Raw genomic sequence first — 51,761 nt, 5'->3', positions numbered from 1 at the left:
GGGCCAGGAATTGCGCGCCCTCGATCTTGCCGGCCTCCCGGTCGAACACCTCGATGAAGACCCGGCCGATGGTCTTGCGCTTGGTCTCGGGGTCGGAAACCCCGGCCAGCTGGCCCAGGAATTCCTCTGACGCATCAACATGGATCAGCGGAATGTTGTAGTGCTCCCGGAACAGGGTCGTGACCTGGGTCGCCTCGTCCTTGCGCAGCAGGCCGGTGTCCACGAACACGCAGGTCAGCTGGTCGCCGATGGCCTCGTGGATCAGCACCGCCGCCACCGACGAATCCACCCCGCCCGACAGGCCGCAGATGACCTTGGCGTCGCCCACCTGCGCCCTAATCTTGTCGATCTGCTCGTCGCGATAGGCGGCCATGGTCCAGTCGCCGGTCAGACCCGCCACCCCGTGGGTGAAGTTCTTCAGCAGGGCCGCCCCGCGCGGGGTGTGCATCACCTCCGGGTGGAACTGCACGCCATAGATTTTCCGCGTCTCGTCGGCGATGGCGGCGAAGGGCGCGCCCTCGGACGTGGCGATGACCTCGAAGCCCGGCGGGATGGCGGTGACCCGGTCCCCGTGGCTCATCCACACCGGCTCGCGGTGGTCCACCGCGCCGATCCCGGCGAACAGGGGGCTGTCCTTCTGGATGACGATCTCGGCCCGTCCGAACTCGCGATGGTGGCCGCTCTCCACCTTGCCGCCCAGCTCATGACAGATCAGCTGCTCGCCGTAGCAGATGCCCAGGATCGGCGCGCCATAGTCGAACACCGCCTTGTCCACCCGCGGGCTGTCCGCCTCGGTGGTGGAGGCCGGGCCGCCGGACAGGATGATCGCCTGGGGCTGCATGGCGGCCAGCGCCTCGCCCGCCTTCTGGAACGGATGGATCTCGCAATAAACCCCCGCTTCGCGCAGCCGCCGCGCGATCAGCTGCGTCACCTGGCTGCCGAAATCGACGATGAGGACTTTCTGGTGTTGGGTGGTCATGCGGTCGAATCCGGGGCGAGGGAATGGGCGGGGTCTAGGCTGGAGCCAGCCGAAATTTCAAGGGCGGCGAGACCGTCGGCCTCCAGCCGCGCGATCAGCGCGTCCAGCGCGGCGGCCAGATTTTCATCCACGTGATGCAGGGTCGAGGTCCAGTCCTCCAGCGCCTTCAACTCGGCCCGCCCGTCGGACACGCCGCGAAGGGCGACCAGGGGCACGCCGAAGGTCTGCGCCGCACGCAACAGGGCCCATGTCTCCATGTCCACCATGTCCGCCTCGATGGCGTCATAGGCCGCGCCGGAAATCACGTCGCCGCCGGTGGAGAGCTCGGCGCACGGCGCCCCGGGGATCGGGCACGGCAGGGGCAGGACGGCGGGCAGGTTCGACAGCGGCGTCACGCCCTTCGCAAACCCCAGCGGGCTGGCGTCCATGTCGCGATAACTGACCGACGACGCCTGATAGACCGCCGCATGCTCCAGCGTCCGCGAGCCGCACGAGCCCAGCGAAACGATCAGGTCCGGCAAGGCCCCGTCCGCCGCCATCCGCCCCAGCGCGGCGGTCAGGGCCACCGCCGCCTCCACCGGGCCGACGCCGGTCATCAACGGCTGGATACGCGCCTGCAGGTGCACGCCGTACTCCGCCGGCGCCGCCATCACCGGCAGCACCGCCAGCCCGCCCCAGCGCGCGACCCGCCCGCTCATCCGGCGCGCTCGTAAAGCGCGGCGAAGAAGCCGTCGGTGCCGCTGGTGGCCGGGCTGAGCCGCAGCCGATGGCCTCTGGCCAACCCGGCAAGACGCTCGCGCGCCGCATCCGTGAACGCCGGGTTCGACAGCGCCTCGGCCACAGCCACGGGTCGGAACTCCCCGTGCGCCGCCTCGAAGGCGTCCGCCGTCTTTTCGTTCTCACCGGTCAGCATCGAACAGGTCACATAGACCAGCCGCCCGCCCGGCTTCACCAGCGCCGCAGCCCGTCCGAGGATCGCCAGCTGCAACTTGTGCAGCCGCTCGACCTCGTCCGCCTTCAGACGCCACGCATCCTCGGGCCGCCGCCGCCAGGTGCCCGAGCCCGAGCACGGCGCGTCCACCAGCACCAGATCGGCGGCCCCGACCAGATCCTCGACCCCCTCGCCGTCGCCGCCCAGCAGCCGCAGGTCAGCGCTGACCCCAGCCCGCTCCAGCCGCGGCCGGATGGCGTCCAGACGCTTCATGCTGATGTCGGCGGCGATCAGCGTGCCGACCCCCTGCTGCGCCAGCCCCAGGGTCTTGCCGCCCCCGCCGGCGCAATAGTCCACGACCGTCATGCCCGACAGGTCCAGCCCGCCGCCAGACAGCCAGCAGACCAGCTGGCTGCCCTCGTCCTGAATCTCGAATCGCCCGGCCTTGAAGCCATCCAGCGCCTGCACGTTCGGCGGCGGCTCGGCCGCCAGCCGCAGGCCCCACCCCGACCACGGCGTGCGCTCCGGCGACAGCCCCGCCTCGCGCAGCTCGGCCTCCGCCGCCTCCACGCTCGTCTTCCCCCCGTTCACCCGCAGGTCGATGGGCGCGCGCGGGCTCATCAGCGCCTCGGCTTCCTCCGCCCAGCGGTCGCCGAAAGTGGCCTTGAAATCGTACACCACGAATTCCGGCAGGCCCGAGGCGATCCAGCCCGGCGGCTGGCCCTCCGGCGCCGTGATCCGCGCCCGCTCCTGCTTCGACAGGGGCTTGGGCCCGTAGCCCTCGCCCGAGTGCAGGGCCTCGATCTGGTCCAGCGGCATGCCGTCGATCAGGGCCAGCGACCCGATCACCAGCGCCCGCCCGTCCTCGCGTCCACCCATGGCCCAGACCAGCCGCGCCCGCGCGCGGATCACCCGGTACACCCGGTCGGCGATGGCGCGCCGATCCCCGGACCCCGCATAGCGGTTCGCGCGGCCCCATTCCTTCAGCACGACCTCGGCCGGCTGACGGCCCTGGGCGAGGGAGTCGAGGATCGAGGCGGCGGCGGACAGGCGGGCGGCTGGGGTCACTCAGGTCTTTCAGATGAACAGGGCGGCGAGGATCATGATCAGACCGGCCAGCGAGACCAGCCAGACCAGCGACCGCACGAAGGGCACGCCGAAGGCGTACAGCGGGATGTAGATCAGCCGCGCCCAGAAATAGAGCGCCGCGCCCCAGGCCGTTATCGCCCCGGTGCGCCCGGCCAGATAGGCGATCAGCACCGCTCCGATGAAAAGCGGCAGGGTCTCGTAGAGGTTCGCCTGCGCCCGCTCGAGCCGTCCGGTCACCCGGCCCGGCGGCGGCACGTCGGCGTCGCGCGGCCCGGCGTTCCACTTCAGCCCGTACTTCGCCGTCCGCCCCGCCGCCGGAAGCATGATCTGCACCAGCGCCAGGATCAGGGTCGCCGCCAGATAGGTCAGTTCAATGGTCATTCCACATCCCCCGTCATCCTCGGGCTTGTCCCGAGGACCCATTCATCCGCCGCCGCCGCCCGCGCCGCAAGTATCATGGCCCGCGCGGCTGAACCTTGGGCCCTCGGGACAAGCCCGAGGGTGACGGATGAGAGAGGGTCCAACCGCATCATCCCTGCCGATAGTTCGGCGCCTCACGCGTAATCATCACGTCGTGCACATGGCTTTCACGCAGCCCGGCATTGGTGATCCGCACAAACTTCGCCCGGGACTGGAACTCGGGGATCGAGGCCCCGCCCACATAGCCCATGGCCGCGCGCAGCCCACCCACCATCTGGTGCAGCACCGGCGAGATCGGCCCCTTGTAAGGGGTCTGGCCCTCGATGCCCTCGGGCACCAGCTTCTCGGACGACACTTCCTTCTGGAAATACCGATCGGCCGAGCCCCGCGCCATGGCGCCCACCGAGCCCATGCCGCGATAGGATTTGTAGGACCGGCCCTGATACAGGAACACCTCGCCGGGGCTCTCGTCTGTGCCGGCGAACATGGAGCCCATCATAGCCACGCTGGCGCCCGCTGCGATGGCCTTGGCCAGATCGCCCGAGTATTTGATGCCGCCGTCGGCGATGACCGGCGCGCCGGACTCCCGCGCCGCCCGGGCGGACTCCATCACGGCGGTCAGCTGGGGCACGCCCACCCCCGCCACGATGCGGGTGGTGCAGATGCTGCCCGGCCCGATGCCCACCTTCACCGCGTCGGCGCCCGCGTCGATCAGGGCCCGCGTGGCGTCATAGGTGGCCACATTGCCCGCGATGATCTGGATGCGGTTGGACTCGCGCTTGATGCGCTCCACCACCGCCGCCACCGAGGCCGAGTGCCCGTGGGCGGTGTCGATCACTACCACGTCGGCGCCCGCTTCCGCCAGCGCCATGGCCCGCTCATAGCCCGCGTCGCCCACCGTCGAGGCCGCGCCCACCAGCAGGCGGCCCTGATCGTCCTTGGCCGCGTGGGGGAAGGCCTGGGCCTTCTCGATGTCCTTCATGGTGATCAGGCCGACGGCCCGGTAATCCTCGTCCACCACGATGACCCGCTCGATCTTGCGGGTGCGCAGCAGGTCCTGCGCTTCCTGACGCCCGGCGCCTTCACGCACGGTGACCAGCTCGCCGGTGGTCATCAGGCTCGCTGCCTTGACGTTTGGATCGTTCTCGAACCGCATGTCGCGGTTGGTCAGCATGCCCACCAGCTTGCCGGTCTTCGGATCGACCACGGGGAAGCCGCTGATCTTCTTGCGGGCCACGATCTCGCGCACCTCGCCCAGCGTGGTGTCGGGCGTCACCGTCACCGGGTTCACCACCATGCCGCTTTCATAGCGCTTCACGGCGCGGACCTGATCGGCCTGCTCCTCGATGGTCATGTTCCGGTGCAGCACCCCCAGACCGCCGGCCTGGGCCATGGCGATGGCCAGCCGCATCTCGGTCACCGTGTCCATGGCGGACGACAGCAGGGGTATGTTCAGCTTGATGTCTCGGGTCAGCCGGGTCGACACATCGACCTCGGCCGGCATGAACTCGGACGGGCCGGGTTCGAGCAAAACATCATCGAAGGTAAGCCCTTCGCGTATCTCCATGGGGAGTCTCCGTTTTGCGGGGCGCGTATAGCTTGCTGCGGCGCGAAACGGAAGCCCGGCGCGGCCTGTGACGGCGATAAAAGGAATTGTCGTTGCAACTCCGTCGCCTCGGGGCCATTTGTTGAAAATGGTCCGCGCCATCGTCCGATCCGTGAAAGCGCTTGCGCTCAAGGTCGCCACCTACGGCGTCATGCACCTGATCGTGGCCATCATCGTGGCCTACGCCATCACCCGCGACTGGCGCATCGCCCTGGCCGTGGGCCTGATCGAGCCCTTCTTCCAGACCATCGCCTATTCAGTCCATGACCGCGTCTGGCACCGTATCGAGCGGCGCAAGATGCGCTCGGGTGTGGAAGAGACCGCCGAGGCCGTCACCGCCCGTCTGGACCTCATGAACGCGCGCGAACAAAGCCGCGCTCACGGTCACGGCGGCGACCATCAGGGCCACAGCCACGCTCTGCCGACCTCGTTGCGGCAGATCGCCATGAAGACCTTCACCTACAGCCTCATGCACTTCGCCGTAGCTGTGGCGGTGGCCTATGTGCTGACCGGTTTCAATTGGCGGCTGGCCCTGGCCATCGGCTTCATCGAACCGATCGTGCAGACGGTCTTCTTCACCGTTCACGACCGCATCTGGGCCCGTATCGAGGCCAAGCGCGCCAAGCAGCGGGAACTGGCCGCCGCCTGATCGGCGCCGCGACGCCCTGTCGCTGGGCTTCGCCATACGGCTGCGCTATCCCGCTCCCATGACGACTCGCGCGGACACCTGGACGCTGTGGCGATCGCTGGCCTTCCTGGCCGCGGTCTTCGCTGTGGTGCTCGGGGCCCTGCTGCCGTCGGCCGCCCTGGCGGGCTCCCGCGACGGACGTCCTATCGTCATGTGCTCGGCCGAGGGCCCGCGCACCATCCGCGTCGGCGGCGACGGGGACCAGACCAGCGGCCTGGCCGACGCCGCCTGCGCCTTCTGCATCGCGGCCCAAACGCCCGCCCTGCCCCCGCCGTCTCCGCCCCAGCCGCTTCCGGTCATCCGCCCCGCGACCACCGTCGCCTGGACCGCCGCCGCCCAGGCCGCGCCGCCCCCGGCCCGCGCGTCCCCACGACCGCACTCCACCGCTCCACCTCTGGCCTGAAGAACGCCTCACCGCCGGCGCGCACCTGATCGCATCAGCGCGCGCCCTGACGCCTTCCGTTCAGGATTCCAGACTTCATGACCTTCACGACCTTCGCGGCGCCCCGCGCGCTGCTCATGGCCCTGCCACTGGCGGGCGCTCTCGCCTGCCCCGCCCTCGCCTCCGACGACCAGCCCACCACCGTGGACTCCGTCATCGTCACGGCCCAGCGCAATCCCGACGATCCGCCTGTGGTGGCCGAGGCCCGGGCCCGTCTGTCCCGCACCCCCGGCGCTGTGTCCGTGGTCGCGGCCGAGACCTATGAGGACCGCTTCGCGCAAGGCTTTTACGACACCCTGAGAAACGTCCCCGGCGTGCTGGCGCAAAAGCGCTACGGCGAGGAAGCCCGCCTCTCCATTCGCGGCTCCGGCATCGCCCAGGGATTTCACCAGCGCGGCGTGCTGTTCGCACAGGACGGCGTGCCGTTCGCCGACGCCGACGGCTTCTCGGACTTTCAGGCCATCGACGCCATGAGCGCCCGCTACATCGAGGTTTACAAGGGCGCCAACACCCTGCGCTTCGGCGGCGCCCAGCTGGGCGGGGCGGTCAATCTGGTCACCCCCACCGGGATCACCGCCGATTTCGACAACCAGATTCGGATTGAGGGCGGCTCCTACGACAGCGTCCGCGCTTACGGCGCCGTTGCCCGTGAATGGGGCGACTTGGACCTGTTCGTCGCCGTCTCCGGCATGCAGTCGGACGGCTATCGCGACCACAGCGAACAGCAGCAGGCCCGCGTCACCCTGAACGCCGGCCGCTCCTTCGGCGAGGATCGCGAGGTGCGCCTGATCTATCAGGCCGCCGACATCCGTCAGGACATCCCCGGCGCCCTGACGCTGGATCAGGCGCTCAACACGCCCGAAATGGCCAACCCCGGCGCCGTCGCCCTGGATCAGGCCCGCGATCTGGACGTGAAGCGCCTGACGCTCCAGACCCGTTGGCGACTGAACGACTCCACCGTCTTCGAGGGCGCGGTCTGGGGCTGGCAAAAGGACTTGTGGCACCCGATCTTTCAGGTGCTCCAGTCCGACAGCCACACCACCGGCCTGTTCGGCCGCTTCGACTGGACCGGCCAGCTGGGCGGCATGCGCACCGACCTGTTCTACGGCCTCAGCTACCGCGACGGTCAGGTGGATGTGCAGCGCTACATCAACACCGCCGGCCAGCCCGGCGCCATCGCGGCGGACGGCGTGCAGGATGCCTCGGGCCTCGACGTCTTCGCTGAGGGCCGCCTGTTCGTCACCGGCAACCTGGCCGTGGTGGGCGGCGGCTCCTTCGGCCGCGCCACCCGCGACTACCGCGACCAGTTGAACCCCGCCAATGACGACGCCGTCACCTATGAATGGTTCTCGCCCCGGCTCGGCCTGCTCTGGGAAAGCGACGACGGCGCCCAAGTCTACGCCAACATCACCCGCTCGGTGGAACCGCCGACCTACGGCGCGCTCGTTCAGGCGCCCCTGACCGGCTTCACCCCGGTGGACATCCAAGACGCCTGGACCGCCGAACTGGGCACGCGCGGTCGTCGCGGCGCCCTAAGCTGGGACGTCACCGTCTATCGCAGCCAGATCGACGGCGAGATTCTGAACTACACTGTGGGTCCCGGCATCCCGGCCGCCACCTTCAACGCCGACCGCACCATCCATCAGGGCCTTGAGGCGGGTCTGGAATGGACCCTGCCCGTGGACCTGGCGGGCGGCGTCCCGGTCCTGCGCCAGACGTACAATTACAATGACTTCTACTTCGACCGCGACCTGCTGTGGGAGGGTAATCGCCTGCCCGTCGCGCCCGAGCACCAGTACCGGGCCGAGCTGGCGTGGCGGCATCCGTCGGGCCTGTTCCTGACCCCCACGGTGGAGTGGCGCATCGACGACGTCTGGGTCGACTACGCCAATACCCTCAAGGCGCCGTCCTTCGCCGTCTGGGGCCTGAACGCGGGCTTCGATTTCGCGAACGGCGTCACCGTCTTCCTTGACGCGCGCAACCTCACCGATGAACGCTACATCAGCGAGATCAGCGCCGTCACCGACGCCCGCACGGCCTCCACCGCCGTGTTCATGCCGGGCGAGGGCCGCTCGGCCTTCGTCGGCGTCAGCGCGAGGTTCTAGGGCTCATGGGCGATCCGAAACCCCACATCCTTTCTGGCGCCTACCGGGCGGTCTGGCGCTGGCATTTCTACGCCGGTCTGCTGGTCCTGCCGGTGCTGTGCCTGATGGCCCTGACCGGCGGGCTTTATCTGTTCAAGGACGAGATCGACGCCGCCGTCTATCGCCCGTACGAGCGGATCGAGGCCGGACAGCAATGGGCCTCGCCCGACCGCTGGACCGCCGCCGCATCCGTCGGCGCCGGCGGCCGGGTGGTCAATGTGCGGGTTCCGGATCGCCCCGACCGCGCCGTGCGCCTCACCGTCCGCCGCCCGGACGGCGAACAGCGCACCGCCTTCGTGAACCCCTACGACTCCCAGTATCTGGGCGCGGTCCGCTACGGCGGCGTGACCGAGATCGTCAAACAGACCCACAGCCTGTCCATCATCGGCCCCTGGGCCAATCTGCTGGTGGAGATCGTCGCCGGCTGGGCCCTCATCCTCGTGGCCACCGGCGTGTTCCTGTGGTGGCCGCGCAAGCGCGACGCGGGCGTCCTGACCGTAAGGGCCACGCCCCCGTCCGCCCGCCCGTTCTGGCGCGACGTCCATGCTGTGACCGGTCTGTATGCGGGCGCCGTCATCGCCTTTCTGGTGGTCACCGGCATGCCTTGGTCCGCAGTCTGGGGCGACCGCTTCCTGGGCCTGATCCGCGAGACCGGCGCCGGGCGCCCGCCCGCTCCCGCCGCCGCCAGCCCCTGGCTGCACGCCGAGCACGACGACCACCCCGCCGGCGTCGGCTGGACGATGGAAGGCGCGGCCCTGCACGGCGGTCATCATGCCGGCCCCGGCGCCCTGACCCGCGTGCTGGAAACCGCCGAGGCCGAAGCCATGGCCCGTCCCTACACCGTGACCATCCCGACCGACCCGACACTCGCGTACACCGTCGCCCGAGAGAACAAACAGGTTCAGGACGCCCGCTCGCTCTACATTGACAGCGACGGCGCGGTGCGCGCCGACATTCGCTACGACCAGTTCGGCGTCGGCGCCAAGGCGTTCGAGTGGGGCGTCGCGGTCCATCAGGGCACGCAGTACGGCTGGATCAACCGCTACCTCATGCTGGGCGGCTGCATCGCCGTCTGGCTGCTCGCCATCAGCGGCGTCACCATGTGGTGGAAACGCAGACCCAATGGGCGTCTCTGGGGCCGCCTCGGCGCCCCGACCGCCCCGCCCGGTCCCCGCGTCCGCGCCGCCGTCCTGGGCGTCGTTTTGCCTCTCGCCATATTTTATCCCATGACGGGGGCCAGTCTCATCGTCGCCCTGGCGCTCGACCGTCTGGGCCGTCTGATCCGCCGTCGTCTCGCTCCGGCCTGACGCGGCGATCCGCGAACAAGAAGACACGAAGGAAGCCATCGAGATGAAACGCCTAGCGGTCCTGCCGCTGATCACCCTCGCCCTCGCCGCCTGCGGCCAGCCCCAGCCCGAAGGTCCCGCCGTGGTCCAGGCCGAGGACGCCTGGTGCCGCCCCACCCCCAACGGCGTGCTGGTGGGCGGCTGCTACGTGACCTTTGTCTCCAGCCGCGACGATCGCCTCGTCTCCGTCGCCTCGCCCCTGTCCCAGGTGGTCGAGATCCACGAGATGCGCATGGAGGACGACATGATGCGCATGGGCCAGCTGGAGGACGGCCTGCCCCTGCCCGCTGGCGAAACGGTCCAGATGCGCCCCGGCGCCGAGCATCTGATGCTGATGACCCTGTCCGCCCCCTTGGCCGAGGGCGAAACCGTGCCCCTGACCCTCACCTTCGAGGACGCCGCCGAGGTCACCGTCGAAGCCCAGGTCCGCCAGCCCGACGGCGCCGAAGCCGATCACGGCGAGCATCAATAACCCTGCGGCGGACGACGCCCCTGACAAACGCGCCGGAACCGGCTAAAGCCTCGCGCCTCACGAGGTAAAGCATGTCCCTGAAAGTCGCGATCGTCGGCCTGCCCAACGTCGGCAAGTCCACCCTGTTCAACGCCCTGACCCAGACGGCGGCGGCCCAGGCGGCCAACTATCCGTTCTGCACCATCGAGCCGAACACCGGCGACGTGGCGGTGCCCGAGCCGCGTCTGGACGTGCTGGCGGCCATCGCGGGGTCCAAGGAGATCATCCCCTCGCGCATCACCTTCGTGGACATCGCCGGCCTGGTGCGCGGCGCGTCCAAGGGCGAGGGTCTGGGCAACCAGTTCCTGGCCAACATCCGCGATTGTGACGCCGTGGCCTTCGTCGCCCGCTGCTTCGAGGACGACGACATCACCCACGTGGAGGGCCGCATTGATCCCCTCAGCGATCTGGAGATCATCGAGACCGAGCTTATGCTGGCCGATCTGGAAAGCCTCGAGCGCCGCGTGATCCAGGTGGAGAAGCGCGCCAAGGGCGGCGACAAGGAGTCCCAGGCCACCCTCAAGCTGATGAACCTGGCGCTGGACAAGCTGCGCGACGGCAAGCCCGCCCGCACCGCCGAGATTTCAAAGGAAGACGAGAAGGCCTGGCACATGCTCCAGCTTCTCACCGCCCTGCCCGCCCTCTACGTCTGCAACGTTGAGGAAGACTCCGCCGACAAGGGCAACGCCCTGTCCGACGCCGTGGCCGCGCGCGCCAAGGCCGACAACGCCAACTCGGTGGTCATCTCGGCCCGCATCGAGTCCGAGATCGCCATGCTGGAGCCCGAGGAGCGCAAGGAGTTCCTCGAAACCCTCGGTCTGGAAGAGCCCGGCCTCAATCGCCTGATCCGCGAGGCCTACAGCCTCTTGGGCCTGCAGACCTACTTCACCGTCGGCCCCAAGGAAGCCCGCGCCTGGACCATCCCCGTCGGCGCCACCGCCCCCCAGGCGGCGGGCGAGATCCACACCGATTTCGAAAAGGGCTTCATCCGCGCCGAAACCATCGCCTACGACGACTATGTGGCGCTGAAGGGCGAGGCGAAGGCCCGCGAGGCCGGCAAGCTCCGCGCAGAAGGCAAGACATACGTGGTCAAGGACGGCGACGTCCTGCACTTCCTGTTCAACACCTAGAGCGCCGTCCGACCGGACAAGCCTGCCCTACATCCTGAACACGCCGAACGCCGTCTCCGGTATCGGCGCATTCAGTGACGCGCTGATGGCCAGGCCCAGGACGTCGCGGGTCTGGGCCGGGTCGATGACGCCGTCGTCCCACAGGCGCGCGGTGGCGTAATAGGGATTGCCCTCGTCTTCGTATTTCTGGCGGATCGGAGCCTTGAAGGCTTCGGCCTCGTCCTCTGACCAGGTGTCGGCGTCGCGGTGGACCGTGGCCAGAACGCTGGCGGCCTGCTCGCCGCCCATCACGGAAATCCGGCTGTTGGGCCAGGTGAACAGAAAGCGGGGGGAATAGGCCCGGCCGCACATGCCGTAGTTTCCCGCCCCGAAGCTACCGCCGATCAAGACGGTGAACTTGGGAACCTCGGCTGAGGCCACCGCCGTCACCAGCTTGGCGCCGTGCTTGGCGATGCCCTCGGCCTCGTACTTTCCGCCCACCATGAAGCCCGAGATGTTCTGCAGGAACACCAGCGGGATCTTCCGCTTGCAGGCCAGTTCGATGAAGTGGGCGCCCTTCTGCGCGCTTTCGCTGAACAGCACCCCGTTGTTGGCCAGAATGGCCACCGGCTGGCCCCAGATGCGGGCGAAACCGCAGACCAGCGACGTGCCGTACAGCGCCTTGAACTCGTCGAACTGCGAACCGTCCACGACGCGGGCGATGACCTCGCGCACGTCATAGGGGGCGCGCACGTCGTCGGGGATGATGCCGTACAGCTCTTCCGGGTCGAAGGCGGGCTCCACCGGCTCGGCCATGTCCAGATCGACCCGCTTCACGGTGTTCAGATTGGCGACGATGTCGCGCACGATCTGCAGGGCGTGTTCGTCGTTCTCGGCCACATGATCCACCACGCCCGACAGGCGGCCGTGGGTCTCGGCGCCGCCCAGCTCCTCGGCCGAGATGACCTCGCCGGTGGCGGCCTTCACCAGCGGCGGGCCGGCAAGGAAGATGGTGCCCTGATTACGCACAATGATGGTCTCGTCCGACATGGCGGGCACATAGGCGCCGCCGGCGGTGCAGGAGCCCATGACGCAGGCGATCTGGGGGATGGCCCGGGCGGACATGCGCGCCTGGTTGAAGAAGATGCGGCCGAAGTGGTCGCGGTCGGGGAACACCTCGGCCTGGTGCGGCAGGTTCGCGCCGCCGGAATCCACCAGATAGACGCACGGCAGATTGTTCTGTTCGGCGATCTCCTGGGCGCGCAGGTGCTTCTTCACCGTCATGGGAAAGTAGGCCCCGCCCTTCACGGTGGGGTCGTTGGCCACGATCATGACCTCGCGGCCCGAAACCCGGCCGACGCCGCAGATCATGCCCGCGCCGGGCGCCTCGTCGCCGTACATGCCGTTGGCCGCCAGCTGGCCCACCTCCAGAAACGGTGAGCCGGGGTCCAGCAGGCGCTCCACCCGATCCCGCGGCAACAACTTGCCGCGCGAGACGTGGCGCTCGCGGGACTTCTCGGACCCGCCCAGGGCGGCCCTGGCCACCTTGTCGCGAAGCTCGTCGCGCAGGCGCCGATTATGGGCGTCAAGACTCTTGAAGGCGGGGGAATTGGCGTCGATGGCCGAGGTCAGCTTGGGCATGAGGCAGGCATAAACGGCGGCGCCCTCCGGGGAAAGGGGCCCCGTAAACCTTGACCTGTGCCAAGGCGGAACAGGGCCTGATGCAGACCCGCCACAGTCCCGCCTCAATTCGCTCAAGCCACGTTCATCCGCCTGCGGCCATGCTTCGTTTGCTGGCGATTCTAGGCCAGCATCGTCGCAAAGGAGCGATCATCATGGCCGGCAAAGGCAAGAGCGAACCGACCCTGCGCGTGGTGAGCACGGAGTCGGAAATCTACGACCTGATGCGCAAGCCGGAGACCACGGGCGAGCGGGTCCGGCGCCTGCAGATGGAGGCGCGCGCCCTGGCCGTCGAACAGGTCGAGACGCTGGAAAAACTGCTGCTGGAGGCCTCCGCCCTCTCAAAGGAAATCGCCGAGGGCGGCGACGCCTATCCGGTGGGCGCCCGCGAAATCGCGACCCGCCTGGCCGCCGACCTCCCGACGAAGGTCGAGACCATGAAGCAGATCATCAGACGCATGCCGGTCAAGTGAACGCCTCGCCCTCTCCCATGGATGGGATGAAAGGCTATTCCTTCTCGTCGCCCTCCACGAAGTCCTGAACGAACTCGGGCGTATCGCCGTCCTCGATCGGGTCTTCCTCCTCGCCCTCCCCGCGCGAGGGGTCGGGCACCTCGAATCCGGCGGGCAGGGACAGGTCCAGCAGGCCCGCTGCCTTCATCTCCTGCACGCCCGGCAGGTCGTACAGGCTGGCCAGGCCGAAATGCTCCATGAAGCGGTCCGCCGTGGCGTAGGTGACCGGCCGCCCCGGCGTGCGCCGCCGCCCCTTCAGCCGCACGAAGCCCATCTCCAGCAACAGATCCAGGGTGCCCTTGGAAATGCTGACGCCGCGCACGCTCTCGATCTCGGCGCGGGTGACGGGCTGGTGGTAGGCGATGATGGCCAGGGTCTCCAGCGCGGCCTTGGACAGGCGGCGCGGCTCCTCCCGCTCCTCGGTCATCAGGAACGAGAGGTCCGGCGCCGTGCGGAAGCGCCAGCGGCCGGCCACGCATTCGAGCTCCACCCCCCTGCCCTTGTAGCGTTCGATCAGGGCGGTGAGCGTTCCGCCCACGTCGGCGCCTTCGGGCAGACGGCGCGCGATCTCCTCGACCGACAGAGGCGCGGCGGCGGCGAACAGCAACGCCTCGATGCGGCGCTCCAGGTCATCGGGCTCAACGATCACGGCATCAGCTCCAGCGGCTGGCCGATGTCGCGGCGGCGCAGATAGAGATCATCGAACGCCTTGGTCTGTTTCACGTCCATGGCCCCTTCCTTGACCAGCTCCAGACTGGCGGACAGGGTCGAGGCCACATAGGAGGCCTGGGTCGGGCCGGCGCGCCGGTAGTCAGCCGACGGCGCCACCTTGTCCAGCGGGGTCCAGTCGGCCAGCTTCGGCATCACCTCGCGCAGCCAGTCGCGGGCCTCCTCCAGCGCGAAGGCCTCCACCCGCTGTGTCGGCGTATAGCGGCGGTGCTCCTCGCGACGACGCTGGACCACATAGGCCACCATCAGATCATACAGGCTGACGTCCACCCGGTCCGACGGGATGATGACCGTGGCCTCGGGGTCACCGCGCGTGAACACGTCGCGCTTCAGCTGCGGCCGGGCCGTGATCGCCTCCACCGCCGTGCGCATCGCCTCCAGCTTCTTGAGGCGGAAGGCCAGGGCGGCGGCCATCAGTTCGGCGGGCGGCTCATCCTTCGCCTTCTGCTCATTGCGAGGCAGCAGAAGGCGCGATTTCAGATACGCCAGCCACGACGCCATCACCAGGTAGTCCGCCGCCAGCGAGAAATTGCGGCTGCGCGCCTCATGCACGAAGGCCAGGTACTGTTCCGCCAGCTTCGTGATGGACAGCTTCAGCAAATCGACCTTCTGGGTTCGGGCCAGGGCCAGCAGCACGTGCAGCGGCCCCTCATAGCCGTCGATGTCCACCACGAAGGTCTGGTCGTCGGGCGCCGCGTCCACGGCCTCGAAGCCCAGATCGGTCTGGAATTCCTCGCTCATGCCTCACCCGCCGCCGGTCCGGCCGCCGCCGTCATGCGCCCGGCAAGCCGCGCCTCGAACCGGGCGCGGGCGTGGGCCTCGTCCAGCGGCTCGGGCACGGCCGGGACGCGGGCCAGCGCCGCCTCGGCGCGCTTCGTCGCCATGCCCTTCAGCCGCCCGACGCCCTCGGCCACGGCGCGCATCTCGTTCAGATTGCCGTTGCAGTGAAGGACCACGTCGCACCCGGCCGTGAGCGAGGCCTCGGCCCGCTCCCGCAGCGAGCCACTGAGCGCGTTCATGGAGAGGTCATCGGTGATGATGAGGCCCCCGAAGCCCAGACCGCCCTTTACCACGTTCTCGCGCATCAGCCGGATCGCCTTGCGCGAGGTGGTGGCCGGGCGCTTCCTGTCGATGGCCTCGAACACCACGTGGGCGGTCATGGCCAGGGGCATGTCCGACAGGGCCCGGAACGGCGCGAAGTCCCAGGCGTCCAGGGTCTTCAGGGGATCGGACACCACCGGCAGGGCGTGATGGCTGTCCGCCGTGGCGCGGCCGTGGCCGGGCATGTGCTTGATGACCGGCAGGACGCCCCCGGCCAGCAGGCCCTCGGCCGCCGCGCGGCCCAGCTGGGCCACCGTGGCGGGATCGTGGGCGTAGGCCCGGTCCCCGATGATGTCGTGGGCGCCCGGCGTGGGCGTGTCCAGCACCGGCAGGCAGTCAGCCGTGATGCCCAAGGCCAGCAGATCATGGGCGATCAGCCGCGCGCCCAGACGCGCCAGCTCTCGGGCCTCCAGCGGATCGTTGGTCGCTTTCAGATAGGCCGCGCCCGGCGGATAGGCGGGCCAGTGGGGCGGACGCAGGCGCTGAACCCGGCCGCCCTCCTGATCGATCAGGATGGGCGCGTCGGCCCGCCCCACGCTTTCGCGCAGGGCGGCCGTCAGGGCCCGGACCTGATCGGGCGTCTCCACATTGCGGCGGAACAGGATGAAGCCCCAGGGCCGGACGTCGCGGAAGAAGCGCCGCTCCTCCTCGCCCAGCACCGGGCCTTCACATCCGTAGATCGCCGCCGAGATCACTAGCGGACCAGACAGTCGCGCCCGGCGTTCCTCAGCGCGCCGCAGAACGCCGTCGCCTGCTCACGCGAGAAGCCGTTGAAGGTGGTGCGGTACAGTGTCGAGCCGGACGAGCTGGTCACCTGCTCCACGCCCTTGGTGCGGCCCCGGGCGTATTCGGGGAAGGCGGCGGCGACGGCGGCGTATTCACGGTCGGCGACTTCGCGGGACGAGAAGGCGCCGATCTGCACCGAAGCGTTTCCGCCCGCAGCCGGAGGCGAGGGTTCCGGGCGCGGCGCGGGCGTCGCTTTCTCGGCGGGCGCGGGGTTCGGTGCTTCAGCCACACGGGCGGGCGGCAGAGGCTCGGCCTCGGCCTGTTCGCGCGGCTCGGGGCGCGGCTGAACCTCTTCCGGCGGCGGCGCGAACTCTGGCGTCACGTCTTCGGGCGCCGCGTCATAGGCCGTGATGTCGCCTTCCGGATCCACGGGCTGGGCGTCCACGGGCGCGGGACCGGTCAGGTCGCCGACGGAGTCGCCCACCACCGGCGGCGCATCATTCGGACCGCGCACCCCGCCCAGGCCGTAGATCAGCCCGATGGCCGCCAGCAGCCCCAGCAGCACCACCACGCTGATGATCAGCATCATGGGAATGGGTTTCTTTGGCGCGCCGCCCCGGGCGTCGAAACCGCCCCGGCGGAACGGCAGGTCGTCGTCGTCCGGGGGCGTATAGGCGCCGCGGTCGGGGTCGTTGCGATTGTTGTCGTCGTAGGACATGGCGCGCTTCCAGGTCAGGCCGCCCGCGAATCGCGGGGTCGAACCGCTATCTTACGCCCCGCCCGGCCTCCGGTTTAAGTCGAATCACAGATCGAGCTGCAGGTCGAGGCTGAACAGCTTCCTGTGTTCCTCTATGGCGTAGCGATCGGTCATGCCCGCGATGTAGTCACAGACCGCCCGCGCGCGCCGGTCCACGTCGTCGGAGGCCGCCTTGCCGCTCCATTCCGGGGGCAGGACGTCGGGCTCGCGCATGAACAGGGCGAACATCTCCGACAGGATGCGCTTCGCCTGGCTGCGTGTGCGGTTGACCCGATAGTGGCGGTACATGCGCTCGTACAGGAACGCCCGCAGCCGCCCAAGGTCCTCCATCATGGGCCCGGAGAACTGAACCAGCGTGCGGCCGGCCGTGCGCACATCCTCGGGCGTGGCGATCCCGTCCTCGGCGATGCGGCGCTCGGTTTCAGCGAGAACATCGTCGATCATCGCCCCGATCATGCGCCGCACGGCCTCCAGCCGGATCATGCGGTTGTCCAGATCGGGCCAGTCCTTGCGCGTGCCGTGCAGGATTGGGCCGATCAGGGGCACGTCGTTCAGATCGTCGAGGCGGAACAGCCCCGCCTGCACCCCGTCGTCCACGTCGTGGTTGTTGTAGGCGATGTCGTCGGCGATGGCGGCGGCCTGGGCCTCCAGCGAGGCGAAGCTGTCCAGCCGCAGGTCCCATTCGGCCCCGTAGTCGGCGATGGCGCGCCAGGACGGCTTGTGCAGCTGGTCCGTCACCGGCCCGTTGTGCTTGACCACCCCCTCGATGGTCTCCCAGCTCAGGTTGAGGCCGTCGAAGGCGGGATAGCGCTCCTCCAGCTTGGTCACCACGCGGAAGGTCTGGACGTTGTGGTCGAAGCCGCCGTGCGCGGTCATGCACAGTTCCAGCTCGTCCTCGCCCGCGTGGCCGAAGGGCGGATGGCCCAGGTCGTGGGCAAGAGCCACCGTCTCGGCTAGATCCTGATCCAGCCTCAGCGCATGGGCGATGGACCGCGCGATCTGGGCCACCTCCAGGCTGTGGGTCAGGCGGGTGCGGTAGTGGTCGCCCTCGTGCGCCACAAACACCTGGGTCTTTTCCTTGAGGCGGCGGAAGGCGGTGCAGTGGATGATGCGGTCCCGATCCCGCGCAAAAGCGTTGCGGGTGCGGCTGACGGTCTCGGGAAACAGGCGGCCCCGCGAGCGGTCGGGAGTCTCGGCATAGGGGGCGCGTTGGGCGGACAAGGTCACTTATGGCGTCTTTGTCTGATCGCGGGCCTTTGCGAACGCCCGCACGCGCCTCATATAGAGGGACGTGAGCACCGTCCAACCCATGATCCCAGCCGGCCTGACCCTCAGCATCGCCCCGCGCGCGCCCGAGGGCATCACGCTGGCCGAAAGCGGCGCCCGCCGTCTGGCCGAGCTGTCGGCCGACGAAGGCCGCGCCGTCATGCTGCGCGTGGCGGTGGACGGGGGCGGCTGTTCCGGCTTCCAGTACCGCTTCGAACTGGTCGAGTCCGCCGAGGACGACGACCTGCGGGTTGAGCGGGACGGCCAGGCCGTGGTCATCGATCCGGTTTCCATCCCCTTCCTGAAGGGCTCGGAGATCGCCTTCGTGGACGAACTGGCCGGCGCCCAGTTCGTGGTCCGCAACCCCAATGCGGCGTCAAGCTGCGGTTGCGGCGTCAGCTTCTCCATTTAAGCTCCCGCTCATCCCGGCGAAGGCCGGGATCCAGATGGCGGGCGTTCTGTTTCCACACTGACGTCGGTCCAGCTTTCCAGCCATCGAGCCTTATGATCTGGGCCCCGGCCTTCGCCGGAGTGAGCGGAGGAGGGAAAATCATCACGGCTTGAATTTAGGGTTTTTCCTAATTAGCCTCCCTCCTATGAACAGCGTGTTCAAGGCTCTGTCCCACCCGGCGCGGCGACGGATCATCGCCATGCTGAGGACCGGGCCCATGGCGTCCGGCGACATCGCGGCGGCCTTCGACATGGCCTGGCCCACGGTGACCGGACACCTGACCGCGCTGAAGGACGCCGGACTGGTCAGCGCCGAGCGGGATGGGTCGTCCATCCGCTACCGGCTGGACATCTCGGCGGTGGAAGAAGCGCTGGCGTTCCTGATGGACCTGACCGGCGCTCGTGACGACAAGGGGGAGGACGCGTGATGAGGCGACTGAATCTGCTGGATCTGGCCACCATCGTCGCCGTGCTGGCGCTGGGCGCCGCCGCCGTCTGGGTTCTGTTCTACGGCCCGACCGACCCCATCCCCATGCATTTCAACTGGCGCGGAGAGCCGGATCGCTGGGGCGATCGCACCGAGGCGGGCCTTTTGATCGGCTTCATGGCCGTGACCCTGGCCGTCGTCGGGGGCGGCTGTGCGATATACGCCCGTCGCAGCGAGGATGCGGCTCGGCGCCGGGGCCTGATCGCCGGCCAGTTGGTCAGCCTGATCACCGTGGTGGGCAGCACGGCCCTGATCATTGGTCTGACTCTGGGCGGAGACCTGCCCTCTCCAGCGGCCCAGATGGGCGGACTGTCACTGCTCTTTCTGGCCATCGGCGCCTTTCTCGGGCGTGTGGGGCCGAACGTGGCGGTCGGGGTGCGCACGCCGTGGAGCTTCAAGAGCAAGCTGGCCTGGGAGCGGTCCAACCGGCTGGCGGGTCGATTGTTCTTCCTGCTGGGGCTGGCCGGACTGATCGCCACGCCTTTCGCGCCCCAGCCCATCGGGACGAGCGTCCTGATCGCCGGGGTGATCATCGCGGCCCTGTGGTCCGTGTTTGAAAGCTGGCGCGTCTGGCGCGCCGACCCTGACCGCCAACCCTTCTGAACCGGAGACCCCCATGCTCAGCGCCATCGCCCTCGCCGCCATGATCCAGTCCGCGCCGGTTTCGCAGGACATCTTCATCCGGTCGGAGCCCGCGCCCCTGCACGGCACGGTGCTGACGCCCACTGACACGCGCGCGGCGGCGGTTCTGATCCCCGGTTCAGGGCCGACGGACCGCAACGGCAATCAGCTGCCCGCCGTTCAGGCCGCCACCTTGCGACTGCTGGCCGAGGCTCTGGCCGAAGACGGCATCGCCACCGTGCGCATCGACAAGCGCGGCGTGGGAGCCAGCGCGGCGGCGGCGTTCTCCGAAGACAGGCTGCGGTTCGACCACATGGCGGAGGACGCCCGCGACTGGGCCGCCGATCTGGCGGAGCGCACCGGCCAGGGTTGCGTCTGGCTCATGGGCCATAGCGAAGGCGGATTGGTGGCCCAGGTCGCGGCGGCGGACAATCCGCAGGTCTGCGGCGTCGTTCTGCTGGCGTCAGCGGGGCGCCCGGCGGCGGATGTGGTGCGCGAGCAACTGGCCGCCCTGCCCCAGCCCACGCACGATCAGGCCATGCACGCCTTGTCGGAACTGGAGGCGGGGCGGACGGTGGAGCCTGTGCCCGGGCTGGAGGCGCTGTTCCGCCCCTCGGTGCAACCCTATCTGATCTCGTGGTTCCGGCACGATCCGGGCGCGCTGGCGGCGGCCTATGAGCGGCCCATGATGATCGTGCATGCGACGCATGACATTCAGGTGGGGGCGGCGGACGCAGATGCGCTGTCCACGGCTCAGCCGAATGCACGGCGGCTTGATCTCGAGGGCGTCAATCACGTGCTGAAGGCCGCGCCAGCGGACCGGGCGGGCAACATCGCCGTCTATGCCGATCCCGACGCGCCGCTGGCCGAAGGGCTGGCGGATGCGGTGGCGGCGTTCGTTCTGGAGAACTGACGCGCCTTACGCGTCGAGCGCGGCGTCCAGGGCGGTGGCGACCTCGTCGATGCCGCCCATGCCGTCGATCTCCACCAGCTTGCCCTGACCTTCGTAGTAGGGGAGCAGCGGCGCGGTCTGGCGGTTATAGACGGCCAGCCGGTCCTTGAAGGTGTCGGGATTGTCGTCGGCCCGGCCTTGCTCGGCGAAACGCTTTGCGATGCGGTCGGTCAGGGCGGCGTCGTCCACCTTGAGGCGGATCACCTTGTCGATGCCGCTGCCCCGCTCGGCGAGCATGGCGTCCAGCGCCTCGGCCTGGGCCACGGTGCGGGGGAAGCCGTCGAAGATGGCGCCGCCGGCGGCCTCGGCCTCGGGCAGGCGCTCCTTGATCAGGGCGATGACGATCTCGTCGGTGACCAGATCGCCGCGCGCCAGCACGTCCTTGACGGTCTGGCCCAGCTCGGAGCCCGAGGCGATGGCCGCGCGCAGCATGTCGCCGGTGGACAGCTGGACCATCCCCCGTTGCTCGACCAGGCGCTTGGCCTGTGTGCCCTTGCCCGCCGCCGGCGGTCCAAACAGGATGATGTTCAAGTCGCAGCCCTCCCCGGCCGGTTTATTTGCGGCCGGGCGCCAAGGCCCCACGTCCGCGCAGCTTGGCCTTCTTGATCAGGCCTTCGTACTGGTGCGCCAGCAGGTGCGACTGGATCTGCGCCACGGTGTCCATGGTCACGGACACCACGATCAGCAGCGAGGTGCCGCCGAAATAGCCCAGGCTGGCGAACCGGGTGATCATGAACTCGGGCAGCAGACAGACCAGGGTGATGTAGGCCGCGCCGATGGTGGTCAGGCGAGTCAGCACATAGTCCAGATACTCGGCCGTGCGTTTGCCCGGACGAATGCCCGGCAGGAAGCCGCCGTACTTGCGCAGGTTCTCGGCCGTGTCCTCGGGATTGAAGGTGATCGAGGTGTAGAAGAAGCAGAAGAAGATGATCAGCGCGCCATAGAACACCATGAACACGGGCTGGCCGTGCTGCATCTGCCCCACCAGCCACTGCAGCCACGGGGCCATGTTGGCGCTGGGCGCCATGGCCGCCACGGTGGTCGGCAGCATCAGCAGCGACGAGGCGAAGATCGCCGGGATGACGCCGGCGGTGTTGACCTTCAGGGGCAGGAACGAGTTCTCGCCGCCCACCATGCGGTTGCCCTGCTGGCGCTTGGGATACTGGATCAGCAGACGCCGCTGGGCGCGCTCCATGAAGACGATGAACACGATCACCGCGATGGCCAGCACGGTGATGAACAGCAGGGCGAAGGCCGAGATCTGGCCCTCGCGCGCCAGGCCCAGCAGGCGACCGATGGTGCCCGGCAGGACCGCCACGATGCCCGCGAAGATGATCAGGGAAATACCGTTGCCGACGCCGCGCGCCGTGACCTGCTCACCCAGCCACATCAGGAACATGGTGCCCCCGGTCAGGGTGACGACCGTGGTCAGGACGAAGAACATGCCCGGCTGGTCCACCATGCCCTGCGAGTTCTGCAGGCCCACGGCGATGCCGAACGACTGGGCGATGGCCAGCACGACGGTCAGATAGCGAGTGTACTGGTTCAGCTGCTTGCGGCCCGCCTCCCCGCCTTCCTTCTTCAGCTTCTCCCAGGGGCCGTAAACGGCGCCCATGAGCTGAACGATGATGGACGCCGAGATGTAGGGCATCACATTCAGGGCGAAGACAGCCATCCGCTCGACCGCGCCGCCCGAGAACATGTTGAACATGTCCAGGATGCCGCGCTGCTGATCCGGGTTTCCGAAGAAATCCAGGAACGCCTGCGAGTTGATGCCCGGGATCGGGATGTAGGTGCCGATGCGGTACACGATCAGCGCCATCAGGGTGAACAGGAGGCGCTTGTGCAGTTCCTTCGCGCGGGCGAAGGAGCCGATGTTCATGTTCGCTGCGAGTTGTTCGGCGGCCGAAGCCATATGGTGTCCCCCGAGGACGCTGACGGTTCGACGTCAGATAGGTGAAAAGCGGCCCCCATGCGAGGGCCGCCTTTGTCTAATCGTCATCGCAGGTCCGCGCGCGGCGTCATGCCGCGATGACGACCGGTCATTCAGGCCTTGGGCTTGCCGCGCGCGGCGTTGCGCTTGTCGACCCGCGCCTTGGCGGCTTCCTCGGCGGCGATGCGCTGTTCGACGACCGAACCGCCAGCGGCCTCGATGGCCTTCTTGGCGCCGGACGAGGCCGACCAGACCACCAGGTTCAGCTTGGCCTTCAGTTCGCCGGTGCCCAGCACGCGCACGCCGTCCTTGGCGCGGCGCAGCACGCCGGCGGCCACCAGGGCCTCGCCGTTGATTTCCTTCTTGGCGTCCAGCTTGCCGGCGTCCACGGCGTCCTGCAGGCGCCACAGGTTCACTTCGGCCAGCTTCAGGGCGTTGGGATTGTTGAAGCCGCGCTTGGGCATACGCATGTACAGCGGCATCTGCCCGCCTTCGAAGCCGCCGATGGCGACGCCCGAACGGGACTTCTGGCCCTTGACGCCGCGTCCGGCGGTCTTGCCCTTGCCGGAGCCGGGGCCGCGGCCGACGCGCATGCGCTTCTTGTGGGCGCCTTCGTTGTCGCGGATTTCGTTCAGTTTCATGTGCCTGATCCTTTCGGGTTCTCGCGCCTGGCGAAGCCAGACTCGGCGTTGATCTTGATGTCTCTCCCTCCCCGTCCGGGGAGGGCAGGCCGCGTCAGCGACCGGGTGGGGGCGCTTTAAGCAATACGGCCCCGGAATGCAAACGAGGGCCGCTCGCCGAGCCGCCCCCACCCGATCGCCTCAGGGCGATCGCCCTCCCCCGAGGGGGAGGGAGAATGCACACTTACTTCTCGACCACTTCCACCATGTGGGCGACCGTGGCGATCATGCCGCGCACCGAAGGGGTGTCCTCCAGCGTGGACTCGCGGCCCATGCGGTTCAGGCCCAGGCCCGCCAGAGTGGCGCGCTGGTCGTTCTTGCGGCGGATCGGGCTTCCGATCTGACGCACGGTGACGGTGTTCTTGTCCTTGGCGGCCATCTATCAGCCCTCCACGGCTTCGGGCGACGAGGCGCCGTCGTTGCGGCGACCCAGCAGATCCGAAACCTTCTTGCCGCGCTTGGACGCGACCTGACGGGGGGACGACTGGACCTTAAGCGCTTCGAACGTCGCACGGATCATGTTGTAGGGGTTGGACGAACCGGTGGACTTGCCCACCACGTCCTGCACGCCCAGGGTCTCGAGAACGGCGCGCATCGGGCCGCCCGCGATGATGCCGGTGCCGGGAGGCGCCGCGCGGACCATGATCTTGCCGGCGCCCCAACGGCCGTTGCCGTCGTGGTGCAGGGTGCGGTTCTCGCGAAGCGGAACGCGGATCATCGTCTTCTTGGCTTCTTCCGTCGCCTTGCGGATGGCTTCCGGCACTTCACGCGCCTTGCCATGACCGAATCCGACCCGGCCCTTGCCGTCGCCCACCACCATCAGGGCGGCGAACGAGAAACGACGGCCGCCTTTGACAGTCGCGGCCACACGGTTGATGTGGACCAGCTTTTCAACGATGTCGCTGTCCGGGCCGTCGGCCTGGGGAGCGTTGCGGTTGTCACGACGATTGCGATCGTTGCCGCCGCCGCCGCGTTGGGGTTGGTGCGCCATGCTGCGGTTCCTTAGAAGTTCAGGCCGGCTTCACGCGCGGCTTCCGCCAGCGCCTTCACCCGACCGTGATAGATATAGCCGCCGCGGTCGAAGACCACGTCCTTGACGCCCTTCTCGATAGCGCGTTCGGCGATCAGCTTGCCGATGCGCGTCGCGGCGTCCACGTCCGAGCCCTTGTTCTTCTTGCCCTTCTCGCCTTCCAGCGAGGAGGCCGAAGCCACCGTGACGCCCTTGGCGTCGTCGATGATCTGGGCCGAGATGTTCTTGTCCGAACGATGGACCGACAGGCGCAGACGACCGTTGGCCACCGCCTTGAGGCGGCGACGGGTGCGCTCGGTGCGGCGCTTTGCGGTTTGGATAGAAGAGAGAGCCATGACTTACTTCTTCTTGCCTTCCTTACGACGGACCTTTTCGCCGGCGTAACGGATGCCCTTGCCCTTGTAGGGCTCGGGCGGACGGAGCTTGCGGATAACCGCCGCGATCTGACCCACCGACTGCTTGTCGGAGCCCGAGATCTTGATCTCGGTCTGCTTGGGCGTGGCGAAGGTGATGCCGGCGGGCGGGGCGATGTCCACGTCGTGGCTCAGGCCCAGCTGCAGCGACAGCGACTGCCCCTTCATGGCGGCGCGGTAGCCCACGCCGACCAGTTCCAGGGTTTCCTCGAAGCCCTCGGTCACACCGGTCACCATGTTGGCGACCAGGGTGCGGGACAGGCCCCACATGGCGCGGGCGCGCTGGGTGTCCGAACGCGGGGTCAGGGACAGCTCGTCGCCGTCCTGCTTGACCTCGATCTCTTCGGCCACGGTCCAGGACGCTTCGCCCTTGGGTCCCTTCACCGAAACGGTCTGGCCGTTCAGGTTCAGGGTCACGCCCTTGGGCACGGAGATGGTTTTCTTGCCGATGCGGGACATATCAATACACCTTGCAGAGGACTTCGCCGCCCACGTTGGCCTCGCGGGCCGCGGTGTCGGACATGACGCCCTTGGAGGTGGACAGGATCGAGATGCCCAAGCCGTTCTTGACCGGCTTCAGGTCATTAATCGCGGAGTACACCCGACGGCCCGGCTTGGACACGCGGCTGATCTCGGCGATGACCGGCTGGTCGTCGAAATACTTGAGCTCGATCTCGAACTGCGGGAACTCGCCGGGGTTTTGAACCAGCGAATAGCCGCGGATGTAGCCCTCGTCCTGCAGCACGTCCAGGACGCGCTGGCGCAGGCGGGAGGCCGGGGTGAGCACCTTGGAACGCTTGCGGGTCGCGGCGTTCTTGATGCGAGCGATCATGTCGCTCAGGGGATCGTTGATCATCATGTCTGTACCCTCCCCTTACCAGCTGGACTTGGTCATGCCGGGGATCTGACCCAGCGAAGCGAGTTCGCGCAGCGCGATGCGGCTCATCTTGAGCTTGCGGTAATAGGCGCGCGGACGGCCCGTGACCTCACAGCGGTTGCGGATGCGAACGGCGGCCGAGTTGCGCGGCAGCTTGGCGAGCTTGAGGCGAGCCTCGAAACGCTCTTCCAGCGGCTTGCTCTCGTCGTTGGCGATATCCTTAAGCGCCTGGCGCTTTTCGGCGTATTGCGCGACGAGCTTCTTGACGCGTTCGTTGCGGTTGACTGCGGACTTCTTAGCCATATCGGTTCTTTTCCCTTCCCGCTCAGTTCGTCACGAACGGGAACTTGAACTCGGTGAGGAGAGCCTTGGCTTCCTCATCGGTCTTGGCCGTGGTGCAGACGACAATGTCCATGCCCCACATCTGGTCGATCTGGTCGTAGTTGATCTCGGGGAACACGATGTGCTCCTTCAGACCGGTGGCGTAGTTGCCGCGACCATCGAACGAGGTGCCCTTCAGGCCCCGGAAGTCCTTCACCCGCGGCAGGGCCACGGTGATGAAGCGGTCCAGGAACTCGTACATGCGGTCGCCGCGCAGGGTGACCTTGCCGCCGATGACCATGCCCTCGCGCAGCTTGAAGCCGGCGATGGAGTTGCGGGCCTTGGTCGGCACCGCCTTCTGGCCGGCGATGGCGGTCAGATCCTTGAGGGCCGCGTTGGCCTTCTTGGAGTCGGCCACGGCTTCACCGACGCCCATGTTCAGGACGATCTTGTCCAGCTTGGGCACCTGCATTTCGTTCGTGTAGCCGAACTTGTCCTTCATCACCTTGCGGATGCGGGACTCGTACTCGCCCTTGAGGCGCGGCTGATACTTGGCGTCGGCCATCAGATGACGTCTCCCGTGGTCTTGGCGAAGCGAACCTTCTTGTCGCCGTCGACCTTGAAGCCCACGCGGGTCGCCTTGCCGTTGGCGTCGGCGATCGCGACGTTCGACAGGTGAAGCGAGGCTTCCTTGTGCTTGATGCCGCCGTTCGGGTCAGCCTGGGTCGGGCGCATGTGGCGCTGGACCATGTTGACGCCCTGGACGACGACGCGGTTTTCGGACGGCAGCACCTTGACCACCTGGCCGGTGCGGCCCTTGTCCTTGCCGGTCAGGACGATCACGTTGTCGCCCTTCTTGATCTTGGCGGCCATGTTACAGGACCTCCGGAGCCAGCGAGATGATCTTCATGTGGTTCTTGGCGCGCAGTTCGCGAGGAACCGGGCCGAAGATCCGCGTGCCGACCGGCTCGTTCTGCTTGTTGACGATCACGGCGGCGGACTTGTCAAAGCGGATGACGGAGCCGTCCTTGCGCTGGATGTCCTTGGCGGTGCGGACGACGATGGCGCGAACCACGTCCCCCTTCTTCACGCGTCCGCGAGGAATGGCTTCCTTCACGGAGGCGACGATCGTGTCGCCCACCGAGGCGTAGCGGCGCTTCGAGCCGCCCAGCACCTTGATGCACATGACCCGGCGAGCGCCCGAGTTGTCGGCCACCTCCAGGTTAGTTTGCATCTGGATCATGGGATCCGATCCTTCTTCTTACGAGGCCGAGGCCTGGGAGTCGGAGACGACTTCCCAGCGCTTCAGCTTGGACTTCGGGGCGCACTCGGCGATGCGGACGGTTTCGCCTTCCTTGGCGACGTTCGCTTCGTCGTGAGCGTGGTACTTCTTGGACAGGCGCACCGTCTTCTTCAGAAGCGGGTGCAGAATGGTGCGGTTGACGCGGACCACCACGGTCTTGTCGCCCTTGTCGGACACGACCACGCCTTCGAGAATACGCTTGGGCATCTTCGTTTCCTTACGAGGCCGCCTGCTTCTCGCGCAGAAGCGACGAGACGCGGGCGATGTCCTTGCGGACTTCATTGACGCGGTGCGTCTTCTCAAGCTGGCCGGTGGCCGCCTGGAAGCGCAGGTTGAACTGTTCCTTCTTGAGCTTGATCAGCTCGTCGGACAGCTGGTCCGGGGTCTGTCCCCGCAGATCGGCGATCTTGGTCATTACGCGGCCTCCGAGTGGGCGACGCCGGCGTCGAGGCGGGTGACCACCTTCACGCGGATCGGCAGCTTGGCCGCGCCGAGGCGCAGCGCCTCGCGGGCCACATCGTCCGGCACGCCGTCGATTTCAAACATGATGCGGCCCGGAGCGACGCGAGCGGCCCAGTGGTCCACCGCGCCCTTGCCCTTGCCCATGCGGACTTCGGCCGGCTTGCCGGAGACCGGCACGTCCGGGAAGATGCGGATCCAGACCCGGCCCTGACGCTTCATCTGGCGGGTGATCGCGCGGCGGGCCGCCTCGATCTGACGCGCCGTGATGCGCTCGGGTTCCATGGCCTTCAGGCCGTAGGAGCCGAAGTTCAGCGCGAAGCCGCCCTTGGACGCGCCATGGATGCGGCCCTTGAACGCCTTGCGGTATTTGGTCTTCTTGGGTTGCAACATGACTTAGCTCTCACGTCCCCGGTCACGGCGCGGACCGCGATCACCGCGGGGGCCACGCTCGCGGCCTTCATTCGACGACGGACCCGACGCTTCCTGGGCCCAGCGCTTGTCCTGGGCCATCGGGTCGTGCTCCAGCACCTCACCCTTGAAGACCCAGACCTTCACACCGATGATGCCGTAGGTCGTCTTGGCCTCGACGAAGCCGAAATCGATGTCCGCACGCAGGGTGTGCAGCGGCACGCGGCCTTCGCGGTACCATTCCATACGGGCGATTTCAGCGCCGCCCAGACGACCCGACACATTGATCCGGACACCCTTGGCGCCCAGACGCATGGCCGACTGCAGCGCGCGCTTCATGGCGCGACGGAACGCGATCCGGCGCTCCAGCTGCTGGGCGATGTTCTCGGCGATCAGCTGGGCGTCGGTCTCAGGCTTGCGGACCTCGACGATGTTCAGATGAACTTCGCCCTCGGTCATCGCCGCGATGTCCTTGCGCAGCTTCTCGATGTCGGCGCCCTTCTTGCCGATCACGACGCCCGGACGGGCGGCGTAGATCGTCACGCGGCACTTCTTGTGCGGACGCTCGATGATGATGCGCGAGACCCCGGCGCCCGACAGGCGGCCTTTCAGGTATTCACGCAGCTTCAGATCCTGGTGCAGCAGGCGCGCATAGTCCTTGTCGCCGGCGAACCAGCGGCTGTCCCAGGTGCGGTTGATGCCCAGTCGGAAGCCGACCGGATTGATTTTCTGTCCCATCAGGCGGCCTCGCCGGCTTCACGGACCACGATGGTGATCTCGCTGAACGGTTTCAGGATGCGCGACGAACGACCACGAGCGCGGCTCGCGAAACGCTTCATCACCATGTTCTTGCCCACGAAAGCCTCGGCGACGACCAGGTTGTCGATGTCGAGGTTGTGGTTGTTCTCGGCGTTGGACACGGCCGAGTACAGCGCCTTGCGCACGTCGGTCGAGATGCGCTTGCGGCTGAATTCCAGCTCGTTCAGCGCCTTCTGGACCGGCAGGCCGCGGATCGACTGCGCGACAAGGTTCAGCTTCTGAGGGCTGATGCGCACGTTGACCAGCTTGGCGCGGGCTTCGGCGGCGCCGACACGGCGCGGATTGGAGGACTTGCCCATGGCTTACTTCCTCTTGGCCTTCTTGTCCGCCGCGTGACCCGGGAAGCTCCGGGTCGGGGCGAACTCGCCGAACTTCATGCCGACCATGTCCTCGGACACGTGCACGGGGATGTGCTTGTGGCCGTTGTGGACACCAAAGGTCAGACCGACGAACTGCGGCAGGATGGTGGAGCGGCGCGACCAGGTCTTGATCACGTCCTTGCGGCCCGAGGTCTGGACCGTTTCGGCTTTCTTGAGGAGATACCCGTCGACAAACGGGCCTTTCCAGGACGAGCGGGCCATATCAGCGAGCCTTCTTCACGTGGCGGCTACGGATGATGAACTTGTCCGTGGCCTTGTTCTTGCGGGTGCGGGCGCCCTTGGTGTCCTTGCCCCACGGCGTGACCGGGTTACGGCCGCCCGAGGTGCGACCCTCACCACCACCGTGCGGGTGGTCGATCGGGTTCATGGCGACGCCGCGAACGTGCGGACGCCAGCCCATGTGACGCTTGCGACCGGCCTTGCCCAGGTTCTGGTTCATGTGGTCCGGGTTGGACACGGCGCCGATGGTGGCCATGCAGCCGTCCAGCACCATGCGCAGCTCGCCCGAGCCGAGACGGATCTGGGCGTAACCCTGATCGCGGCCCACCAGCTGGGCGTAGGCGCCGGCCGAACGGGCCAGCTGGGCGCCCTTGCCCGGCTTCATCTCCACATTGTGGATGATGGTGCCGACCGGGATCGCGCGCAGCGGGGCGGCGTTGCCCGGCTTCACATCGACCTTGTCGCCGGCGACGATCTGGTCGCCGGCCTTCAGGCGCTGCGGCGCGATAATGTAGGTCTTCTCGCCGTCAGCGTAGTTGATCAGGGCGATGAAGGCGGTGCGGTTCGGGTCGTACTCAAGACGCTCGACCGTGCCGACCACGTCGAACTTGCGACGCTTGAAGTCGATCTTGCGGTACAGCTTCTTGGCGCCGCCGCCGCGGAAGCGGACGGCGATGCGACCACCCTGCCCGCGGCCGCCGGACTTGGTCAGGCCTTCGGTCAGGGACTTTTCCGGGCGGCCCTTGTGCAGCTCGGAGCGGTCGACCAGCACCAGGGCGCGGCGGCCCGGCGACGTCGGATTGAATGTCTTCAGAGCCATCGGTTCAGAGCCCCGTGGTGACGTCGATCGACTGGCCTTCGGCCAGCGTCACGATCGCTTTCTTGATGTCGTTCCGACGGCCCTTGATGCCGCGGAACCGCTTGGTCTTACCCTTTTGGACCAGGGTGTTGACCTTGACGACGTTGACCTTGAACAGGCTCTCGACCGCCGCGGCGATCTCGTCCTTGGTGGCGGTGTCCGCGACCTTGAACACGACCTTGTTCTGCTCGGACAGCAGGGTCGACTTCTCGGTGATCAGCGGCGCCAGGATCGTGTCGTAGTGACGGACGGTGGGTTGAGCGGCAGCCATTATGCGGCCTCCTTCTCGGAGAAGCGGGCCTCGATCGCCTCGACGGCGGCCTTGGTCAGCACCAGCTTGTTCGCGCGCAGGATGTCATAGACGTTCAGGCCGGCGTTCGGCAGCACGTCGATGTGCGGAATGTTGCGGGCGGCCAGACCGAAGCCGGCGTCCACTTCCGGACCCGCGATGATCAGGGCCTTGTCCCAGCCCAGCTTGCCGAAGGTGGCGCGCAGGGCCGAGGTCTTGGCTTCCTTGACCGACAGATCCGACACCACCACCAGCTCGCCGGCCTTGGCCTTGGAGCTCAGCGCGTGACGCAGGGCCAGGGCGCGGACCTTCTTGGGCAGCGAGAAGCCGTGATCGCGGACGATCGGGCCGAAGGCGCGCGAACCACCCACGAACTGGGGCGCACGACGCGAACCGTGACGAGCGCCGCCGGTTCCCTTCTGCTTGTACATCTTCTTGCCGGTACGGCTGTTCTCGTTGCGGGTCTGGACCTTGTGGGTGCCGGCGCGGCGCTTGGCCAGCTGCCAGTTGACCACACGGGCCAGCAGGTCCCCGCGGATATCCTCGATGCCGAACACAGCGTCGTTCAGCTCGATGTCGCCGGCCTTCTTGCCGTCGAGATTGGTTACAGCGAGTTTCATTGCTCTTCACCGCCTTCGGAGGCCTCGGCCGCCACGGCTTCCTCGGCCGGCTTTTCAGCAGGCTGCGAAGCGGCTTCGGCGCCGGCCTTCTTGAACGCGCCGGGGAACGGCAGGTCGGCCTGGGCCTTCTTGATGGCGTCGCGCACCTTCAGGTACGAGCCGTCGTGGCCGGGGACCGCGCCCTTGACCAGGATCAGGCCGCGCTCGGCGTCGACGCGCACGATGGTCAGGTTCTGCTGAGTCACGGTTTCCTGACCCAGGTGACCGGCCATCTTCTTGCCGGGGAACGTACGGCCGGGGTCCTGACGGTTGCCGGTCGAACCGTGCGAACGGTGCGACACGGACACGCCGTGTGTGGCCCGCAGACCGCCGAAGTTCCAGCGCTTCATGGCGCCGGCGAAGCCTTTACCGATGGTCAGACCCTGGATGTCCACCTTCTGACCGACGACGAAGTGGTCGGCCGTGAATTCGGCGCCCACGTCGATCAGCGCGTCTTCCGACACGCGGAACTCGGTCACATACCGCTTCGGCTCGACTTCGGCCTTGGCGAAGACAGCTCGTTGAGCCTGGTTGGTTCTCTTCGCCTTCCTGGAGCCGGCGCCCAGTTGAAGCGCGACGTAACCGTCACGCTCCTGGGTGCGCTGGCCAACGACCTGACAGCCATCAAGCTGCAGGACGGTGACCGGAATGTGCGCGCCGTCTTCAGCGAAGACGCGCGTCATTCCCAGCTTCTTGGCGATCACGCCCGTACGCATGTCGGATCCCGCCTCTTCTCTCTTAAATCTTGATTTCGACGTCCACGCCGGCGGACAGGTCGAGCTTCATGAGCGCGTCCACGGTCTGCGGGGTGGGGTCGACGATGTCGAGCACGCGCTTGTGCGTGCGGATTTCAAACTGCTCGCGCGACTTCTTGTCGACGTGCGGCGAGCGGTTGACGGTGAATTTCTCGATCAGAGTCGGCAGCGGAATCGGGCCGCGAACAGTCGCGCCGGTACGCTTGGCCGTGTTGACGATTTCGCGCGTGGAATGGTCCAGGACGCGATGATCGAAGGCCTTCAGCCTGATGCGGATGCTTTGATCCATATCGGTTGTTTTTCCTACAGCGGTCGGTGGACCGCGTCCCTGTGAACCATTTCAAAGACCGGAGCCTTTGGGTCTGACGACCCTCAGGGTACGCACGTCCGCAAAAACGATCGGCCCACGCGGAGAACCGCGAAGGCCGGTGAAATCCTGGGCACTGTAAAGAACAGGGTCTCAGGTCGTTCCTGCGGGCCGCGTCTGCATCCGGAGATGCACAGCCGGTCCAACAAGAGTTGGGGCTTATGACGGTTGATTCCGCTTTCGTCAAGCGAACTCCAGCCGGAAAAGCCGGAAAGATGAAAGGGCCCCGCGGACCGGCCGCGAGGCCCCGGCGTATGCTCTCGCCTACTCGCCGATGCGGATGTCGCCGGAGCCCATGATGCTGCGGTTCACGCTGCCGGTGGCCTCGGCCACCCGCACATCACCTGAGCCCATGACCGACGCACTCACGTCACCAGCTCGGCCGTCGAACACTACATTCCCCGAACCGGCGATGGACACATCCAGGGTATCGACCCGGCCCCCATTCACGCGCACATCGCCCGACCCGGCGATCGAGACGTCCAGCGTCGGTCCCTCGAGGCGTCCGATGCGCACGTCGCCCGACCCGGCGACCGCCACGTCCGCGGACGCTACAGCCGCCAGGGTTATATCGCCGGACCCCGCGACGGAGATGTCCGCTTCGCCGGTCGCACCGGCGCTTACGCCGCCCGATCCGGCCACTGAAAGATCAAGAGAGCGCGACGAACCCGTGCGGATGGTTCCCGAGCCGGCGTTACTGATATCCAGGTCGCCATCGGTATTGGCCACGGTCCAGTCGCCGCAGCCGCGATTGCTCAGTGCGATGCTGCTCGCGCCCCGGCCGATGGAGCCGTAGACCGCGCCGCCGGAGCCGCCCCGGACGATGCCCAGCAGGCGGCTGCGACCGCCCGAACGGCCGGCGTCCACGTCCACGTCGCGCGGCGTGCGCACCACCACCAGCGGCGCATCGCTGACATTGATGGTGCCGTGGCCGCGCACCTCGACCCGGGCGCCCTGCCCCGGCTGGCTCGCGTCGGCAGGGCCAGAGGTGCACTCGCGCACCGCGCTGCCCGACAGTCCGCCGTCGATGATGATGTCCGAGCCCCGGCGCGTCACCGTCAGCCGATCCAGAGTGGATGATCCGTGCTCGATCTCCACGGCGATGTCGGAGCGATCCTCGGGGATCACCACCACGCGGGCCACCGCGTCGCGGATCTCCACTTCGGCGGCGTGTGCGGCCCCGGCGAAAGCGAGGGCGGCGGTGGCGGCGGCGACCAGATAGGCGGGTTTCATGGCGTGGTTCTCCCTGTCGTGTGGACAGGAATTCGCCACAAAGGCCCCGCGAAGTCATTTTAAATCGAGGTCATGAACCCTGTGTCATCAAACCCGCCCCGTGGGCGCTCTACAGCCGCCCCGCCTCGGCCAGCTTGTCCAGCATCCAGACCCGGGCGGGCGGCAGCGGCTTGTTGAAGGGGTGGAAGACGAAGGTCTCCAGAAAGTGGCCGGTCAGGTCCAGACCCGCCTTCACGTCCCCCGGGCCCAGCCCCGCCTGCGCCCCCAGCATGAAGGGCGGCAGGGCCAGCAGCTTGTCCGCATAGGGAGCCCCCGCCCCCCGGCTGACCGCCCGGCCCGTGCGCGGGCTGACCCACACCAGATCATCCGCCGTGCCGGTGGCGGCGCATTTGGACAGATCCAGGCCGAAGCCCAGCTCCTCCAGCAGCCCGGCCTCGAAGCGCACGAACACGGCGGGCCAGATGTCGGGAAAGGCGAACGACGCCATCAGGGCCTCGAAGGCCAGGAAGGCGCCCGGATGGGGCTCGCGCTCGGGCAGCGCCCCCTGCGCCACCGCCGCCGCTGCGTTCAGCCCGGTCAGGGCCAGCGGGTCGTCAAACAGGGCCGCCGGCCCCTCGCCCACCGGCTCCAGCTTCGCCGACCCCAGATGCTCGGTGGTCCGCGCTCGGTAGTCGGCGACCACCCGGGCGCCGGGCTGCAGGAACGGCTTCATCCGCCGCGACGCCCCGCCCGCCACATAGGCGGCATGGCGCCCGTGCAACTCGGTCAGCAGCTCGACCACCACGCCGGTGTCCCCGTGCGCGCGGGCCGACAGCACAAAGGCGTCGTCCTGGAATTCCATGGGTCAGCCCCGCCTTTCTCCTCCCCATCGAAACGATGGGGAGGTGGCGCGGGCGCCGCCCGGCGTCCGTGACGGAGGGGGCGACTCAATTTCAGCCGATTTCATCGTCCACCCATACCGCCCGGACCGCCCTCTCCACCACCCGGGATCGGATCAGGCCGGCTGGAAGATCAAGGCCACGCCGTTGTTGCAGTAGCGCTTGCCCGTCGGCCGGGGCCCGTCGTTGAACACATGGCCCTGGTGCCCCAGGCAGCGGGCGCAGTGATATTCGATCCTCGGCACGCCGATCAGGTAGTCGGTCTTCAAGCCGACATTCTCCCGCATGACGTCCCAGAAGCTGGGCCAGCCAGTGCGCGAATCGTACTTCCACCGCGACCGGAACAGGGGCAGCTCACAGCCCCGGCAGGCGTAGATCCCCCGGCGTCGCTCGTCGTCCAGCGGGCTGCTGTAGGGCTGCTCCGTGCCCTCCTGACGCAGCACCCGATAGGCCGCGGCGGGCAGGCGTCGCCGCCACTGGGCCTCGCTCAGATCGCGGAACGGCAAGTCCGCGAAGCGCGCCTCGGACGGATCGGCCTCGGCCGGTCCCGAGCAGGCGCTGAGCGCCAGAGCGCCGGCCCCGGTCAGCAGCGTGCGGCGATGAAGGATCGTGCTCATGCCCCAGATACGGCCGGGGCGCCGCGCCGGTTGCAGGGGTCAGATCAGGCCCGCCGCCTCGTCCAGCCCCAGCATCAGGTTCAGGTTCTGAACCGCCGCCCCGGACGCGCCCTTGCCCAGATTGTCCAGCAGGGCGACCAGCCGCGCTTGCTCTCCGCCCCGATCTCCGAACACGTGGAGCCGCAGGCGGTTGGTGCCGTTCAGCCCCTCCGGCTCGATGCCGGTCATGGCCTCGGTGGTTTCCAGGTCCGCCACCTCAACGAACCGCGCGCCCGCATAGGCCTCCACCAGCGCCCCGTGGATGCGCTCGATGGACGGGGTCTCCGGCAGGGCCGACAGGTGCAGAGGAACCTCCACCAGCATGCCCTGGCGATAGTTCCCCACCGCCGGCGCGAACAGCACCGGCCGGGACAGCCCCGCGTGCCGGGTCATCTCCGGCACATGCTTGTGCTGCAGCGTCAGGCCGTAGGCCCGGTGCGCGGTCGAGGCGCCCTCGGCCTCGAACTCGGCGATCATCGCCTTGCCGCCGCCGGAATAGCCGCTGACCGCATTGACGCTCACCGGATGATCCGCCGGGACCAGCCCCGCCTTCACCAGCGGCCGCATCAGGGCGATGAAGCCGGTGGGATAGCAGCCCGGGTTCGACACACGCGTCGATCCCGCCACCGCCGCCCGCTGATCCCCGTCCATCTCCGGAAAGCCATAGGTCCAGCCGGGCGCCACCCGGTGCGCCGTGGAGGCGTCGATCACCCTCACCGCCGGGTTCTCGATCATGGCCACGGCGTCCCTCGCCGCGTCGTCCGGCAGGCACAGGATCACCGCATCGGCCCCGTTCAGCGCCTCGCGCCGCGCGTCCACGTCCCGCCGCCGGTCGCCCAGCAGCAGCAGCTCCAGATCAGAGCGCGCCTCCAGCCGCTCCCGGATTTCCAGCCCCGTGGTCCCAGCCTCGCCGTCGATGAAGATAGTGTGGATCATAGCCAGAATCGCAAATCCAGTCCGAAGAACACATCCGATATGAGCATGACGAAAAATCCGATCACCAAAACCTGGAAAGAAACAACCAACCAAAAGCCTATCGGATTACGACTGCGGTTGAATCGTACACCGCCAAGCGCTGTCTCGCCCTTGAGAAGCGAACACCAGACGCTCCTCACCAAGACAAGCGCCACCAGCGGAGTGCCTATCTTCACGAAAAGCGACGTCCAATCGGTCATTCGCACCCCCGATAATGGCTTGCCTGGACAAAGAAAAAGGGCGCTCCGGTTTCCCGAAGCGCCCTCGTATTCCCACTCGCGGGTCGCGAGTTAGCGCTTCGAGAACTGGAAGCTGCGGCGGGCCTTGGCGCGGCCGTACTTCTTGCGCTCGACCACGCGGCTGTCGCGGGTCAGCAGGCCGTGGGGCTTCAGCACCTTGCGCAGGTCCGGCTCGTAGTTGGTCAGAGCCTTGGAGATGCCGTGGCGGATGGCGCCGGCCTGGCCGGACAGGCCAGAGCCCTCGACCGTGGCGACCACGTCGAACTGGCCTTCACGGTCGCTCAGCTGCATGGGCTGGGCGATCATCATGCGCAGCACGGGGCGGGCGAAGTACACTTCCTGGTCCCGGCCGTTGATGGTGATCTTGCCCGAGCCGGGCTTGATCCACACGCGGGCGATGGCGTTCTTGCGCTTGCCGGTCGCATAGGCGCGGCCCTGGGCGTCGATCTGGGGCTCGCGGACGATGGTTTCCGCCTCGGCGGTTCCCATGCCCTTGAGGGCGTCGAAGCCGGTGGCGGCCGGCGTTTCGTTGGTCACGTCGGTCATTACTGGCTCCGGGCGTTCTTGGGCGAGGCCGACTTGAAGTCGATGGTCTCGGGGGACTGGGCCTGATGGGTGTGCTCGGCGCCGGCGAACAGGCGCAGGTGCGTCATCTGCTTGCGGGCCAGGGGGCTTTCCTTGGGCAGCATCCGCTCGACGGCCTTTTCAAGCACGCGCTCGGGGAAGCGTCCGCCCAGGACCTTTTCCGGGGTCGTGGACTTCACGCCGCCCGGGTGACCGGTGTGGCGGTAATAGACCTTGTCGGTCGCCTTCTTGCCGGTGAACACCACCTTGTCCACGTTGGTCACGACGACATAGTCGCCGCAGTCGACGTGCGGGGTGTAGTCCGGGCGGTGCTTGCCGCGCAGGCGGTTGGCGATGAAGGTCGCGAGACGGCCCACAACGACGCCCTCGGCGTCGATATGGATCCACTTCTTCTCGACCTCGGCCGGCTTCAGGGAAGCCGTGGTGGTCTTCAACATGATCAGGTGTCCTGAGGCGAAATCGGGTCGCGGACGCAGATCACAGGACCGACGCCGCGCGGAAGCGGGGTCAATAGAGGGGCCGACCGCGTTCGTCAACGCCGTTATTCGGCGTCAAATCGACCTAGAACGATGAAATCACACGCGTTTTCAAATACGGTATTAAAATACCCACCCGCTCAGCCGAACATTCGCGGCTGGGAGCGCCGCACCAGCCACAAATTCACCGTCGCAGCGCCCAGCACCACGGCCGCCCCCGCCTGGTGCAGCACGCCCAGCGTTAATGGCACCGCGTGCATCAGGGTGGCGATGCCCAGCAGCGCCTGGGCCCACACCAGCGCCAGCAGCACCCAGGCCGAGGCCCCGGCGCCCTGCGCCAGCTTGGCGCGGATGACCTGCACCCCATAGACCGTGGTCAGCGCCAACAGGGCATAGGCCATCATCCGGTGATTGAACTGGACCAGCGCCTGATCGTGCAGGAACGCCAGCGCCCCCTGCCCCCAGTTCACCGGCGCGATGACCATGCCGTTCATCAGCGGCCAGTCCGTATAGACCATGCCCGCCTTGGACCCGGCCACCAGCCCGCCCAGCAGGCTCTGGATGAACACCACGCCCAGCACGGCGGCGGCGAACCGGCTCCACCCCGCGGGCGAGCGCGTGCGGTCCTCGCCGAACCACGCCTCCAGCCCGGTCCAGATCAGCCCCATGAAGATGACGAAGGCCAGGCCCAGGTGAACCGTCAGGCGCTCGGGCGCCACATCCACCCGCTCGCTCAGCCCGGACGACACCATCCACCAGCCGATCAGCCCCTGCAGCCCGCCCAGTCCCAGCAGCACCACGCACCGCAGCACCAGCCGTCGCGGGATCATGCGCAGGGCCAGGAACACCAGGAACGGCACGGCGAAGGCCACGCCGATCAGACGGCCCAGTTGCCGGTGGATCCACTCCCACCAGAAGATGCCCTTGAACTCGCCCAGGGTCATGCCGGCGTTGACCTGGCTGTACTGCGGGATTTCCCGATACAGCGCGAAAGCCTCGTTCCAGTCCGCCTCGTTCATGGGCGGGATCGCGCCCATGATGGGCTTCCACTCGGTGATCGACAGGCCCGAGCCGGTCAGGCGCGTGATCCCGCCCACCACCACCATGGCGAACACCAGGGCGGCCACGCAGAAAAGCCAGATCGCCACGGCGCGCGAGCGATCCCATGCGGAAAAACGGTTCATTCGACGCCCGTCGTTCACTAAAGGAGCCAGAGGCCGGGTTCGGAAACCCGACGTTTCCCCTATGCCTACGGAATGTCGTAAGGACCAGTCGCAAATCGGCGCAGCGACATGCGGTCGCTTCTGCCGATCGCCGCAATCACGGAGCGAGGCGTGCAGCATCTGGACATCATTCTGGCCGTCGGCGGCGCCCTGGCCCTGGGCTGGGTCGCCGACATGCTGACCGGCGGTCGCGGAATCGCGCGCACGCTGCTGGCGTCCCTGACCGGCTCAGTGTGCGGCTGGTTCCTGGCGGTGAGGGTCTTCGGCGCCCATACCATGGACGACCTGGGCTGGGTCGTCTGGGCCATGGCCGGATCAGTCGTGGTGCTGCTGGTCTATTTCCTGACCCGCAACAAGCGGTGAGCGGCATGACTGCGCGCACCCGCCGCTTCATCGCCGCCATCGGAACCGTGGCGTTCCTGGCCTTCTACATCTGGCTGGTCACGGTCATCGCCGACGTGCTGCCCGACAGCTTCTGGATCGACCTGATCTTCTACCCCGTCGTCGGCATCGCCTGGGGCGTGCCCCTGATCCCGCTGCTGAGGTGGGCCGAGCGAGGATAGGCAATCGCGGGGCCGCACGAATGCGGCCCCGGATCGATCCATTTCATTTTCAGGAAATGGTCGGAGCGACAGGATTCGAACCTGCGACCCCTTGACCCCCAGCGCTATCCTAGGTTGTTTTCGGCGCTTTTCATCACTATTCAGGACAGTGCTAGTGCATTGTTCCTATTAGCGTTTTTGACGCCACCGCATTTCACCGCTATTCTTCGAGTTGCTGCAATCTGTGCCCCATATGTGCCCCAGCAGAAGGGCTCATCGGAGATCTGAATGCCGACCTTGAAGCTCACCGACCGGACTGTCTCGTCGGCCAAGGCCGTCGAAGGCGGCCGCCTGGAGCTTTGGGATACAGCCCTCAAGGGACTCTATCTGCGGGTGTCCGAAAACACCAAGATCTGGGGATACAGGTACCGCCGGGCGGACGGAAGTCAACCGCGCGTCCGCCTCGGCCACTACGTGCCGCCAGAACATGCGACCGGCGACACCTCGGCGCTCACGGTGGCGGGCGCCAGGGCCCGCGCCCGCAAGATCCAGACCGAGGTCGACGACGGCGGTGATCCGGCCACGCGCCGACAGCTTGCCAGGGCGGAGGCCAAGGCGGAAGCCATCCGCACGGTCGATGACCTGGCAGAAGCCTATTTCGCCGTCTGCGAGACCGGCGAGTATCGCCCCAGTCGGCGGCGCAAGCGTCCCCAGACCATCAAGGCTGAGCGCTATCTCTACAAGAAGTATCTGGCGTCCCTGGGGTCCATCAGGGTTGAGGCTCTGACTCGGGATGCCGTGAGGAAGCCGTTGCGCGAGCTGCTGGCGGCGGGCCGCGGCGTCACGTCCAACCGGGTAAGGGGCCTGCTGCGCCAGATCTATGCCTGGGGCACGCTGGAAGGCCGGGTGACCCGCAATCCGGCCGGAGAGCTTGCCGACCTCGCCGAGGAGATCCCCCGCACCCGAATCCTCACTGATGAGGAGACCCGGGCGCTGTGGAACGCGCTCATCGATCCCTCGGGGCTGCGACGCCCCCTGCCCGGCGGCCGCGACGAGCCGGTGATGGTCAGCCGGCCCGTCCGCATCGCCATCCAGTTGGCCATGCTCACACTTCAGCGCCGGGGAGAGATCGCCATGATGCGCGTGCCCGAGCTCGATTTCGGAGCGCGCGTGTGGACCATTCCTGCGGAGAAGACCAAGGCAGGCCGGGTCACTGCGGTTCCGCCCCAGATCAGTAGTATTGCTCGCGCAGGTCCGCGCACACCTGCTGGGGGGCGATCCAAACATGGGGATAGGCGCCCCGAAGGCAGCGTCTCAACCAGCGCTGCGCCGGATGGGCGTCGTTGCGCCGGTGCCAGGACAGCAGGAAGGGCACGGGATTCAGCGGCAGGGGAAAGTCGAGGAAGGCCAGCCGGTCCGCCTGGGCCGAGCCGGCGGCCACGCTGCGCATCACCGTGGCGATCATGTCGGACCCGGCCACCAGTTGCGGCGCCGCGGCCATATTGGGAACGGTGACCGCGACGCGGCGGGTCCATCCCTTGGAGGCCAGGGCCGCGTCCGCCACGTCGATGCCTTCATTGTGCGGGGAGGCCACCACATGGGCCAGGGACAGGAAGGTTTCGGCGTCCAGCGGCCCGGCCGCGGCCGGGTGGTCCTTGCGCAGGATGCACACGAGCGGCTCCTGGAACAGGCGGGCGCTGAGGATGCGGCCGGTCTGGGGCGGCGGCGCGCCCACGGTCATGTCCACATCCCCGGCGTCCAGCAACCGCACGGCGTCTTCCCGGTCGGCGTAGCCGACGACCTTGAGGTTCACGCCCGGCGCCCGGCGCGAGACGATGGAGACCAGTCTGGGAAGCACCACGGATTCGGCGTGCCCCGACAGACCCAGCGTAAAGGTCATGGCGGCGGCGGACGGGTCGAAGTCCCGGGTGAACGCCAGGGTGCGCTGGATGTCGCCGAGCGCCAGGGAAATGGGTTCCGCCAGCTCCAGGGCGCGCGGGGTGGGCTGCAGCCCGCCCGGACCATTGATGAACAGGTCGTCGCGCAGCAGCACCCTCAGCCGCGACAGGGCCGCGCTCATGGCCGGCTGGGTGCGACCCACCCGTTTGCCGGCGCGCGTGACGTTGCGCTCGGCGTTCAGGGCGTCGAACGCCACCAGAAGATTGAGATCAATGCCGTGCAAATCCATCGCATGAACAGCTAGGTCGCCGCGCCATCGATCACAAGCATGGGCCCTGCGCCATCGCTGCGCGTCAGGCCGGCCCCGTCACGCCGCGGCCGCCTGCGGCGGCGCGCCCAGCCGCGCGCGAGCCGCGCGGATGGGCGCCTGGGCCTGGTCAGCCGGCGACGGCGTCCTTGAGCGCCTTGGCGGGCTGGAAGCTCACCTTTTTCGTGGCGGCGATCTGGATCGTCTCGCCGGTGGACGGATTGCGGCCCTGACGGGCGGGACGATCCTGGACCTTGAACTTGCCGAAGCCCGGCAGATTGACCTCCTCGCCCCGCGAGGCGGCGCCGGCGATCTGGCTCAGCACGCCGTCCACGATGGTTTTGGCCTGGGCCTTGGTGAGACCGGCTTCGCCGGCCACGTGATCGATGAGGTCGCTGGTGTTCATGGGATCTTCCCTGGATTGGATGACGATCGCCGGTCTAGGCGGATTCACCCGCGCCGGGCAATCGGGCGCAGGGACCGCCGCGCCGCGGCTCGCGCAGCGCGGCGGTCGCAACCAGCGGCGCGCCCGGGCCGCGTCAGACCTGGGCCAGGCCGCCGTCCACGAACACCTCGCCCCCGGTCATGAAGCGGCTGTCCGCGGACGCCAGGAAGGCCGCCACCGCGCCGGTCTCCGCCGGATCGCCCATGCGGCCCACGACCGTGGAGGCGCCCAGGGCCTCGATGGCCTCCTCCCCCAGGACCTCGGTCGCGAGTTCGGTGGTGATGGGGCCGGGCGACAGCACATTGACCCGGACGCCCGCGCCCTTCAGGTCCAGGGCCCAGCTGCGCGCCAGGTTGCGGATGGCGGCCTTGGTGGCGCTGTAGATGCTGAAGGCGGGCGTGCCCATCACCCCGGCGCTGGAGCCGGTGAGAATGATGGACGATCCGGACGGCATCAGCGGCAGGGCCTTCTGCACCGTGAACACCGTGCCCTTCACATTGACGTCGAAGATCTGATCGTAGTGCTCCGGGGTGATCTCGCCCAGCGCCGCGAAGGCGCCGGTTCCGGCGTTGGCGAACAGGATGTCCAGTCCGCCCCGTTCGGCCTTCACCGCGGCGAACAGCCGGTCCAGATCGGCCGGATCCGTCACCGAACCGCTGACGGCGCGGGCGGCCCCGCCCAGCCGGGCGACCGCGGCGTCCAGCGGCTCCTGTCGCCGCCCGAACAGATAGACGAACGCGCCTTCCTCCACGAACCTTTGCGCGGCCCCGAAACCGATGCCGCTGCCGCCGCCGGTGATCACGGCGGTCTTGCCCTTGAGTCTGTCCATTGAAGTGCTCCTTGGTTGAGGAGCCCGGAGCTGGCGCTGCGCTCACTTCTTGACAAGTATGCACCATTTGGTAAGTGTAAAAAATGTCCCCACGATCGTTGACACCAAGGAACGACGCCGCGCCGAGCAAGGCCGAAGCGCCGGGCGGGCCCCTGCCCGGCTTCACCTGCGGCCTGGACGCCACCCTCAAGCTCATCTCCGGCAAGTGGAAGCCGCTGATCCTCTACTTCCTCGCCCAGGGCGGCCCCACCCGCTACGGCGAGCTTCGACGCGCCATACGGGATGTGAGCGACAAGGTGCTGATCCAGCAGCTCAAGGAGCTGGAGGCTGACGACCTGGTGAAGCGGACGGACTATCAGGAAGTCCCCCCGCGGGTGGACTACGCCCTCACGCCCCTGGGCTACAGCCTCGCCCGGTCTCTCGTGCCCCTGTGCACGTGGGGGACCGAGAACATGGCCGAGGTCACGCGCCTGTTCGCCCAGAGGGAGGCGGCGGCGCGCAAGGCCTGACGAAAACTCCCGCCCGGACCTGCGCGCCCGCCGTCTGGTGATCCGGCCTTGCGCCGCAGCGTCCCGCGTCATACATATCATATACGTCGCATATATGTTTCGGGAGTCCCCATGGGCATCGTCAACATTGAGGATGAGCTGCACGAACAGCTGCGTCGGGCCAGCCGCGCGTCGTGCCGATCGATCAATGGTCAGGCCGCGTTCTGGATCAGGATCGGCATGCTGTGCGAACTGAGCCCCGAGCTCACCTTCCGCGAGATCGTGGCGCGCGAGCTCAAGGCGGCGGGCGTCGACGCCCCCGACCTGACCGCCGCCGCATGATCAAGAGCCCGGCCGAGGTGGAGTTGATGGCGGAATCCGGCCGTCTGCTCGCTTCCGTTTTCACCCATCTGGACGGCCTGACCCTCGCGGGCATGAGCACCCTGGACATCAACGACCGGGTCGAGGCCTTCATCACCGGTCAGCTGAACGCCCGTCCCGCCAGCAAGGGGCAGTACGGCTACGGCTTCGTTCTGAACAGTTCGCCCAACGCCGTGGTCTGCCACGGCGTGCCCTCCGCCGACGAGATCCTCACGGAGGGTGACATCGTCAATCTGGACATCACCCTGGAGAAGAACGGCTTCATCGCCGACGCCTCCAAGACCTACATGATCGGCGCCGTGAGCCCGGCGGCCAGAAAACTGGTCCGCACCACCCATGAAGCCCTGTGGAAAGGCATCCGCGCCGTGCGTCCCGGCGCCCGGCTGGGCGATATCGGCCACGCCATCGAGCGCCATGCCAAACGGTCCGGCTATTCGGTGGTTCGAGACTTCTGCGGCCACGGCATCGGCCGGGAAATGCACGAGGCGCCCCAGGTGCTGCATTTCGGCAGGCCCGCCACGGGCCTGACGCTGAAGGAAGGCATGACCTTCACCATCGAGCCCATGCTCAACCAGGGGGTTCGCTCCGTGCGGACCCTGGACGACGGCTGGACCGTGGTCACCGCCGACAACCGGCTCTCCGCCCAGTTCGAGCACACCGTGGCCGTCACCGCCGACGGGGTTCGGGTGCTGACCCTGCAACCGGATGAGATCGGCCAGCGCCCGGCGGCGCACTGACAGACCGAGCCAGGCGGACGCCGCCCGGGCCTTTTCCCGGCCTGCACCCTTGACTTGGACGCCATCACGTAACAATTGATGTTTCATGAAACGCGACAGCCGCCTTTCCAATGTCCTGCACGCCCTGCTCCACATGGCCGAGCAGGAGGACCGGACCGGCTCGCCCATGACGTCCGACCAGCTGGCGGCCTGTCTTTCAACCCATCCGGTGGTTGTCCGCCGCACCATGGCGGGCCTGCGCGAACAGGGCCTCGTCACCTCGGAAAAGGGCCACGGCGGCGGCTGGCGTCTCGCCCGTTCGCTCGACTCGGTCACCCTGGGCCAGGTCCATGACGCCCTGGGCGGAACCGGTCTTCTGCCCGACGCGCCGCCGGTGGAGGCCGACGGCTGCCTGGTCGAGGCCGCCGTCAACGACGCCCTGACCAACACCTACGCCGCCGCCCGCGCCCTGCTGCTGGAGCGGCTCCATGACATCACCCTGGCCGATCTCGCGAAGGACTTCGCGCGGCGGCTGGCCGAACATCCGAACCGGGACCTGATCCATGCCTATGCAAGACAACGCTCATCAACATGACGCCGTGATCATCGGCGGCTCCTACGCCGGCCTGTCGGCGGGCCTGCAGCTGGCGCGGGCCCGTCGACAGGTCGTGGTGATCGACGACGGCCGACCGAGAAACCGGTTCGCCTCCCACGCCCACGGGATGCTGTCCAATGACGGGCGCCCCGGGGGCGACATCACAGGTGACGCCAGGCGTCAGATCACAGCCTATCCCACCGCCCAGCTTCGCCAGGGCGAAGTGGTTTCGGTTCAGCGCACGGACCAGGGCTTCTCCATCGCCATGGCCGATGGTGCGGTCGTGGAGGCGCGCCGGCTGCTGCTTGCCCACGGCGTCGAGGACACGCCCCCGGCCATACCCGGCGTCAAGGAGCGCTGGGGCCAGACCGCCATCCACTGTCCCTGGTGCCACGGCTATGAAATCGGTCAGGGGCCCATCGGCGTGCTCAGCCAGGGCGAGCACACCGCCCACTACGCCCTCATGGTGGCGGAATGGGGCGCCCCGACCCTGTTCCTAGACGCCGACGTCCAGCTGTCCGCCGAAGAGCGACGGATGCTCGATCGGCGCGGCGTGACCCTCGAACGGACCCCCATCGCCGCCCTTGAAGGCGCCGCGCCGCAACTCGATGGCGCCCGCCTGACTGATGGACGCCTCATTCCCCTGAAGGCGATCTTCGTGGGCTCCCGCGTGCGTCTGTCCAATGGCTTCGCAGCAAGCCTGGGCTGCGAGCTGGCGGACACCCCGGTGGGCCCTCTGGTCAAGGTGGATCCCATGCAGCAAACCACCCAGCCCGGCGTCTTCGCCGCAGGCGACCTGGCCCGCGCCGCCTCCAACATCACCTACGCCGCGTCGGACGGCATGACCGCCGGCCAAGCCCTCTTTCGGTCCCTGCTCATGGAAGAACTGGCCTGATCCAGGTCAGCGGCAACCAAATCCGAACCACTTTCGCGGTGGCCGTTCATCGTCGAAAGCAGACCCGCAGCGGAACCGGGAGCGGCGGATGACAGGGCGGTTCCCGGGCCCGCCCCCACCCGCTATTCCGGCTCCTTGTCGCCGATCGGATAAAGCGCTTCGATGAGCTTCTGGAGCTCCTCTTCCCGGCGTTGGACACTGAGTCCCTGCAGCTTCTGAGCCCGGAACCTTACCGCCGGCAGGTCGGCGACATGGGGCAATCCAAACAGGCCCCAGTCCGGTTCGCCCCGCTTGAACGAGAGCAGAAAGCGACGATGGGCGTCCGGCATGTCCGCGACCATGGTGTCGATGAGCTTCTCGCGAATGTCGAGCAGCGTCTCCAGCGGCGGACCCTCGGCCGCCATTCCGGCGAACTCCTGCTCGTACTTCTGCGAGAGATCCCGGCGCTGAGGATTCAGGATGGCGTTCAGGGCCTTGGTGCTGCCGAGGAGATAGGCGATGAAGGCGCATCGAAGCGCGTCGCTGACGCCTTCGTTCTCGAAAAGCAGTTTCACGTCGTAAAGATCGCGCGGATGCTGGCGATCCAGCGCCGCGACGATCTTGCCGGCGTAGAGGTCGGCCTGCGAAACCACCCAGGTCTCAGCAAAGCCGTACTTTTGCTCGACGGCATCGGTCACGGTCATCATTTTCGGCTCGTAAACCACGCCGCGCAGGACGGGCGTGACCTCGATCTTGATAGCGACACCAGCCTGAACATGAAGTCGTTCGATGTGTCCCTGGGCCGAGCGCTGGACGTTCACCTGGGCGCCGGCGATCGTATTCCTGACGCCGTTGATGATGGTGTTCAGCCCCGCGTCGATGCCCTTGACCGACTCGTCCCACGACTGAACGGGAATGTAGGTTAGATCGAGATCCACCGAGAGGCGCGGAAGGTCCCGAACGAACAGATTGATGGCCGTGCCGCCCTTGAGGGCAAACACCCTCTCCGTCGCCAGGATCGGCAGGATCCGCACCAACAGCGCGACCTGCTGTTCGTAGGTCTCACGGCTGGGCATCGAGATCCTCTGGGACCGTGATCAAAAAGCGCGAATCCAGCTTTCCGCCTTCAACGAGCATCCGTTTGCCGGACCCGAGATCGAACGCTTTCGGGTCCAGATGTGACAGCCAGCGGTGATTGTGGCGGAAGGCGAAGAAGAAAAAGAGACGCTTCACCTTCACGCTCTTGCAGTCGCGCAGGAGCTTCGACAGGCGTCGTGGGCTGAGCGTCGTCAAACTCTCCATCATCTTGTCGACCTGATGGAAGCTCTCCTTCCTTGGGAGCTGATCCAGCATTTCGAGGATAGCGCGCTCCGGCGTGGAGACCGTCAGGGGCCATTCGAAGTGGCCCACCGGCAGTGGCCTGGAGCTGCCGTGTATCGCATCGTTGCTGCTGCGCATGTTGGTCGCGACGTCTGATGCGAGGCTCGTCAGCCCGAACGTGATCGGGTCGTTTTGAAATAGCCTTTCGCTGTTGTGATATTGGAACCGGACGCCGACGTTCAGATGCTCTACCCAGCCAGGCAAGGGCTTCGGTCCGTAGAGATGGACCTCTCCTATGTTGGCTGAGAGGTAGTGGCTGAACCCTTGCAGCTCCAGGGCCGTGCGCCCGCCCACAAGACACGCCTGCTCCAGAAGGGTCTGCAGGGAAATCACCACTTGCTCCCAACTGAGCTTGCCCCGTGGCCGGCGATAGACGCGGCGGGCGGGCTGTTCCAGCCAGCCTGCGGAGACGTATTGGCTGCGAAGCCCGGTGGAGTAGCCGTGGGCGCTCATCCACGCCGCGTCGACCAGCAAGCCCTCAGGAAGCTGGGACATGAGATGGTTTAATTTCCCATCATTTCGCTTAGCCATACTTAGCATATATATAGATTTTCAAACCTCTGTCCAGTTTGACTTTTAGCCGGCTCGCCAAGTTAAACTTGGCCAACTCACCGCCTTCCAAACCGGTCGATGACACCAGGCCGCCCATCAGGCCGCCCAGACGCCGAGAAGCCTGCAAGGAAAAGCATCCAAGGCCGAAAAGCGTGCGGCGGATACGGCGCTGACGCAGCGCCCGGCCGCGGACTTGGCGCTGAGAGTGACAGCCCAGAGTGAGCACTCCCGGGTCCGGACCTATCGTCCCATCCACGTCAGCCTGGCCGTCCGCCCCTGACGCCTGGCGTCCTGGCGGTGCGCAGCGACCTAAGGTCCCCGTTTCGCATTGAGCCCTCTCGCCGCCTCCCACAGGGCCTCCACCGATGGATTCTGGCGGGCTCTGGGACGGTACAGGCGCACGGTCATGGACGTATCCCATTCGGCCTCGCCGGCGCGGACCAGCCGCCCCGCTTCAAGATCCCCGGCGATCAGGCTTGCCGGCAGCCAGGCCAGGCCGCGGCCGGAGCGAGCCATGCTGGCGAGCACCGTCGCCACATGGGCGGTGAACACCGGCGCCAGCCAGGCCGCCGGGCGGTCGTTGTCGCCAGTCGCCTCGAGAATACGCCCCATCCCGGAGCGATCGCTGTAGGCCAGATAGGAAACCGGGCGGCTCCTCGACCCCGGGAGACGATAAAGCGCCTGGCCGGCGCCGTCCGGCGCCGACACCGGCGTCAACCGATCCTCGCCGATGTCCAGACTGGTGAACTGTCTCTCTGACAGGGCGGTGGCGCTGGACGGATGGTGATGACAGAGCAGCAGATGAGCCTGGCCCAGGAGCATGAGGCGTTCGCAGCCCACCATGTTGTCGGTGACCAGGCTGATGCTGGATCGGTCCGGGAGCGCCGGTTCGATGCCGTCGAACCATCCGGGGAAGAGCGTCATGGACAGGGCGTGGGTGGAGGCGAAGCGGATCGTGGACGCGGCGCCGTCCGCCATCTCACGGGTGCGATCCCGCCCCTGGGCCAGGCTGCGCAGAAGCTCCTCGCAGACGCTTTTCCACTCTTCGCCGGCCGGCGTCAGGGCGACCCGGTGGGTGTCCCGGTTGACCAGGGTGACCCCGATCCAGGCCTCCAGCATGCGAATGCGCCGACTGAAGGCAGACTGGGACACGCGGCGGTGCTCGGCGGCCCGGCTGAAGCTCCCGTGCTCGGCCAGGGCCAGAAAATCCTCCAGCCAGCCGAACTCCATCCAGAAGGTCCCCGCATCATCAACGGCCGGAACGGCCGTCGGCCACCACACATTCGGGGGCCGGGTCCCGACCGTCAAGCACGGCGACCACCGCCTCGGCCGCCACCCGGTTGGTTCGGTCCAGTCCCTCCTTTGAGGACGCGGCGGAATGGGGCGTGCCGATCACATTGGGCATCGCCAGCAGGGCCTCGGAGACAGGGCGGAACTCGGGGTCGCTCTCGCTGACCCACACATCCAGCCCCGCGCCGCCCAGATGACCGCTCTTCAGCGCCGCCAAAAGATGAGCGTCCTGCACCAGCCCGCCGCGGGCGGTGTTGATCAGGACCGCGCCGGGCTTCATCCGGCCCATGGCCGTCGCATCGATCATGAACCGGGTCTGCGGCGTCAGGGGCGCGTGGACCGTCACATAGTCGCTCTGCTCCAGCAGCGCCTCCAGCCCGGCGGGCTCGGCGCCCAGCGCCCGCGCCGCCTCGGTCGGGGCGGAGGGACTATGCACCAGCACCCTGGCCTCGAACCCTTCCAGCCGGCGGACCACGCTGCGGCCGATGCGGCCCAGACCGATCACGCCCACGGTCTTGCGATAGAGATCCGAGCCGGTGAGGATGCGCCAGTCGCCGCCTTCCATGTTGGCTTGATGCTCGCGAAAGCGCCGCCCCACGGCGATCATCAGGCCGATCACATGGTCCGCCACCGAGGCGTCATTGCCCCCCGCCGCGATGGCCACCACCCGTCCCAGCTCACGGGCGGCGTCCACATCGACCCGTTCGTAGCCCACGCCCCGCCTGGAGATCACCTGCAGCTGCGGCAGGGCTTCCATGACCGCGCGGGTGACCCGGGCGTGCCCCACGATCCAGCCCTGGGCCCCCTCCAGAAGCGCGATGATCTCCTCTGGGGTCAGGTCCCCGTCGGCCTTGCCGGGCGGCAGGGCGGCGATCTCGACCTGGCATCCGTTCGCCTCCAGCCAGGCGACGGTCGCTTCGTCGAAGAAACGCTGGGTGACCACGACCCTGCGGGCGGACGTCTGGACCATGGCGGCCTCCTTTCGCTTCCGCCGGGTTCAAGCCCCTCCCCGCCCCGCGCGCCACGTCGCCCCGCGCATGAATTCATGCACGCGCTGCATGACCACCTGCGCCCGACTTCTCTAAGACGGTCTGTCGCCACAGCCCGGCCGCCCCGAGGAGCCTGATCCATGTCGCCGACCCCGCCCGGCGAACCCATCGCCCCGTTGCTCGAGCTCTACGAAGCGGCCACAGCCGCCGCCTCGCCGCTGGTCGTCGTGCCGCCGTGCCTTCCCGATCCGCCTGCGGGCCGCACCGTGGTGGTCGGCGCCGGCAAGGCGGCCGCCGAAATGGCCCTGGCGGTGGAGCGCGGCTGGTCCGGCGATCTGTCGGGGGTGGTGGTGGTTCCCCATGGCCATGACGCGCCCTGCCGCCGGATCGACGTCATCACGGCGGCCCACCCGGTCAGCGACCGGGCCAGCGAGACCGCAGGCCAGAGCATCCTCGGCCGCCTGGACGGCCTGACCGCGGACGACCTGGTCCTCGCCCTGATCTCCGGCGGCGGCTCTTCGCTGATGGCGGCCCCGGCCCCCGGCGTCACCCTCGCCGACAAACAGGCGGTGGTTCGGGCGCTGCTGCGCAGCGGCGCGCCCATCGCCGACATCAACTGCGTGCGCAAGCATCTGTCGGCCATCAAGGGCGGCCGCCTGGCGGTTCAGGCCGGACCCGCCCGCCTCGTGACCCTGGCCATTTCCGACGCCCCCGACGACGATCCCTCGGTGATCGCCTCCGGCCCCACCGTGCCCGACCCCACCACCCGCGCTGAGGCGCTCGCCGTCCTCGAAGCCTGGACGCCCGATGACATCCCCCCCGCCGTCCGCGCCTGGCTCCTGAACCCGGACAGCGAAACCCCCAAGCCCGGCCCTCCTGACCCCCGGCGCATCCTGACCATCGTCGCCGATGCGAGCCGGGCCCTCCAGGCCGCGGCGGGGACCGCCCGGCGCATGGGACTGGCGCCCGTGATCCTGGGCGCCCACCTGCAGGGCGAGGCCCGCGCCGTCGCCGCCCGCCACGCCGACGCGGTCCGCCGCCGCCTCGGCGAAGGCCGGCCTCGACCTCTGGTCCTGCTGTCCGGCGGAGAAACCACGGTCACCGTGCGCGGCGACGGCCGGGGCGGACGCAACACCGAGTTCCTGCTCGCCCTGGCCCTGGCCCTGGACGGGATGGCCGGGGTCCAGGCCCTGGCCGCCGACACAGACGGCGTCGACGGCGCCCCGCCGCACGCCGGCGCCTGGATCGATCCCGAGACCCTGCCGCGCGCCCGCGCCCTTGGTCTGGACCCCCGGGCTTTCCTGGACCGCAACGACAGCCACGGCTTCTTCGAGGCCTTGGGCCAGACCGTGACCACGGGCCCGACCCCCACCAACGTCAATGATTTCCGCGCCATTCTCATCGACGACGCCGCACCGCCCAAAGGAGCCCGCCCATGACCCGTTCCGCCCCCCACCGCATCGCCGTGATCCCCGGCGACGGCATCGGCAAGGAGGTCGTTCCCGAAGGCCTCAGGGTCCTGGAGGCGGTCTCGCAGCGCTTCGGCTGCGCCTTCGCCTTCGACACCTTCGAATTCGCTTGCTGCGACTACTACCTCCAGCACGGGCAGATGATGCCGGACGACTGGAAGACCCTGATCGGGGGCCATGACGCCATCTTCTTCGGCGCCGTGGGCTGGCCGGAGACGGTGCCGGACCATGTGTCGCTCTGGGGCTCCCTGATCCAGTTCCGGCGCGAGTTCGACCAGTACGTCAACCTGCGTCCGGTCAAGCTGATGCCCGGCGTGCCCAGCCCCCTGGCCGGGCGCGCGCCCGGGGACATCGACTTCTATGTGGTGCGGGAGAACACCGAGGGAGAATACTCCTCCATCGGCGGACGCATCTTCCCCG

At 67.8% G+C, this 51,761-nt stretch carries 69 protein-coding genes and 1 pseudogene (1 of these 70 running past the window's edge); 21 read left to right on the top strand and 49 right to left on the bottom strand.

Going from position 1 to position 51,761, the window contains the following annotated elements; genetic code table 11:
- The 5 genes from guaA to guaB all read right to left on the bottom strand — a co-directional run.
- A protein-coding gene (gene guaA / locus ACI8U3_RS10075) for a glutamine-hydrolyzing GMP synthase (RefSeq protein WP_415014737.1) crosses the window boundary here: on the bottom strand, positions 1 to 979 show its 5' portion. The gene continues 578 nt to the left of window position 1, outside the view; only the first 979 of its 1,557 coding nucleotides appear in the window; its start codon is at positions 977 to 979; the stop codon falls past the left edge of the window.
- Positions 976 to 1,677, bottom strand: coding sequence for a 5'-methylthioadenosine/S-adenosylhomocysteine nucleosidase (locus ACI8U3_RS10070; protein ID WP_415014736.1), 702 nt, complete (start codon positions 1,675 to 1,677; stop codon positions 976 to 978). Before ACI8U3_RS10070 ends, guaA begins: the two co-directional genes overlap by 4 nt.
- Positions 1,674 to 2,978: an RsmB/NOP family class I SAM-dependent RNA methyltransferase gene (locus tag ACI8U3_RS10065; protein ID WP_415014735.1), complete on the bottom strand. Its 1,305-nt coding sequence runs from the start codon at positions 2,976 to 2,978 to the stop codon at positions 1,674 to 1,676. Before ACI8U3_RS10065 ends, ACI8U3_RS10070 begins: the two co-directional genes overlap by 4 nt.
- A gap of 9 nt (positions 2,979 to 2,987) precedes the next feature.
- Complete coding sequence (locus ACI8U3_RS10060) at positions 2,988 to 3,380, bottom strand: MAPEG family protein (RefSeq protein ID WP_415014734.1); 393 nt, start codon at positions 3,378 to 3,380, stop codon at positions 2,988 to 2,990.
- Positions 3,381 to 3,528: 148 nt separating this feature from the next.
- Positions 3,529 to 4,986, bottom strand: coding sequence for an IMP dehydrogenase (gene guaB, locus ACI8U3_RS10055; RefSeq protein WP_415014733.1), 1,458 nt, complete (start codon positions 4,984 to 4,986; stop codon positions 3,529 to 3,531).
- Positions 4,987 to 5,113: 127 nt separating this feature from the next.
- Here guaB and ACI8U3_RS10050 point away from each other — a divergent pair, with 127 nt between their 5' ends.
- The 6 genes from ACI8U3_RS10050 (at position 5,114) to ychF (ending at position 11,286) form a co-directional block, all read left to right on the top strand.
- Positions 5,114 to 5,674: a DUF2061 domain-containing protein gene (locus ACI8U3_RS10050; RefSeq protein ID WP_415014837.1), complete on the top strand. Its 561-nt coding sequence runs from the start codon at positions 5,114 to 5,116 to the stop codon at positions 5,672 to 5,674.
- A gap of 58 nt (positions 5,675 to 5,732) precedes the next feature.
- Positions 5,733 to 6,116, top strand: coding sequence for a DUF2946 family protein (locus tag ACI8U3_RS10045; RefSeq protein WP_415014732.1), 384 nt, complete (start codon positions 5,733 to 5,735; stop codon positions 6,114 to 6,116).
- 77 nt (positions 6,117 to 6,193) lie between these two features.
- Positions 6,194 to 8,260, top strand: coding sequence for a TonB-dependent receptor family protein (locus tag ACI8U3_RS10040; protein WP_415014731.1), 2,067 nt, complete (start codon positions 6,194 to 6,196; stop codon positions 8,258 to 8,260).
- 5 nt (positions 8,261 to 8,265) lie between these two features.
- Positions 8,266 to 9,606: a PepSY-associated TM helix domain-containing protein gene (locus ACI8U3_RS10035; RefSeq protein WP_415014730.1), complete on the top strand. Its 1,341-nt coding sequence runs from the start codon at positions 8,266 to 8,268 to the stop codon at positions 9,604 to 9,606.
- Between the two features lie 43 nt (positions 9,607 to 9,649).
- Positions 9,650 to 10,117, top strand: a complete 468-nt coding sequence (locus ACI8U3_RS10030; RefSeq protein WP_415014729.1) for a copper chaperone PCu(A)C — start codon at positions 9,650 to 9,652, stop codon at positions 10,115 to 10,117.
- Between the two features lie 71 nt (positions 10,118 to 10,188).
- Entirely contained in the window at positions 10,189 to 11,286 is a 1,098-nt protein-coding gene (ychF, locus tag ACI8U3_RS10025; protein ID WP_415014728.1) for a redox-regulated ATPase YchF, read from the top strand.
- Positions 11,287 to 11,313: 27 nt separating this feature from the next.
- Here ychF and ACI8U3_RS10020 read toward each other — a convergent pair whose 3' ends face one another.
- Positions 11,314 to 12,906, bottom strand: a complete 1,593-nt coding sequence (locus ACI8U3_RS10020; RefSeq protein ID WP_415014727.1) for a carboxyl transferase domain-containing protein — start codon at positions 12,904 to 12,906, stop codon at positions 11,314 to 11,316.
- Positions 12,907 to 13,100: 194 nt separating this feature from the next.
- Between ACI8U3_RS10020 and ACI8U3_RS10015 the strand changes: the two genes are divergently transcribed.
- Positions 13,101 to 13,418: a hypothetical protein gene (locus ACI8U3_RS10015; RefSeq protein WP_415014726.1), complete on the top strand. Its 318-nt coding sequence runs from the start codon at positions 13,101 to 13,103 to the stop codon at positions 13,416 to 13,418.
- A gap of 34 nt (positions 13,419 to 13,452) precedes the next feature.
- Here ACI8U3_RS10015 and scpB read toward each other — a convergent pair whose 3' ends face one another.
- The 5 genes from scpB to ACI8U3_RS09990 all read right to left on the bottom strand — a co-directional run bounded on the left by scpB (position 13,453) and on the right by ACI8U3_RS09990 (position 17,997).
- Positions 13,453 to 14,106, bottom strand: a complete 654-nt coding sequence (gene scpB, locus ACI8U3_RS10010; protein ID WP_415014725.1) for an SMC-Scp complex subunit ScpB — start codon at positions 14,104 to 14,106, stop codon at positions 13,453 to 13,455.
- A complete protein-coding gene (locus ACI8U3_RS10005; RefSeq protein WP_415014724.1) occupies positions 14,103 to 14,927 on the bottom strand; it encodes a segregation and condensation protein A in 825 nt (274 codons plus the stop codon). Before ACI8U3_RS10005 ends, scpB begins: the two co-directional genes overlap by 4 nt.
- On the bottom strand, positions 14,924 to 15,982 hold the full coding sequence (gene nagZ / locus ACI8U3_RS10000) for a beta-N-acetylhexosaminidase (RefSeq protein WP_415014723.1): 1,059 nt from the start codon (positions 15,980 to 15,982) through the stop codon (positions 14,924 to 14,926). Before nagZ ends, ACI8U3_RS10005 begins: the two co-directional genes overlap by 4 nt.
- Entirely contained in the window at positions 15,982 to 16,731 is a 750-nt protein-coding gene (locus ACI8U3_RS09995; RefSeq protein WP_415014722.1) for an SPOR domain-containing protein, read from the bottom strand. The genes nagZ and ACI8U3_RS09995 overlap by 1 nt, the downstream gene beginning before the upstream one ends.
- A gap of 84 nt (positions 16,732 to 16,815) precedes the next feature.
- Complete coding sequence (locus ACI8U3_RS09990; protein ID WP_415014721.1) at positions 16,816 to 17,997, bottom strand: deoxyguanosinetriphosphate triphosphohydrolase; 1,182 nt, start codon at positions 17,995 to 17,997, stop codon at positions 16,816 to 16,818.
- Positions 17,998 to 18,079: 82 nt separating this feature from the next.
- Between ACI8U3_RS09990 and erpA the strand changes: the two genes are divergently transcribed.
- The 4 genes from erpA to ACI8U3_RS09970 all read left to right on the top strand — a co-directional run bounded on the left by erpA (position 18,080) and on the right by ACI8U3_RS09970 (position 20,507).
- A complete protein-coding gene (erpA, locus tag ACI8U3_RS09985) occupies positions 18,080 to 18,448 on the top strand; it encodes an iron-sulfur cluster insertion protein ErpA (protein ID WP_415014836.1) in 369 nt (122 codons plus the stop codon).
- Positions 18,449 to 18,632: 184 nt separating this feature from the next.
- Positions 18,633 to 18,914, top strand: coding sequence for a metalloregulator ArsR/SmtB family transcription factor (locus tag ACI8U3_RS09980; RefSeq protein WP_415014720.1), 282 nt, complete (start codon positions 18,633 to 18,635; stop codon positions 18,912 to 18,914).
- Positions 18,914 to 19,576 (top strand): SdpI family protein, encoded by a 663-nt coding sequence (locus tag ACI8U3_RS09975; RefSeq protein ID WP_415014719.1) that lies wholly within the window; start codon positions 18,914 to 18,916, stop codon positions 19,574 to 19,576. Before ACI8U3_RS09980 ends, ACI8U3_RS09975 begins: the two co-directional genes overlap by 1 nt.
- Before the next feature lie 13 nt (positions 19,577 to 19,589).
- Positions 19,590 to 20,507: an alpha/beta hydrolase gene (locus ACI8U3_RS09970; RefSeq protein ID WP_415014718.1), complete on the top strand. Its 918-nt coding sequence runs from the start codon at positions 19,590 to 19,592 to the stop codon at positions 20,505 to 20,507.
- Positions 20,508 to 20,513: 6 nt separating this feature from the next.
- Here the strand turns inward: ACI8U3_RS09970 and ACI8U3_RS09965 are convergent, their stop codons facing one another.
- The 31 genes from ACI8U3_RS09965 to ACI8U3_RS09815 form a co-directional block, all read right to left on the bottom strand.
- Positions 20,514 to 21,077: an adenylate kinase gene (locus tag ACI8U3_RS09965; RefSeq protein ID WP_415014717.1), complete on the bottom strand. Its 564-nt coding sequence runs from the start codon at positions 21,075 to 21,077 to the stop codon at positions 20,514 to 20,516.
- 22 nt (positions 21,078 to 21,099) lie between these two features.
- A complete protein-coding gene (gene secY / locus ACI8U3_RS09960) occupies positions 21,100 to 22,461 on the bottom strand; it encodes a preprotein translocase subunit SecY (protein ID WP_415014716.1) in 1,362 nt (453 codons plus the stop codon).
- A 131-nt stretch (positions 22,462 to 22,592) separates the two neighbouring features.
- A complete protein-coding gene (rplO, locus tag ACI8U3_RS09955; protein WP_415014715.1) occupies positions 22,593 to 23,120 on the bottom strand; it encodes a 50S ribosomal protein L15 in 528 nt (175 codons plus the stop codon).
- Between the two features lie 223 nt (positions 23,121 to 23,343).
- Positions 23,344 to 23,538: a 50S ribosomal protein L30 gene (gene rpmD, locus ACI8U3_RS09950; RefSeq protein WP_415014714.1), complete on the bottom strand. Its 195-nt coding sequence runs from the start codon at positions 23,536 to 23,538 to the stop codon at positions 23,344 to 23,346.
- Positions 23,539 to 23,541: 3 nt separating this feature from the next.
- Complete coding sequence (gene rpsE, locus ACI8U3_RS09945) at positions 23,542 to 24,150, bottom strand: 30S ribosomal protein S5 (RefSeq protein ID WP_292103331.1); 609 nt, start codon at positions 24,148 to 24,150, stop codon at positions 23,542 to 23,544.
- 11 nt (positions 24,151 to 24,161) lie between these two features.
- The gene (rplR, locus tag ACI8U3_RS09940) at positions 24,162 to 24,524 is read right to left on the bottom strand and encodes a 50S ribosomal protein L18 (protein WP_415014713.1); all 363 of its coding nucleotides are present in this window, start codon (positions 24,522 to 24,524) and stop codon (positions 24,162 to 24,164) included.
- Positions 24,525 to 24,527: 3 nt separating this feature from the next.
- Positions 24,528 to 25,061: a 50S ribosomal protein L6 gene (rplF, locus tag ACI8U3_RS09935; RefSeq protein ID WP_415014712.1), complete on the bottom strand. Its 534-nt coding sequence runs from the start codon at positions 25,059 to 25,061 to the stop codon at positions 24,528 to 24,530.
- Between the two features lies 1 nt (position 25,062).
- Positions 25,063 to 25,461, bottom strand: a complete 399-nt coding sequence (rpsH, locus tag ACI8U3_RS09930) for a 30S ribosomal protein S8 (RefSeq protein ID WP_415014711.1) — start codon at positions 25,459 to 25,461, stop codon at positions 25,063 to 25,065.
- 15 nt (positions 25,462 to 25,476) lie between these two features.
- The gene (rpsN, locus tag ACI8U3_RS09925) at positions 25,477 to 25,782 is read right to left on the bottom strand and encodes a 30S ribosomal protein S14 (protein ID WP_415014710.1); all 306 of its coding nucleotides are present in this window, start codon (positions 25,780 to 25,782) and stop codon (positions 25,477 to 25,479) included.
- 22 nt (positions 25,783 to 25,804) lie between these two features.
- On the bottom strand, positions 25,805 to 26,365 hold the full coding sequence (gene rplE, locus ACI8U3_RS09920) for a 50S ribosomal protein L5 (protein WP_415014709.1): 561 nt from the start codon (positions 26,363 to 26,365) through the stop codon (positions 25,805 to 25,807).
- The gene (gene rplX / locus ACI8U3_RS09915) at positions 26,365 to 26,673 is read right to left on the bottom strand and encodes a 50S ribosomal protein L24 (RefSeq protein ID WP_415014708.1); all 309 of its coding nucleotides are present in this window, start codon (positions 26,671 to 26,673) and stop codon (positions 26,365 to 26,367) included. Before rplX ends, rplE begins: the two co-directional genes overlap by 1 nt.
- Before the next feature lies 1 nt (position 26,674).
- Positions 26,675 to 27,043, bottom strand: coding sequence for a 50S ribosomal protein L14 (gene rplN / locus ACI8U3_RS09910; protein WP_021698481.1), 369 nt, complete (start codon positions 27,041 to 27,043; stop codon positions 26,675 to 26,677).
- An 18-nt stretch (positions 27,044 to 27,061) separates the two neighbouring features.
- Positions 27,062 to 27,310, bottom strand: a complete 249-nt coding sequence (rpsQ, locus tag ACI8U3_RS09905; RefSeq protein ID WP_415014707.1) for a 30S ribosomal protein S17 — start codon at positions 27,308 to 27,310, stop codon at positions 27,062 to 27,064.
- 10 nt (positions 27,311 to 27,320) lie between these two features.
- Positions 27,321 to 27,518 (bottom strand): 50S ribosomal protein L29, encoded by a 198-nt coding sequence (gene rpmC, locus ACI8U3_RS09900; protein WP_292103339.1) that lies wholly within the window; start codon positions 27,516 to 27,518, stop codon positions 27,321 to 27,323.
- Positions 27,518 to 27,955, bottom strand: a complete 438-nt coding sequence (gene rplP, locus ACI8U3_RS09895) for a 50S ribosomal protein L16 (RefSeq protein WP_415014706.1) — start codon at positions 27,953 to 27,955, stop codon at positions 27,518 to 27,520. Before rplP ends, rpmC begins: the two co-directional genes overlap by 1 nt.
- A gap of 3 nt (positions 27,956 to 27,958) precedes the next feature.
- The gene (gene rpsC / locus ACI8U3_RS09890) at positions 27,959 to 28,711 is read right to left on the bottom strand and encodes a 30S ribosomal protein S3 (protein WP_415014705.1); all 753 of its coding nucleotides are present in this window, start codon (positions 28,709 to 28,711) and stop codon (positions 27,959 to 27,961) included.
- The gene (gene rplV, locus ACI8U3_RS09885) at positions 28,711 to 29,091 is read right to left on the bottom strand and encodes a 50S ribosomal protein L22 (RefSeq protein ID WP_021698476.1); all 381 of its coding nucleotides are present in this window, start codon (positions 29,089 to 29,091) and stop codon (positions 28,711 to 28,713) included. Before rplV ends, rpsC begins: the two co-directional genes overlap by 1 nt.
- A 3-nt stretch (positions 29,092 to 29,094) precedes the next feature.
- The gene (gene rpsS, locus ACI8U3_RS09880; RefSeq protein ID WP_415014704.1) at positions 29,095 to 29,373 is read right to left on the bottom strand and encodes a 30S ribosomal protein S19; all 279 of its coding nucleotides are present in this window, start codon (positions 29,371 to 29,373) and stop codon (positions 29,095 to 29,097) included.
- Between the two features lies 1 nt (position 29,374).
- Complete coding sequence (gene rplB / locus ACI8U3_RS09875; protein ID WP_415014703.1) at positions 29,375 to 30,211, bottom strand: 50S ribosomal protein L2; 837 nt, start codon at positions 30,209 to 30,211, stop codon at positions 29,375 to 29,377.
- Between the two features lie 4 nt (positions 30,212 to 30,215).
- On the bottom strand, positions 30,216 to 30,521 hold the full coding sequence (locus tag ACI8U3_RS09870) for a 50S ribosomal protein L23 (protein ID WP_415014702.1): 306 nt from the start codon (positions 30,519 to 30,521) through the stop codon (positions 30,216 to 30,218).
- On the bottom strand, positions 30,521 to 31,159 hold the full coding sequence (gene rplD / locus ACI8U3_RS09865; RefSeq protein ID WP_415014701.1) for a 50S ribosomal protein L4: 639 nt from the start codon (positions 31,157 to 31,159) through the stop codon (positions 30,521 to 30,523). The genes ACI8U3_RS09870 and rplD overlap by 1 nt, the downstream gene beginning before the upstream one ends.
- Positions 31,156 to 31,914, bottom strand: a complete 759-nt coding sequence (gene rplC, locus ACI8U3_RS09860; protein ID WP_415014700.1) for a 50S ribosomal protein L3 — start codon at positions 31,912 to 31,914, stop codon at positions 31,156 to 31,158. Before rplC ends, rplD begins: the two co-directional genes overlap by 4 nt.
- 22 nt (positions 31,915 to 31,936) lie before the next feature.
- Positions 31,937 to 32,242 carry a 30S ribosomal protein S10 gene (gene rpsJ / locus ACI8U3_RS09855; protein WP_021698470.1) on the bottom strand — a complete coding sequence of 102 codons (306 nt, stop codon included), beginning with the start codon at positions 32,240 to 32,242 and terminating at the stop codon, positions 31,937 to 31,939.
- 342 nt (positions 32,243 to 32,584) lie between these two features.
- The gene (locus ACI8U3_RS09850; RefSeq protein WP_415014699.1) at positions 32,585 to 33,553 is read right to left on the bottom strand and encodes a GIN domain-containing protein; all 969 of its coding nucleotides are present in this window, start codon (positions 33,551 to 33,553) and stop codon (positions 32,585 to 32,587) included.
- A gap of 109 nt (positions 33,554 to 33,662) precedes the next feature.
- On the bottom strand, positions 33,663 to 34,394 hold the full coding sequence (gene recO, locus ACI8U3_RS09845) for a DNA repair protein RecO (protein WP_415014698.1): 732 nt from the start codon (positions 34,392 to 34,394) through the stop codon (positions 33,663 to 33,665).
- A 153-nt stretch (positions 34,395 to 34,547) separates the two neighbouring features.
- Positions 34,548 to 35,048: a peptide-methionine (R)-S-oxide reductase MsrB gene (gene msrB, locus ACI8U3_RS09840; protein WP_415014697.1), complete on the bottom strand. Its 501-nt coding sequence runs from the start codon at positions 35,046 to 35,048 to the stop codon at positions 34,548 to 34,550.
- Positions 35,049 to 35,087: 39 nt separating this feature from the next.
- On the bottom strand, positions 35,088 to 36,029 hold the full coding sequence (gene argC, locus ACI8U3_RS09835; RefSeq protein WP_415014835.1) for an N-acetyl-gamma-glutamyl-phosphate reductase: 942 nt from the start codon (positions 36,027 to 36,029) through the stop codon (positions 35,088 to 35,090).
- The gene (locus tag ACI8U3_RS09830) at positions 36,020 to 36,262 is read right to left on the bottom strand and encodes a hypothetical protein (RefSeq protein ID WP_045319033.1); all 243 of its coding nucleotides are present in this window, start codon (positions 36,260 to 36,262) and stop codon (positions 36,020 to 36,022) included. Before ACI8U3_RS09830 ends, argC begins: the two co-directional genes overlap by 10 nt.
- 90 nt (positions 36,263 to 36,352) lie before the next feature.
- Complete coding sequence (gene rpsI, locus ACI8U3_RS09825) at positions 36,353 to 36,847, bottom strand: 30S ribosomal protein S9 (protein WP_415014696.1); 495 nt, start codon at positions 36,845 to 36,847, stop codon at positions 36,353 to 36,355.
- The gene (gene rplM / locus ACI8U3_RS09820) at positions 36,847 to 37,320 is read right to left on the bottom strand and encodes a 50S ribosomal protein L13 (RefSeq protein ID WP_415014834.1); all 474 of its coding nucleotides are present in this window, start codon (positions 37,318 to 37,320) and stop codon (positions 36,847 to 36,849) included. The genes rpsI and rplM overlap by 1 nt, the downstream gene beginning before the upstream one ends.
- A 182-nt stretch (positions 37,321 to 37,502) precedes the next feature.
- Positions 37,503 to 38,546, bottom strand: coding sequence for a COX15/CtaA family protein (locus tag ACI8U3_RS09815; RefSeq protein WP_415014695.1), 1,044 nt, complete (start codon positions 38,544 to 38,546; stop codon positions 37,503 to 37,505).
- 150 nt (positions 38,547 to 38,696) lie between these two features.
- Between ACI8U3_RS09815 and ACI8U3_RS09810 the strand changes: the two genes are divergently transcribed.
- The 3 genes and pseudogenes from ACI8U3_RS09810 to ACI8U3_RS09800 form a co-directional block, all read left to right on the top strand.
- Positions 38,697 to 38,948, top strand: coding sequence for a transglycosylase (locus tag ACI8U3_RS09810; RefSeq protein WP_415014694.1), 252 nt, complete (start codon positions 38,697 to 38,699; stop codon positions 38,946 to 38,948).
- A gap of 5 nt (positions 38,949 to 38,953) precedes the next feature.
- Positions 38,954 to 39,148: a DUF2842 domain-containing protein gene (locus ACI8U3_RS09805; RefSeq protein ID WP_415014693.1), complete on the top strand. Its 195-nt coding sequence runs from the start codon at positions 38,954 to 38,956 to the stop codon at positions 39,146 to 39,148.
- 267 nt (positions 39,149 to 39,415) lie between these two features.
- Positions 39,416 to 40,051: pseudogene (locus ACI8U3_RS09800) on the top strand (integrase arm-type DNA-binding domain-containing protein); the annotation flags it as partial.
- 307 nt (positions 40,052 to 40,358) lie between these two features.
- On the opposite strand, the gene ACI8U3_RS09795 reads toward ACI8U3_RS09800, so the two are convergent.
- The 3 genes from ACI8U3_RS09795 to ACI8U3_RS09785 all read right to left on the bottom strand — a co-directional run bounded on the left by ACI8U3_RS09795 (position 40,359) and on the right by ACI8U3_RS09785 (position 42,607).
- The gene (locus tag ACI8U3_RS09795; RefSeq protein ID WP_415014692.1) at positions 40,359 to 41,309 is read right to left on the bottom strand and encodes a LysR family transcriptional regulator; all 951 of its coding nucleotides are present in this window, start codon (positions 41,307 to 41,309) and stop codon (positions 40,359 to 40,361) included.
- Positions 41,310 to 41,463: 154 nt separating this feature from the next.
- A complete protein-coding gene (locus ACI8U3_RS09790; protein ID WP_415014691.1) occupies positions 41,464 to 41,739 on the bottom strand; it encodes an HU family DNA-binding protein in 276 nt (91 codons plus the stop codon).
- A 133-nt stretch (positions 41,740 to 41,872) separates the two neighbouring features.
- Positions 41,873 to 42,607: an SDR family NAD(P)-dependent oxidoreductase gene (locus tag ACI8U3_RS09785; RefSeq protein WP_415014690.1), complete on the bottom strand. Its 735-nt coding sequence runs from the start codon at positions 42,605 to 42,607 to the stop codon at positions 41,873 to 41,875.
- Between the two features lie 83 nt (positions 42,608 to 42,690).
- Here ACI8U3_RS09785 and ACI8U3_RS09780 point away from each other — a divergent pair, with 83 nt between their 5' ends.
- From ACI8U3_RS09780 to ACI8U3_RS09760, 5 genes are all read left to right on the top strand, one after another.
- On the top strand, positions 42,691 to 43,116 hold the full coding sequence (locus ACI8U3_RS09780) for a winged helix-turn-helix transcriptional regulator (protein ID WP_415014689.1): 426 nt from the start codon (positions 42,691 to 42,693) through the stop codon (positions 43,114 to 43,116).
- A gap of 111 nt (positions 43,117 to 43,227) precedes the next feature.
- Positions 43,228 to 43,437, top strand: coding sequence for a ParD-like family protein (locus tag ACI8U3_RS09775; protein WP_415014688.1), 210 nt, complete (start codon positions 43,228 to 43,230; stop codon positions 43,435 to 43,437).
- Positions 43,434 to 44,213 (top strand): type I methionyl aminopeptidase, encoded by a 780-nt coding sequence (map, locus tag ACI8U3_RS09770; protein ID WP_415014687.1) that lies wholly within the window; start codon positions 43,434 to 43,436, stop codon positions 44,211 to 44,213. The genes ACI8U3_RS09775 and map overlap by 4 nt, the downstream gene beginning before the upstream one ends.
- An 85-nt stretch (positions 44,214 to 44,298) precedes the next feature.
- Entirely contained in the window at positions 44,299 to 44,787 is a 489-nt protein-coding gene (locus ACI8U3_RS09765) for an Rrf2 family transcriptional regulator (protein WP_415014686.1), read from the top strand.
- On the top strand, positions 44,756 to 45,682 hold the full coding sequence (locus tag ACI8U3_RS09760; protein ID WP_415014685.1) for an NAD(P)/FAD-dependent oxidoreductase: 927 nt from the start codon (positions 44,756 to 44,758) through the stop codon (positions 45,680 to 45,682). Before ACI8U3_RS09765 ends, ACI8U3_RS09760 begins: the two co-directional genes overlap by 32 nt.
- 122 nt (positions 45,683 to 45,804) lie before the next feature.
- On the opposite strand, the gene ACI8U3_RS09755 is transcribed toward ACI8U3_RS09760, so the two are convergent.
- The 4 genes from ACI8U3_RS09755 to ACI8U3_RS09740 all read right to left on the bottom strand — a co-directional run bounded on the left by ACI8U3_RS09755 (position 45,805) and on the right by ACI8U3_RS09740 (position 49,853).
- Positions 45,805 to 46,737, bottom strand: a complete 933-nt coding sequence (locus ACI8U3_RS09755; RefSeq protein WP_415014684.1) for a nucleotidyl transferase AbiEii/AbiGii toxin family protein — start codon at positions 46,735 to 46,737, stop codon at positions 45,805 to 45,807.
- Positions 46,724 to 47,572 (bottom strand): type IV toxin-antitoxin system AbiEi family antitoxin domain-containing protein, encoded by an 849-nt coding sequence (locus tag ACI8U3_RS09750; RefSeq protein WP_415014683.1) that lies wholly within the window; start codon positions 47,570 to 47,572, stop codon positions 46,724 to 46,726. Before ACI8U3_RS09750 ends, ACI8U3_RS09755 begins: the two co-directional genes overlap by 14 nt.
- A 330-nt stretch (positions 47,573 to 47,902) precedes the next feature.
- Positions 47,903 to 48,823, bottom strand: a complete 921-nt coding sequence (locus ACI8U3_RS09745; RefSeq protein WP_415014682.1) for a LysR family transcriptional regulator — start codon at positions 48,821 to 48,823, stop codon at positions 47,903 to 47,905.
- A gap of 19 nt (positions 48,824 to 48,842) precedes the next feature.
- Complete coding sequence (locus tag ACI8U3_RS09740) at positions 48,843 to 49,853, bottom strand: phosphoglycerate dehydrogenase (protein WP_415014681.1); 1,011 nt, start codon at positions 49,851 to 49,853, stop codon at positions 48,843 to 48,845.
- 159 nt (positions 49,854 to 50,012) lie between these two features.
- Here ACI8U3_RS09740 and ACI8U3_RS09735 point away from each other — a divergent pair, with 159 nt between their 5' ends.
- Together ACI8U3_RS09735 and ACI8U3_RS09730 are read left to right on the top strand one after the other, a co-directional pair.
- The gene (locus ACI8U3_RS09735; protein WP_415014680.1) at positions 50,013 to 51,311 is read left to right on the top strand and encodes a glycerate kinase type-2 family protein; all 1,299 of its coding nucleotides are present in this window, start codon (positions 50,013 to 50,015) and stop codon (positions 51,309 to 51,311) included.
- Positions 51,308 to 51,761 (top strand): isocitrate/isopropylmalate family dehydrogenase (locus ACI8U3_RS09730; protein WP_415014679.1); only part of this gene is annotated, 454 nt, incomplete at its 3' end. The genes ACI8U3_RS09735 and ACI8U3_RS09730, both read left to right, overlap by 4 nt.

Origin of the sequence: Brevundimonas sp., assembly GCF_047617075.1 — a bacterium.
GTDB lineage: Bacteria > Pseudomonadota > Alphaproteobacteria > Caulobacterales > Caulobacteraceae > Brevundimonas.
This window is presented reverse-complemented; position numbering and strand designations above follow the sequence as displayed.

Coding starts and splice junctions, on each gene's coding strand:
- msrB (WP_415014697.1), bottom strand. CDS start 35,048: ATGAGCACGATCCTTCATCGCCGCACGCTGCTGACCGGGGCCGGCGCT.
- rplX (WP_415014708.1), bottom strand. CDS start 26,673: ATGGCCGCCAAGATCAAGAAGGGCGACAACGTGATCGTCCTGACCGGC.
- ACI8U3_RS10040 (WP_415014731.1), top strand. CDS start 6,194: ATGACCTTCACGACCTTCGCGGCGCCCCGCGCGCTGCTCATGGCCCTG.
- rplF (WP_415014712.1), bottom strand. CDS start 25,061: ATGTCCCGCATCGGCAAGAAAACCATCTCCGTGCCCAAGGGCGTGACC.
- ACI8U3_RS09975 (WP_415014719.1), top strand. CDS start 18,914: ATGAGGCGACTGAATCTGCTGGATCTGGCCACCATCGTCGCCGTGCTG.
- secY (WP_415014716.1), bottom strand. CDS start 22,461: ATGGCTTCGGCCGCCGAACAACTCGCAGCGAACATGAACATCGGCTCC.
- ACI8U3_RS10020 (WP_415014727.1), bottom strand. CDS start 12,906: ATGCCCAAGCTGACCTCGGCCATCGACGCCAATTCCCCCGCCTTCAAG.
- ACI8U3_RS09830 (WP_045319033.1), bottom strand. CDS start 36,262: ATGACCGATTGGACGTCGCTTTTCGTGAAGATAGGCACTCCGCTGGTG.
- rplN (WP_021698481.1), bottom strand. CDS start 27,043: ATGATCCAGATGCAAACTAACCTGGAGGTGGCCGACAACTCGGGCGCT.
- rpsJ (WP_021698470.1), bottom strand. CDS start 32,242: ATGGATCAAAGCATCCGCATCAGGCTGAAGGCCTTCGATCATCGCGTC.
- ACI8U3_RS09850 (WP_415014699.1), bottom strand. CDS start 33,553: ATGAAACCCGCCTATCTGGTCGCCGCCGCCACCGCCGCCCTCGCTTTC.
- rplD (WP_415014701.1), bottom strand. CDS start 31,159: ATGAAACTCGCTGTAACCAATCTCGACGGCAAGAAGGCCGGCGACATC.
- rpsC (WP_415014705.1), bottom strand. CDS start 28,711: ATGGGACAGAAAATCAATCCGGTCGGCTTCCGACTGGGCATCAACCGC.
- ACI8U3_RS10015 (WP_415014726.1), top strand. CDS start 13,101: ATGGCCGGCAAAGGCAAGAGCGAACCGACCCTGCGCGTGGTGAGCACG.
- rpsI (WP_415014696.1), bottom strand. CDS start 36,847: ATGACCGACGTGACCAACGAAACGCCGGCCGCCACCGGCTTCGACGCC.
- ACI8U3_RS10030 (WP_415014729.1), top strand. CDS start 9,650: ATGAAACGCCTAGCGGTCCTGCCGCTGATCACCCTCGCCCTCGCCGCC.
- ychF (WP_415014728.1), top strand. CDS start 10,189: ATGTCCCTGAAAGTCGCGATCGTCGGCCTGCCCAACGTCGGCAAGTCC.
- ACI8U3_RS10005 (WP_415014724.1), bottom strand. CDS start 14,927: ATGAGCGAGGAATTCCAGACCGATCTGGGCTTCGAGGCCGTGGACGCG.
- ACI8U3_RS09740 (WP_415014681.1), bottom strand. CDS start 49,853: ATGGTCCAGACGTCCGCCCGCAGGGTCGTGGTCACCCAGCGTTTCTTC.
- ACI8U3_RS09750 (WP_415014683.1), bottom strand. CDS start 47,572: ATGGCTAAGCGAAATGATGGGAAATTAAACCATCTCATGTCCCAGCTT.
- ACI8U3_RS09780 (WP_415014689.1), top strand. CDS start 42,691: ATGTCCCCACGATCGTTGACACCAAGGAACGACGCCGCGCCGAGCAAG.
- ACI8U3_RS09765 (WP_415014686.1), top strand. CDS start 44,299: ATGAAACGCGACAGCCGCCTTTCCAATGTCCTGCACGCCCTGCTCCAC.
- ACI8U3_RS09870 (WP_415014702.1), bottom strand. CDS start 30,521: ATGGCTGCCGCTCAACCCACCGTCCGTCACTACGACACGATCCTGGCG.
- rplB (WP_415014703.1), bottom strand. CDS start 30,211: ATGGCTCTGAAGACATTCAATCCGACGTCGCCGGGCCGCCGCGCCCTG.
- rpsH (WP_415014711.1), bottom strand. CDS start 25,461: ATGATGATCAACGATCCCCTGAGCGACATGATCGCTCGCATCAAGAAC.
- rplO (WP_415014715.1), bottom strand. CDS start 23,120: ATGAAACTGAACGAAATCCGCGACAACGAAGGCGCCCACAAGAAGCGC.
- guaB (WP_415014733.1), bottom strand. CDS start 4,986: ATGGAGATACGCGAAGGGCTTACCTTCGATGATGTTTTGCTCGAACCC.
- rplR (WP_415014713.1), bottom strand. CDS start 24,524: ATGGCTCTCTCTTCTATCCAAACCGCAAAGCGCCGCACCGAGCGCACC.
- rpmD (WP_415014714.1), bottom strand. CDS start 23,538: ATGGCCGCCAAGGACAAGAACACCGTCACCGTGCGTCAGATCGGAAGC.
- rpsQ (WP_415014707.1), bottom strand. CDS start 27,310: ATGCCCAAGCGTATTCTCGAAGGCGTGGTCGTGTCCGACAAGGGCGAC.
- ACI8U3_RS09775 (WP_415014688.1), top strand. CDS start 43,228: ATGGGCATCGTCAACATTGAGGATGAGCTGCACGAACAGCTGCGTCGG.
- ACI8U3_RS09735 (WP_415014680.1), top strand. CDS start 50,013: ATGTCGCCGACCCCGCCCGGCGAACCCATCGCCCCGTTGCTCGAGCTC.
- ACI8U3_RS09755 (WP_415014684.1), bottom strand. CDS start 46,737: ATGCCCAGCCGTGAGACCTACGAACAGCAGGTCGCGCTGTTGGTGCGG.
- ACI8U3_RS09980 (WP_415014720.1), top strand. CDS start 18,633: ATGAACAGCGTGTTCAAGGCTCTGTCCCACCCGGCGCGGCGACGGATC.
- erpA (WP_415014836.1), top strand. CDS start 18,080: ATGATCCCAGCCGGCCTGACCCTCAGCATCGCCCCGCGCGCGCCCGAG.
- ACI8U3_RS09760 (WP_415014685.1), top strand. CDS start 44,756: ATGCCTATGCAAGACAACGCTCATCAACATGACGCCGTGATCATCGGC.
- ACI8U3_RS09745 (WP_415014682.1), bottom strand. CDS start 48,823: ATGGAGTTCGGCTGGCTGGAGGATTTTCTGGCCCTGGCCGAGCACGGG.
- rplV (WP_021698476.1), bottom strand. CDS start 29,091: ATGGGCAAGTCCTCCAATCCGCGCCGTGTCGGCGCCGCCGAAGCCCGC.
- ACI8U3_RS09815 (WP_415014695.1), bottom strand. CDS start 38,546: ATGAACCGTTTTTCCGCATGGGATCGCTCGCGCGCCGTGGCGATCTGG.
- ACI8U3_RS10035 (WP_415014730.1), top strand. CDS start 8,266: ATGGGCGATCCGAAACCCCACATCCTTTCTGGCGCCTACCGGGCGGTC.
- map (WP_415014687.1), top strand. CDS start 43,434: ATGATCAAGAGCCCGGCCGAGGTGGAGTTGATGGCGGAATCCGGCCGT.
- ACI8U3_RS10060 (WP_415014734.1), bottom strand. CDS start 3,380: ATGACCATTGAACTGACCTATCTGGCGGCGACCCTGATCCTGGCGCTG.
- ACI8U3_RS09790 (WP_415014691.1), bottom strand. CDS start 41,739: ATGAACACCAGCGACCTCATCGATCACGTGGCCGGCGAAGCCGGTCTC.
- ACI8U3_RS09805 (WP_415014693.1), top strand. CDS start 38,954: ATGACTGCGCGCACCCGCCGCTTCATCGCCGCCATCGGAACCGTGGCG.
- ACI8U3_RS10045 (WP_415014732.1), top strand. CDS start 5,733: ATGACGACTCGCGCGGACACCTGGACGCTGTGGCGATCGCTGGCCTTC.
- ACI8U3_RS10070 (WP_415014736.1), bottom strand. CDS start 1,677: ATGAGCGGGCGGGTCGCGCGCTGGGGCGGGCTGGCGGTGCTGCCGGTG.
- rplC (WP_415014700.1), bottom strand. CDS start 31,914: ATGCGTACGGGCGTGATCGCCAAGAAGCTGGGAATGACGCGCGTCTTC.
- ACI8U3_RS10050 (WP_415014837.1), top strand. CDS start 5,114: ATGGTCCGCGCCATCGTCCGATCCGTGAAAGCGCTTGCGCTCAAGGTC.
- rpmC (WP_292103339.1), bottom strand. CDS start 27,518: ATGACCAAGATCGCCGATCTGCGGGGACAGACCCCGGACCAGCTGTCC.
- rplE (WP_415014709.1), bottom strand. CDS start 26,365: ATGGCCGACGCCAAGTATCAGCCGCGCCTCAAGGGCGAGTACGAGTCC.
- rpsS (WP_415014704.1), bottom strand. CDS start 29,373: ATGGCCCGCTCGTCCTGGAAAGGCCCGTTTGTCGACGGGTATCTCCTC.
- rplP (WP_415014706.1), bottom strand. CDS start 27,955: ATGTTGCAACCCAAGAAGACCAAATACCGCAAGGCGTTCAAGGGCCGC.
- recO (WP_415014698.1), bottom strand. CDS start 34,394: ATGGAATTCCAGGACGACGCCTTTGTGCTGTCGGCCCGCGCGCACGGG.
- ACI8U3_RS09785 (WP_415014690.1), bottom strand. CDS start 42,607: ATGGACAGACTCAAGGGCAAGACCGCCGTGATCACCGGCGGCGGCAGC.
- ACI8U3_RS09995 (WP_415014722.1), bottom strand. CDS start 16,731: ATGTCCTACGACGACAACAATCGCAACGACCCCGACCGCGGCGCCTAT.
- ACI8U3_RS09970 (WP_415014718.1), top strand. CDS start 19,590: ATGCTCAGCGCCATCGCCCTCGCCGCCATGATCCAGTCCGCGCCGGTT.
- rpsN (WP_415014710.1), bottom strand. CDS start 25,782: ATGGCTAAGAAGTCCGCAGTCAACCGCAACGAACGCGTCAAGAAGCTC.
- rpsE (WP_292103331.1), bottom strand. CDS start 24,150: ATGGCGCACCAACCCCAACGCGGCGGCGGCGGCAACGATCGCAATCGT.